This window comes from Geobacillus sp. LEMMY01 (assembly GCF_002042905.1).
GTDB classification, from domain to species: domain Bacteria; phylum Bacillota; class Bacilli; order Bacillales; family Anoxybacillaceae; genus Geobacillus; species Geobacillus proteiniphilus.
Window position 1 is genome coordinate 56,515 of record NZ_MVKA01000010.1, and the last position, 57,671, is coordinate 114,185.

Below are 57,671 nucleotides of genomic sequence, written 5' to 3' on the forward strand. Positions count from 1 at the left end.
CATCCATCGCTTTAGGGCCGGTGCCGGCATCGGCCGCCCAAAGCCCGACGGTCGCCGACTGCCTGCAGCATCCCGATTCATGCGGGCCGTCAGCTCCTTCCGGGCAACAGACAAAACAGACAGCGAATCAAGCCGCTGATGCGGTTTCCGCTTCCGATGTGCTTCGGCTCATCGGCGCGACCGCCTTTGTTCTCTTCCTTCTTTATGCGCTGTTTCAATGGCTTTCCCGCCGTCAGCTGTTCGTTTCCGGCCAAAAAGGCGCCATCGAGCACCTTGGGGGAACAAGCGTCGGGGCGAACCGCTCTGTGCAGCTGATTAAAGTCGGCCGCCGGCTGCTCGTCATCGGCGTCGGCGATTCGATTCAGTTGCTTAAGGAAATTGAAGATGAAGACGAAATCAATGAGTTGTTAGCGCAGCATCGCGAACGGTTGGAACGGATGGCGGAGTTCGACCGGCTTGGCTCCCTCCTTCGCGGTGGGTGGACGGTGAAATCAAAGCGGAAAAGAGGTTCGCTGTCATCGTTTTCGGCGCTGTTGGCTGAGGAGATGAAGCAAATGGCCGAAAAGCGAAACGAGTGGCTCAATCGGTTGAAGAAGAAAGGGACGGCGGGCGATGAGTGAATTTGTCCATATGTTTGATTCGATGGCTCCCGAGCACGTGTCGACAGCGGTGAAGCTTCTTCTGCTGCTCACCGTGTTGTCGATCGCTCCCGGCATTTTAATTATGATGACATGTTTTACGCGCATCGTCATCGTTTTGTCGTTTGTGCGCACGGCGCTCGGCACGCAGCAGATGCCGCCGAACCAAGTGCTCGTCGGGCTCGCGCTGTTTTTAACATTTTTCATTATGGCGCCAACCTGGAAAGAAATCAACGACCAGGCATTGCAGCCGCTGTTTGCTGACAAAATTGATTTGGAGGAGGCGTACGAACGGGCGGCTGTTCCGCTGAAGCAGTTTATGAGCCAATACACAAGGCAGGAAGATTTGGCGCTGTTTTTATCGTACAGCGGCGCCAAACAGCCGAAAACGGTCAACGACATCCCGATGACCGCGCTCGTGCCGGCGTTTGCCATCAGTGAGTTGAAAACGGCGTTTCAAATGGGCTTTATGATTTTTATTCCGTTTTTAGTCATCGACATGATCGTCGCCAGCGTCTTAATGTCGATGGGAATGATGATGCTGCCGCCAGTGATGATTTCGCTGCCGTTTAAAATTTTATTGTTTGTCCTTGTTGATGGCTGGCATTTGGTCGTCAAATCATTGTTGCAAAGTTTTCAATAAAGATAGGTGGCGTTTATGAGTGCCGATTTCATCATCCGCCTTGCTGAACAAGGCGTGTATATCGTGCTTGTCGTCTGCGGGCCGCTCTTGTTGTTGTCCCTTGCCGTCGGGCTTGTCGTCAGCATTTTTCAGGCTGCGACGCAAATTCAAGAGCAGACGCTCGCGTTTGTGCCGAAAATCGTCGCCGTCTTGCTTGGGCTTGTGTTCTTTGGGCCGTGGATGCTCTCGAAAATGGTGTCGTACGCGCACGATATTTTCAACAATCTTGCTTCGTTTATAGGCTGATCGGCGATGGAACAAGTATGGACTTATTTTCCGGCGTTTTTGCTCGTCTTTGTCCGCGCCGCTTCATTTCTCGCGGCGATGCCTCTGTTTTCCTATCGGACCGTGCCGGCTTCGTATAAAGTCGGACTGGCGTTTTTGTTCAGCTGGCTGTTGTTTTTGGCGATGCCCAAACCGGTGTTGGCGCTTGACGGCGTGTACGTATTGCTTGTCGTAAAAGAGGCGCTTGTCGGGCTGGCGCTTGGGTTGCTGGCGGCGATCCTCATGGCGGCGGTGCAAATCGCCGGCGGCTTGATCGATTTTCAAATCGGGTTTGCCATCGCCAACGTCATCGACCCGCAAACCGGAGCGCAAAGCCCGCTGCTTGGCGAATATCTTCATTTGCTGGCGCTTTTGCTTTTGCTTATGCTTGACGGGCACCATTTGCTGCTTGACGGCATGTTTTACAGCTATCATTGGCTGCCGCTTGACCGCTTGCCGCACATCGCCGACGGGCAGGCGGTGGAGTACGTCGTGCGGGTGTTCGCTGCCATGTTTGCCGCCGCTGTGCAAATGGCCGCCCCGCTTGTCGGATCGCTCTTTTTAGTCGACGTGGCGCTTGGCATCATTGCCCGCGCGGTGCCGCAAATGAACATTTTCGCGGTCGGTTTTTCCGCCAAAACGGCGGCGGCGTTTTTGCTCCTCTTGGCGGCGGTTGGGGGAATATTGCTCGCGGCGCGCAGCGTATTTCACTTCATGTTTGCCTCGTTGCGCGAGTTTATGCGGCTGTTGGGGGGCGGATAAGATGGGCGAGTGGCGGCTCGATTTGCAATTTTTCGCTGGGGAAAAAACGGAAAAAGCGACGCCTCGCAAACGGCAAGAAGTGCGGGAAAAAGGGCAGGTGGCCAAAAGCGGCGATGTCGTCTCCGCTTCCGTGTTGCTTGCTTCGTTTCTTGCTTTGTCCTTGGCCGGGGCGTACGAGCGGGACGGTCTGTTGCGGTTGTTCGCCCGCGCCTTGTCCGATTACGCGTCCGCTTCGTTGACGGTTGACTCACTTCACCGGCTGTTTCTTGACTGGCTTTCCCATGCGGCCTTGCTTTTGGCGCCGCTGTTCGCCGCCGCAGTGCTGGCGGCTGGGTTGGCCAACTTTTTGCAAATCGGCGCCTTGTTTACCGTTGAACCGTTAAAAATGGATTGGAACCGCCTTAATCCCGTGCAAGGAATGAAACGGCTGTTTTCGTTGCGCGCCTTGGTCGAGCTGTTGAAATCTATGTTAAAATCTGGAATCATCGGTGCGGTCGTGTTCGCCGCGCTGCTGGCCGAACGAAGCGAGCTTGCGGCGCTCGTTTCCAAGACGCCGGGTGCGGCTTTGACTGTCGTCGGCGGCTTGACGGTGAAAATGGGGCTGTACGCCGCGGCGGCGCTCTTGTTTTTAGCGCTGTTTGATTACTTGTATCAGCGGTTTGAATTTGAAAAAAGCATCCGCATGTCCAAGCAGGACATTAAAGATGAATACAAAAAGACGGAAGGCGATCCGCTCATCAAATCGCGCATCAAGCAAAAACAGCGCGAGATGGCGATGAGGCGGATGATGCAGGAAGTGCCGAACGCGGACGTCGTCATTACGAACCCGACGCATTACGCCGTTGCCCTCAAGTATGAAGACGGCAAGATGGAAGCGCCGGTCGTCGTCGCGAAAGGGGCGGATTATATGGCGTTGAAAATCAAGGAAGTGGCGAAAGCCCACGGCGTCGTTACCGTTGAGAACCGTCCGTTGGCGCAGGCGCTCTACCGCCAGACGGAAGTCGGCGACATGATTCCAGAGGCGTTTTTTAAGGCAGTGGCGGAAATTTTGGCGTACGTCTATCGGCTCAAGGGAAACGTGTAGCAACAAGGAGAGAAAACAATGCAAGCGCAAATCAAAGATTTATCCGTATTGTTTCTTGTCGTGCTCATCGTCGCCATGCTCGTCATCCCGCTGCCGACGTGGCTGTTGAGTGTATTGATCATCATCAATATTTCACTGGCCTTGCTCGTATTGCTGACGGCGATGAACACGAAAGAGCCGCTTGAGTTTTCCATTTTTCCGTCATTGCTTTTAGTGCTGACGTTGTTTCGGCTCGGGCTGAACGTGTCAACCACCCGCTCGATTTTAAGCAAAGGGGAGGCCGGCGGCGTCGTTGAGACGTTCGGGACGTTCGTCGTTGGCGGCGATGTCGTCGTTGGGTTTGTCGTGTTTTTGATTTTGGTCATTATTCAGTTCATTGTCATCACAAAAGGAGCGGAGCGCGTCTCTGAAGTGGCGGCCCGCTTTACGCTCGATGCAATGCCCGGCAAGCAGATGAGCATTGACGCTGATTTAAACGCCGGGATGATTTCGGAGCAAGAAGCCCGGCAGCGGCGGGAAAAAATCGCCCAAGAAGCGGACTTTTACGGCGCGATGGATGGAGCGAGCAAGTTCGTGAAAGGCGACGCCATCGCCAGCATCATTATCGTCGTCATCAACATGCTGTTTGGCATGGTGATCGGCGTCATCGAGCAAGGAATGGACATGGCTGAGGCGGCGAAGCGCTATACGCTTTTGACGGTCGGCGACGGAATCGTCAGCCAAATTCCGGCGCTGTTGATTTCCACGGCGACCGGCATCATCGTCACCCGGGCGGCGTCCGACAGCAACTTGAGCGGCGATATTATGCGCCAGCTGTTCGCCTTTCCGAAAATGTTGTACGTCACGGCAGGAACGATTTTCCTGCTCGGCTTGTTTACGCCGATCAACGACTTGTTGACGATGCCGATTGCGGGGCTGCTGGCGCTTGGCGGCTACCGATTTATCGAGCGGCAAAAGCAAGAAGAAGCGGCATTGGCCGGCCCGGAAGAGGAGATGGCAGCCGCCGACGAATTGAAAAGCCCGGAAAGCGTCATCCAACTGTTGCATATCGATCCGATTGAATTTGAGTTCGGCTATGCGCTCATTCCGCTCGCTGACGCCAATCAAGGCGGCGATTTGCTTGACCGGATCGTCATGATCCGTCGTCAGCTCGCGCTCGAGCTCGGCATCGTCATCCCGGTTGTGCGCATCCGCGACAACATTCAGCTGCAGCCGAATGAATACCGGATCAAAGTGAAAGGCGAGGAAGTGGCGCGCGGCGAGTTGCTGCTTGACCATTATTTGGCGATGAGCCCCGGAGTTGACGACGATTCGATTGATGGCATTGACACCATTGAGCCGGCGTTTGGTCTGCCGGCGAAATGGATTTCCGAGACCGTAAAAGACCGGGCGGAAATGCTTGGCTATACGGTCGTCGACCCGCCATCGGTCGTCTCGACACACTTGACGGAGGTGCTGAAAGCCCATGCCCACGAACTGCTGGGGCGCCAGGAAACGAAGCAGCTGATCGATCATTTAAAAGAATCGTATCCGGTGCTTGTCGACGATGTGACGCCGAATCCGCTGTCTGTCGGCGACGTGCAAAAAGTGCTCGCCAAGCTGCTGAAAGAGAAAGTGTCGATCCGCAACTTGCCGCTCATTTTTGAGGCGCTTGCCGATTTTGCCCGCCTGACCAGCGACACCGATTTGTTGACGGAATACGTCCGCCAAGCGTTGGCTCGGCAAATCACCTCGCAGTACGCCGTGCCGGGCGAGCCGCTGCGCGTCATTACGCTGTCGGGCAGGGCGGAAAAAACGATCGCCGACGCCGTGCAGCAAACAGAGCATGGCCGCTATTTGGCGCTCGAGCCGGCGCGGGCGCAGGCGTTTGTGGAAGCGGTCGCCGCGGCGCTTGAACGCTATCCGTTCGCCGGCCAGACGCCGATTTTGCTCTGCTCCCCGGCGGTGCGCATGTACGTCCGCCAGCTGACCGAGCGCCATTTTCCGACTGTTCCGGTGCTGTCGTACAACGAGCTTGAAGCGGATGTCGAAGTTCAAAGCGTGGGGATGGTGGAAATCGAATGAAAGTGAAAAAATTTGTCGCCCCGTCCATGAACGAAGCGATGAAAATGGTTCGCGCTGAACTTGGCCGCGACGCCGTCATTTTGCACTCGAAAGTCGTGCAGACCGGCGGATTTTTCGGTCTGTTTGCGAAAAAAAAGATCGAAGTGTTGGCTGGCGTCGATCCGGATCCACTGCCGCTGCGCCAGCCGGATGCCGCCGCGTCCTTTGCCCCTTTGCCGGCGGCCGAGCGGGAGGAAGACGGCTCGCTTGCCCGTGAGATCGAGGAAGTCAAGGCGCTCATCCGTCAGTTCAACGCCCGCTCGTCTTCGCTGCTATATCCTCCGCCGCTTGCGGAAGCGGAACGGCGCCTCGTTCGGCAAGGGATGGCGGATGTGTACGTCCGCCAAGTGATGGATCGCCTGCTTGAACGGTGGTATGCCGACAAAGACGGCCGGTCGCCCGCTGCGGTCTCCGCCTGGACGAAAGAAGCGGTGCGCGATCTATTGTCGACGCTTCCGTTTGTCAAAACAGCGGAGCAAAAAAAGTATATGATTTTGCTTGGCCCGACCGGGGTCGGAAAAACGACAACGCTCGCCAAAATGGCGGGGCGCGCCGTCCTCGAGCAAGGAAAAAAAGTCGGGTTCATCACGGCCGACACGTATCGGATCGCCGCCATCGACCAACTGAAGACGTATGCCGACATTTTGCACGCTCCGTTGGAAGTATGCTACAATGCCGACGATTTTCGGACGGCGAAGCGGAAATTGGCCGGCTGCGATCTCGTGTTCGTCGATACGGCTGGCCGCAACTTCCGCAACCCGCAATACGTGGATGAACTGCAGCAAACGCTCGAGTTTGACAGCGAAACGGAAACGTTTCTTGTATTCGCCGCCACCGGAAAGTATGACGATATGAAAACCATTTACAACCACTTTTCCCGCCTGCCGATCGATCGGCTGATCGTGACGAAGCTCGATGAGACGGACTCGTTTGGAACGATCGTCAATGTGTTGCTTGACAGCCGGCTTGCCGCCGCCTATTTCACGAACGGGCAAAATGTGCCGGACGACATGGTGGAAGCGTCCGCAGACCGGCTCGTTCATCTGCTGTTTGGGGCGGAGCGATGGTGAGCGATCAAGCAGAACGGCTGCGCTATGAGCTGGGCCGCCGGCTGACGCCGGCGGCGGGGCCGCGGACCATCGCGGTGACGAGCGGGAAAGGCGGAGTCGGCAAGTCAAACCTTTCGCTCAATTTTTCGCTGTCGCTCTCGAAGCTCGGGTTTCGCGTCTTGCTGCTTGATATGGACATCGGCATGGGCAACATCGACATTTTGCTCGGCCAGTCGTCGCCATTGACGTTGGCGGATTGGTTTTCCGCGCGGTTGCCGCTCGCAGAGCTGGTAAAAAGCGGACCGGAGCATCTATCGTATATTGCTGGGGGGACGGGCGCCGCGCAATGGTTGAGTGTCGATCGATCCGCTATCGACTATTTGTTGGCCGAGCTGCAGACGGTGGCGTCGCGATATGATTATCTCATTTTCGATATGGGGGCGGGTGCCTCAGAAGAACGATTGTATTTTTTAAAGTCCGTCGACGATGTGTTTATTGTCACGACGCCGGAGCCGACCGCGATGACGGATGCGTACGCCATGATGAAATATATGCACACCGCCGGCAGCGAGGCGCCGTTTTCCGTCATCGTCAACCGCGCCGGCAGCGAGCGGGAAGGATATGGCGTCTTTTCGCGCCTGCAGCATGCCGCCAGCCGGTTTTTCCATAAAGACATCGCCTTGCTTGGCGTCGTTCCTGAAGACCGGACTGTCGCGCGCTGTGTCGTCCGGCAAACGCCGTTTGTTCTCTTTGATCCGGCGGCGAAGGCGAGCCGGGCAGTGCGTCAAATGGCATGCCGCTATGCGGCGGGAGGAGAAAAAGAGCCGGAGCGGGCTCCCCGCTTTTTTGCGAAGCTGCGTCAACTTTTGCTAGAAAGGTAGAGACGGAAAATGAAGACGATCAAGGTGCTTGTCGTCGATGACTCGGCGTTTATGCGCAAATGGATCAGTGATTTTTTGTCCGAACATCCGCGCCTCGAAGTCATCGGAACAGCTCGCAACGGCCGGGAGGCGCTCGACAAAATCGCCGCCCTAAGGCCGGATGTTGTGACGCTTGATGTGGAAATGCCGGTCATGAACGGACTCGAAACGTTGCAGCGCATCATGCGGGACCATCCCGTGCCGGTCGTCATGGTGTCAAGCACGACGACCGAAGGGGCGGAAAACACGATCGCCGCCATGCAGTACGGGGCGGTCGACTTTGTCGCCAAGCCGTCCGGACCGATTTCGCTTGATTTGTACAAAGTGAAGGACGAGCTGATTGGCAAAGTGTTGCACGCGAGCGAAGCGAACGTGGCTGCCTTGACTGCCCCGCGCCGCCAACGTCCGTCTTGGCGCCCATCGTTCAAAGCGGCGGCGCGGCCGCAACAGGCCATCGTCGCTGTCGGCACTTCCACCGGCGGCCCGCGCGCGCTCGAGACGGTGCTGACGCAGCTTCCGCCCGATCTAGCCGCTCCGGTCGTCGCTGTCCAGCATATGCCAAAAGGATTTACGACATCGCTCGCCAACCGGCTTGATGCGCTCGCCGCGATCACGGTCAAGGAGGCGGAAGACGGGGAAGTGCTGCGGAATGGCACCGCCTATATCGCGCCAGGCGGCATCCATCTCATCGTTCGCGAAGAAGGCGGCGCGCTGAAAGCCCGCTTCGACGAATCGCCGCCGCGCGCCGGCCATCGTCCGGCTGTTGACGTGTTGTTCGAGTCGCTCGCTGCCATTCGCCGCTGTCGGAAAATCGCGGTGATCATGACCGGGATGGGAAGCGACGGAACGGCGGGGTTGAAAAAGCTGAAGGAAAGCGGGAACACAAAAGCGATCGCGGAAGCGCGCGAGACAGCCGTTGTCTTTGGGATGCCAAGGGCGGCGATCGAGGCTGGCGTCGTTGATGTCATCGCTCCGCTTGACAGCATCGCCGCCGCCATCGTCCAATCGATCGGGGAGTAAGGGGGAAACGGCATGGACATGAGCCAATATTTGGATTTGTTTATTGATGAAAGCAAAGAACATTTGCAGGCAATCAACGAGCGGCTGTTGGAACTTGAAAAAACTCCGGAGGACATGTCTGTGGTGAACGATATTTTCCGTTCGGCCCATACGTTGAAAGGCATGTCCGCCACGATGGGATTTGAAGATTTGGCCAATTTGACGCACCAAATGGAAAACGTGCTCGATGGCATCCGCAATCGGCGGCTTTCCGTTACCCCGGAATTGCTTGACGTCATTTTTGAGGCCGTCGACCATTTGGAGGCGATGATCAGCTCCATCGCTGCAGGCGGCGACGGAACGCGCGATGTAAGGGGAACAGTCGAACAGCTGAAACGAATCGAGCAAGGGGAAATGCCGAACAAGCAGGCAGCAAGGGAAGAACCGCCCCTTGAACATGCGTATGGAGAATTTGAATACCACGTGCTCGAGCAGGCGAAGGAGCAGGGATTTTCCGTCTACGAAATCCGTGTTCGGCTTCGCGATGATTGCTTGTTGAAAGCGGCGCGCGTCTATATGGTGTTTGAACAGCTGAATGAAGTCGGAGAAATTGTGAAAGCAACGCCGCCGGTCGAGATGCTGGAGGAAGAACAGTTTGACCGGGAGTTTCTCGTTACGGTCGTATCCAAAGCGCCAGCCGATGAGTTGCAAAAGCGGCTGATGGGCATTTCGGAAATTGATGAGGTCAAGGTGTCTATGCTATCGATCGGCGAACCGTCGGCAGAAAGCGAGAAAGCGGCTGCGCCCCAACAACCGGCCGCTATGGAGCAGGCGGCGGCCGTTCAGGCCGAAGCAGAGGCGCCGGAAAAACAAACAGCGAAACAGGCGACGAAAACGATCCGCGTCAACATTGAACGGCTCGATCGGTTGATGAACTTATTTGAAGAATTGGTTGTCGACCGCGGTCGGCTTGAGCAAATTTCCCGCGAGCTGAACCATGCCGAATTGACGGAAACGGTCGAGCGGATGTCTCGCATCTCGAGCGATTTGCAGACGATCATTTTAAATATGCGCATGGTGCCGGTCGAAACGGTGTTCAACCGCTTCCCGCGCATGGTGCGCCAGCTCGCCCGCGAGCTCGGCAAAAAGGTGCGCCTTGACATCATCGGCGCGGATACGGAGCTTGACCGGACGGTGATCGATGAAATCGGCGACCCGCTTGTCCATTTGATCCGCAATGCGCTCGACCACGGCATCGAAGCGCCGGACGTCCGGGCGGCGCGCGGAAAGCCGGAAGAAGGGACTGTTCAATTGCGAGCGTACCATAGCGGCAACCATGTCTTTATTGAAATCGAGGATGACGGCGCCGGCATTTCCCGGGAGAAGGTGCTGCAAAAGGCGAAAAGCCGCGGCATTGTCTCGCCGCAGGCGGCGGAGCATTTGAACGATCAGCAAATTTACGAGCTTATTTTCGCTCCCGGCTTTTCGACCGCTGAGCAAGTTTCTGACATTTCCGGCCGCGGCGTCGGTTTGGATGTCGTCAAAAGCACGATTGAGTCGCTCGGCGGCACCGTTTCGGTCGATTCGCAGCCTGGAAAAGGGTCGCTCTTTTCGATTCAGCTGCCGCTCACATTGTCGATCATTTCTGTGTTGCTCGTTCAAATCGCCGAGGAAACGTACGCGATTCCGCTGTCATCGATCATTGAGACGGCGCTGGTGAAAAAGGAAGAGATTTTTTCCGCCCACAACCAGCCGGTCATCGATTTTCGCGGCAAAATCGTGCCGCTCGTCCGCCTGAAAGACGTCTTCGCTGTTCCTGGAGCGGCCGATGACGAAGATGCGGTGGCGGTCGTGATCGTCCGGAAAGGGGAAAAACTGGCGGCGCTGGCGGTCGACTCGTTTATCGGGCAGCAAGAAGTTGTGTTGAAATCGCTAGGAAACTATTTATCTTCGGTTTTTGCCATCTCGGGGGCGACGATTTTAGGAGACGGCCGAGTGGCGCTGATTATCGACTGCAACGCGCTCGTGAAGTAGGAGATGGCCGCGTCGGTGCGGGGGGCGCCTATGGCGTTGATCTGCCGTTTTCAGTGGCATGTCGAAAAAAAGGGGGAGGATTGGATGACGGCCAGCGTGCAAGCAGACTGGAAAGTGATTGCGTTTCGCCTGAAAGAAGAAGAATATGCTCTGCCGGTGCAGCATGTCCGTTCAATCGAGAAAATGCAGCCGATCACGCGCGTGCCGGGGACGGCCCATTATGTAAAAGGGGTCATCAACTTGCGCGGTGTTGTGACGCCGATCATCGATTTGCGCGAGCGGTTCGGGTTTGCCCCCGAACCATATGGGGAGCAGACGCGGATCATTATCGTTGCTCTTGAGGATATGGAAGTCGGGCTCATCGTCGATGCCGCGAATGATGTCCTTGATCTGCCGGCGGAAAGCATCGAACCGCCGCCAGAGGCAATTGGCTCCGTTGAGGCAAGTTACATCGACGGCGTGGCGAAAGTGGAGAATCGGCTCCTCATTTTGCTCGATTTGGCGAAAGTGCTCGACCGATAACCCGTGGAGAGGAGCGTTGACATTGGACGATATTCGCAACTTGACGGGGATGCATATTGACATTTTGCGCGAAATCGGCAACATTGGCGCCGGCAACGCGGCGACGGCTTTGTCGACGTTGCTAAACAAAAAAATTGAAATGGCGGTGCCGCGCGTTCAAATTGCGACGTTTGCCGAAATGATGGAATCAATCGGTGGACCGGAACAAGTAGTGGCGTGCGTCTATTTGCGCATCGAAGGAGAAGCGCCGGGAAACATGTTTTTCGTGCTGCCGCCTGAACAGGCTGAACGGTTTGTCCGCCGGATGATTGGCGATGACTCATTTTCGTTTCAAGGAGAAGCCCATGAGCTTGGCTGCTCGGCGCTTCAGGAGCTCGGCAATATTTTAGCCGGCTCGTATTTGTCGGCATTGGCTGACTTTACGCGGCTCAACTTGCACCCGTCCGTGCCGGCATTGGCCATCGACATGATTGGAGCTGTGCTGTCGTTCGGATTGCTTGAGCTGTCGCGTGTTGGCGATTACGCCATTTTGATTGACACAGCCATTTACGATGAACGGCGCCCGGATGAAAGCATCAACGGCCATTTCTTTCTTCTACCTGACCCCGAGTCGTTTTCCACCATCTTTCGAGCGCTAGGTGTGGATGGTCTATGAGCACAGCGCAGGCTGTCAAAATCGGCATTGCGGAAATGGAGGTCGTCATAGCGCCGAATGTCATCCGCACATGCGGACTCGGGTCGTGCGTCGGTGTCGTCATTTACGATGCAGGCAAGGCGGTTGCCGGCATGGCGCATGTCATGCTTCCGCATTCCTCGATGGCGCGCGGCGGAGTCATCAATGCGGCCAAATACGCTGATACGGCGGTCGAGGCGCTCGCTCAGCTCGTCATTGCCGCCGGCGGGCGGAAAGGGATGCTGAAAGCGAAGCTGGCCGGCGGGGCGCAAATGTTTTCGTTTTCGACAGCTGGCGGCGATATGATGCGCATCGGCGCGCGCAATGTGGAGGAAGTGAAAAAGCAGCTCGAGCGGCTTCACATTCCGGTCGTCGCCGAAGATGTCGGGGGCCATAGCGGCCGCACGATCGAATTTAATCCGCAGACGGGCGTGCTCTCCATCCGCACCGCCGCTCAAGAAATAAAGGAAATATGACCGGGATGCGCCGTTTCCGCAAGGCAAGGGGGAGAATGATGGGAAGCGCGCTAAAAGGCGAAGAACGGAAATACTGGGATGAATGGATCAACGGCCGTGACCGCCACGCGGCCGAGGAGCTGGTGCAGCGCTATATGCCGCTTGTTTTCTACCACGTGCAGCGGCTTTCGGCGACGCTGCCGAGCTCCGTGCCGAAAGACGAGCTCGTCAGCCTTGGACTCGTCGGCTTATACGATGCGTTGGAAAAATTTGATCCATCGCGTGATTTGAAGTTCGACACGTACGCCTCGTTCCGCATCCGCGGCGCCATCTTAGACGGCTTGCGCAAAGAAGACTGGCTGCCGCGCAGCATGCGCGATAAGGCAAAAAAAATTGAGGAAGCTATCGAGCGGCTCGAACAGCGGCATATGCGATCGGTGACGGCGAAAGAGATCGCCGCTGAGCTCGGGATGACAGAAGAGGAAGTGCAGGCGGCGGCGAGTGAAACGTTTTTTTCCCATTGGCTGCCGCTCGGGCAGACGACCGTCGACGAAGACGAAGGACTGCTTTCGGTTCGCGACGACCGCGCTCCGCTTCCCGAGGAGCAAATCGTCAAGCAGGAAATGATCGAAAAGCTGGCTGAAGCCATCGGACAGCTGAATGAAAAAGAACAGCTCGTCATCAGTTTGTTTTACAAAGAGGAGCTGACGTTTACAGAAATCGGGAGCCTTTTGCATTTGTCGACATCAAGAATTTCGCAAATTCATGCGAAAGCGCTTTGGAAACTGCGCCGCTTTTTTGCAAAAGAGCAATGAGGGGAGAGAAAAAGCGATGGACATCCAGCTTCCAGCATTGCAAAGCGTCATGCCGAAAGCGCCCGACGCGGAAAGGATTCAGGCCTCGACGCAACAACACTCATATGCGGTGCAGGCGCAAATGGCAACTGCCGGTGAAAAGCGGGCGGAGCGTGCGCGCCGTCGGGTGACGGATAAACGAACGAGCGCCCGCCTCGAGGGGGAGGCGTCCCGTTTTGGAGGACACCCTTATAAAGGAAAAACGATCGACATTCAAGGATAGTGAACATCATGATGGCATTTTGGCTAACGATCAGTTTGCTGCTGCACGCCTTGTCGTTTTGGTTGATCATTGTGCTTTTCCTCCGTCTGTCGCGGCTTGGCGAGGCGGAGCGGCGGGCCGAGGAGATCGAGGAAGCAATGACCGCTTATCTCGCCGCCTGGAAGGAAGAAAACGAGCGCTTTTTGGCTGAGCTTGACTCATTGCTTGGCAGCGGAGCGGCTCCATTGGTTTCTGCACCGGAAACGAACAGTGCGCCCAGTGTGCAACGGGGCACGAGCGGGGAAGAGACGGCGTCTATGCCGGGGGCAGGAGGCGGTGAAATCGGAGCGGGGTTCGAAAAGCGAACGGCGGAAGCAAAAAAGGGAGAAAACGAGCCGGCGGAGCGGGGAGAAACCCGAAAACGCGCAGAAACAAGCCGCCCAAGCGCCGCTCCGGGCTATTTTCCAGACATCGGAGCGGTCAAGGATGTGCTCGAACTTTCATTCACCCGACCAGCCGACGCGAGTGAGCTCGCTCGCCGTCTATATGCGGAAGGGGCGACGGTTGAAGAAATTGCCAAACAGCTCGGCAAAGGGAAAACGGAAGTCGAGCTATGGCTCAAATTTGCGCAAAAAACGGATCAATAGGCGAATAACAGCTTGATTGCGGCTGATAGTTGTGATATATTTTTCATGGTGTGAATACACACGCCTGATGATTTCAGCAACGGTGCTGGCTCAGCCAGTCTTGCTGAAAGATGAGGCAGGCGGAGGACCAAAAACCACTAAGGAAACAGGAGGAGCATACATGTCGGTTATTTCGATGAAACAACTGCTTGAAGCTGGCGTCCACTTTGGACATCAGACGCGCCGTTGGAACCCGAAAATGAAAAAATACATTTTCACGGAGCGCAACGGCATCTATATCATCGACTTGCAAAAAACGGTGAAAAAAGTCGAGGAAGCATACAACTTCGTTCGCGAATTGGCGGCGAACGGCGGCAAAATTTTGTTCGTCGGCACGAAAAAGCAAGCGCAAGAGTCGGTGAAGGAAGAAGCGGAACGCTGCGGTATGTTTTACGTCAACCAACGCTGGCTCGGCGGCACGTTGACGAACTTCGCCACGATCCAAAAACGGATCAAACGGCTGCGCGAAATTGAAAAAATGGAAGAAGACGGCGTATTTGACGTTCTGCCGAAAAAAGAAGTCATCGGCTTGAAAAAAGAAAAAGAGCGTCTTGAGAAGTTTTTGGGCGGCATCAAAGACATGAAAGAGCTGCCGGATGCGTTGTTTGTCATCGACCCGCGCAAAGAGCGGATCGCGGTGGCGGAGGCGCGCAAGCTGAACATCCCGATCATCGGCATCGTCGACACGAACTGCGATCCGGATGAAATTGACTATGTCATTCCGGCCAACGACGACGCCATCCGCGCCGTCAAGCTGTTGACTTCAAAAATCGCCGATGCAGTGCTTGAAGCGAAACAAGGCGAAGAAGCGGCCGTCGCGGCAGAGTAACGATGCTCAAGAAAGGTGATAAGAGGGGAAAGCCTTTTATCACCTTTTTTTGAGACAGAAATGAGCAACTTTTGGCTATACTAACGAATAAGGGCAAAACGGGGAGCCGCTGCCGGCACCGATACATATACGGGACAATGAGAAGGAGGATTTTTTTATGGCGATTACAGCACAAATGGTGAAAGAACTGCGCGAAAAAACAGGCGCAGGCATGATGGACTGCAAAAAGGCGCTCACCGAAACGAACGGTGACATGGAGAAAGCGATCGACTGGCTGCGCGAAAAAGGGATTGCCAAAGCGGCGAAAAAAGCGGACCGCATCGCGGCCGAAGGAATGGCGTACATCGCGGTGGAAGGCAATACCGCCGTCATTTTGGAAGTGAACTCGGAAACGGACTTCGTTGCGAAAAACGAAGCATTCCAAACGCTTGTCAAAGAGCTGGCCGCCCACTTGCTGAAACAAAAGCCGGCTTCGCTTGACGAAGCGCTCGGTCAAACGATGGACAACGGTTCGACCGTTCAAGACTACATCAACGAAGCGATCGCCAAAATTGGTGAAAAAATTACGCTTCGCCGCTTTGCCGTCGTCAATAAAGCGGACGGCGAAACGTTCGGTGCGTACTTGCACATGGGTGGGCGCATCGGCGTATTAACGTTATTAGCCGGCAATGCGAGCGAAGACGTCGCCAAAGATGTCGCCATGCACATTGCTGCGCTTCATCCGAAATACGTCTCGCGCGACGACGTGCCGCAGGAAGAGATCGCGCATGAGCGCGAAGTGTTGAAGCAGCAAGCCTTAAACGAAGGCAAGCCGGAAAAAATCGTTGAAAAAATGGTCGAAGGCCGGTTGAACAAGTTTTACGAAGACGTCTGCCTGCTCGAGCAAGCGTTTGTGAAAAACCCGGATGTGACGGTGCGCCAATACGTCGAATCGAACGGAGCAACAGTCAAGCAGTTCATCCGTTACGAAGTCGGCGAAGGGCTCGAAAAACGCCAAGACAATTTTGCAGAAGAAGTGATGAGCCAAGTCAGAAAACAATGACGGACCGCAACAGGGAACACGCGCGTGTTCCCTGTTTTTCAAAGTGATTCGCATCATGGAGGTTGGACATGGAACAGCCAAAATACAAACGCGTCGTGTTAAAGTTGAGCGGAGAAGCGCTCGCCGGAAAGCAAGGGTTTGGCATTCATCCGGCGGTCATTCAGTCGATCGCCAAACAAGTGAAAGAAGTCGTTGAACTGGGCGTCGAGGTCGCCATCGTCGTCGGCGGCGGCAACATTTGGCGTGGAAAAACAGGAAGCGAAATGGGCATGGACCGGGCGACGGCCGATTACATGGGCATGTTGGCGACGGTGATGAACGCCCTCGCCTTGCAGGACAGCCTTGAGCAGCTCGGCGTGGAAACACGGGTGCAAACATCGATTGAAATGCGGCAAGTGGCTGAACCGTACATTCGCCGCCGGGCGATTCGCCATCTTGAGAAAAAACGAGTTGTCATTTTCGCCGCCGGCACAGGCAACCCGTACTTTTCGACCGATACGACCGCGGCGCTCAGGGCGGCGGAAATCGAGGCGGACGTCATTTTAATGGCGAAAAACAACGTCGATGGCGTCTACAGCGCCGACCCGAACGTCGACGCCAATGCGGTCAAATACGATGAGCTGTCGTACTTGGACGTCATCAAGCAAGGGCTCGGCGTCATGGATTCGACTGCTTCCTCGCTTTGCATGGACAACAACATTCCGCTCATCGTCTTCTCGATTATGGAAGAAGGCAATATTAAACGCGCTGTGTTAGGTGAAAACATCGGAACGATCGTAAGGGGGAAATAACGATGGCAAAGCAAGTGATCCAACAGGCGAAAGAAAAGATGGATAAAGCGGTGCAAGCGTTCACCCGCGAGCTGGCAAGCATTCGCGCCGGACGGGCGAACGCAGGGCTGCTTGAGAAAGTAACCGTTGACTATTACGGCGTGCCGACGCCAATCAACCAACTGGCCTCCATCAGTGTGCCGGAAGCGCGGCTGCTTGTCATTCAGCCGTACGACAAATCGGCCATTAAAGAAATGGAAAAAGCGATTTTAGCATCGGATTTAGGGCTGACGCCATCGAATGACGGATCGGTCATTCGTCTTGTCATTCCGCCGCTCACCGAGGAACGGCGCCGCGAGCTCGCGAAGCTTGTCAAAAAGTATTCAGAAGATGCGAAAGTCGCGGTGCGCAACATCCGCCGCGATGCGAACGATGAATTGAAAAAACTCGAGAAAAACGGCGAGATTACGGAAGATGAGCTCCGCAGCTACACGGACGAAGTGCAAAAGCTGACCGATGACCACATCGCCAAAATTGACGCCATCACAAAAGAAAAAGAAAAAGAAGTGATGGAAGTATAGGCAAAACCATGCAAACCCTCTATGTTGATGGAGGGTTTTTTTGCTATAATGGAAAGGCAAAACACGATCCCGGAGGACTCGTATGTTCAATAAAATGCGAAAAACAAAAGAGAAAGACGTCCCGGTGACGAAAGAAGAGGTGCTCAGGCATCCGGTGCCGAACCACGTCGCCATCATTATGGACGGAAACGGGAGATGGGCGAAAAAGCGGGCGCTGCCGAGGGCGGCCGGCCATTACGAAGGCATGCAGGTTGTGCGCAAAATCACTCGTTTTGCGAATGAGCTGGGGATTCAGATTTTGTCGCTTTACGCATTTTCGACAGAAAATTGGAAACGTCCGAAAAGTGAAGTCGATTATTTGATGAAGCTGCCGGAACAGTTTTTGACGACGTTTCTTCCCGAGCTCGTGGCCGAAAATGTCAAAGTGCAAGTGATTGGCCATACGGAGGCGCTGCCCGATCATACGCGCCGGGCGGTCGAGAAAGCCGTGGAGGAAACAAGCGGCAACACCGGCCTCGTGTTAAACTTTGCCCTTAATTATGGAAGCCGGGCGGAAATCACTGCCGCCGTAAAGCAGATCGCCAAAGACGTCGAACGCGGGATGCTCGCGCCGGAAGACATCACCGAGCCGCTCATTTCCTCGTACTTGATGACGAGCGGGCTCGCTGACCCTGACTTGCTCATCCGTACGAGCGGGGAGATTCGCTTGAGCAATTTCATGCTTTGGCAGTTGGCGTATACGGAACTTTGGTTTACGGATGTCTTATGGCCGGATTTTACGGAGCAACATTTCTTAGAGGCGATTGCCGCTTACCAGCGGCGCGACCGCCGATTTGGAGGAGTGTCAGCGCGATGAAGCAGCGAATCATCACCGGAGTCATAGCGGCGGCGCTCTTTTTGCCGATTGTTATTTTTGGCGGATTTCCGTTTATAATAGTAACATATATATTGGCCACGATTGGGCTGTTTGAATTGTTGCGGATGAAAGGGATGCACCCGTTGTCGTTTGTCGGGGCGGCTGGATTGATCGCCCTTTGGCTGTTGCTCGTTCCCGCCCGTTACGGCGGCGAGTGGTTGGCGTCTGGGACCGCCAAATTTGGCGTGCTCGCCGCTTTGGCTTTTTTGCTGCTTGTCGGTACGGTCGTGACGAAAAATGCGCTCTCGTTCGATGAGGCGGCGTTTGTCGTTTTGGCGGTCGTCTATGTCGGCGTAGGGTTTTTCTGTTTCGGCGCTGTTCGTTTGGTTGGGTTCGTGTACTTCGTTTATGCCTTGTTTGTCATTTGGGCGACTGACATTGGGGCGTATTTCTTTGGCCGCGCGTTTGGCCGGCGCAAGCTATGGCCGGAGATCAGCCCAAAAAAAACGGTGGAAGGCGCCATCGGCGGCATCGCTTCCGCGGCTGTTGTCGCTGCGATTTACGAGTGGGCGGCGGCGCCGTTTGGCAGTTTGGCGGCCGCGCTTGGCGTCGCGTTGCTGCTGTCGGCGTTCGGTCAGCTCGGCGATTTGATCGAATCGGCATTTAAGCGCCATTACGGCGTCAAAGATTCCGGGGCGATTTTGCCGGGACATGGCGGCATTTTAGACCGGTTTGACAGCTTGCTGTTCGTGCTGCCGCTGTTGTACATATTGCTTGAAATCGCACGATAAGTGGGTGAGGAGTGAAACGATTGAAATATATTAGTATATTAGGGGCGAGCGGATCGATCGGCACACAGACGCTCGATGTCATCCGCGCCCATCCGGACGAATTCCGCTTGGCCGCCGCATCGGTCGGGAAAAATATCGAGGCGGCGAGGCGGCTGATCGCTGAATTTTCCCCAAGTCTTGTCGCCGTCGCTGACCGCGATGCGTATGAAGTGCTCTCTCGCGAGTACCGCGGGCGGACGGCGATCGTGTACGGGGAGGAAGGATTGATTGAAGCGGCCGTTTGCCCACAAGCCGATGTTGTCGTCACCGCCGTCGTCGGCAGCGTCGGCCTCGTGCCGACGCTGAAGGCGATTGAAGCGGGAAAAGCGATCGCCCTCGCCAACAAAGAGACGCTCGTTGTCGCCGGACATCTCGTCATGGCTGCAGCCAAGCGGCGCGGCGTGCCGCTGTTGCCGGTTGACAGCGAACATTCCGCCATTTTTCAATGTCTGCAAGGAGAAAAGATTGAACAAGTTGACAAACTCATTCTGACCGCATCCGGCGGCAGCTTCCGCGACAAGACGCGCCGAGAGCTCGCTCATGTGACGGTCGAGGAGGCGCTCCGCCATCCGAACTGGTCGATGGGGGCAAAAATTACGATTGATTCGGCGACAATGATGAATAAAGGGTTTGAGGTCATTGAGGCTCATTGGCTGTTCGGGCTGCCGTATGAGCGGATCGAGGTCGTTTTGCATCGAGAAAGCATCATCCATTCGCTCGTTGCGTTTCGCGATACAAGCGTGTTGGCCCAGCTCGGCGAGCCGGATATGCGCGTTCCGATCCAATATGCGCTTGCGTATCCAAAGCGGTTGCCGCTCCCGTCCGCCAAGCCGCTTGATTTAATCTCGCTTGGGGCGCTCCATTTCGCCCCGGTTGATTTCGACCGCTATCGCTGTTTGCGTCTCGCCTATGAGGCTGGCAAGCGCGGCGGCTCGCTGCCGACGGTGTTGAATGCGGCCAATGAGGAGGCGGTGGCGGCGTTTTTAGCCGGGCGCATTCCATTTTTGGCCATCGAGGAGTGGATTGAACGCGCGCTCGAGCGCCATCGGCCAGTGAGCGATCCGCAGCTTGAGGACATTCGCGAAATCGATGCGGACGCGCGCGCCTACGTTCGCTCACTACTATCATAAAGGTGGTTGAAACGTTGGAATCGATCATTTCATTTATCATCGTCTTTGGTGCCCTCGTCTTTTTTCACGAGCTCGGCCACTTGTTGCTAGCAAAACGGGCCGGCATTTTGTGCCGCGAATTTGCCATCGGCTTCGGGCCGAAAGTGTTTTCGTTTAAGAAAAACGAAACGGTGTACACGATCCGCCTTCTCCCGCTTGGCGGCTTCGTCCGCATGGCCGGCGAAGACCCGGAGACGATTGAATTGAAGCGGGGGCAAGTCGTCGGCCTCTTGCTTGATGGCAGCGGCCAAGTGGAAAAAATCGTCCTCAACCATAAGGACGATTATCCGAATATCCGCGTTGTGGAAGTGGAAGAGGCTGATTTAGAGCATGGAATGTATGTGACCGGCTATACGGACGGCGAGCGGTTCGAGCGGTTTACGGTCAAGGAGCCGGCATTTTTCGTCGTCGACCGCCAAGAGATTCAAATCGCCCCGTACCATCGCCAATTTGCGGCAAAAACGCTCGGACAGCGAACGATGACGATTTTGGCCGGACCGCTCGCCAACTTTCTCTTGTCGCTCGTTGTCTTTATCATCATCGGCCTTTTGCAAGGCTATCCGGTCGACAAGCCGGTGATCGGCGAGCTGACGCCGGAAGGAGCGGCGCGCGCTGCCGGCTTGAAGCAAGGGGATGAAGTGATCGCCATTAACGGCGAACGGATGGAAACGTGGACGGAAATCGTCAACACGATTCGCGCCCATCCGGGAGAACCGCTTCAGTTTCAAATTGAGCGGAATGGGAAAGAACGGAGTGTGACGGTCACTCCGGAGGCGAAAACGGTGCAAGGGGAGACGATCGGCTTGATCGGCGTCTATCAGCCGATGGAAAAATCGGTGTTGGGCTCGATCAAGCAAGGGCTGGTTGAGACGTACTACTGGACGCGGGAAATTGTAACGGGGCTCGGCCAATTGATCACCGGCCAGTTTCAGCTTGACATGCTGTCCGGACCGGTCGGCATCGCCGTATCGACCGGCAAAGTTGCTGAGTCCGGGATCTACTACTTGATGAAATGGGGCGCGATTTTAAGCATCAACCTGGGGATTGTCAACTTGTTGCCATTGCCGGCGCTAGACGGCGGGCGGCTCCTCTTTTTCGCCATTGAAGCGGTGCGCGGCAAGCCGGTCGACCGGCAAAAAGAAGGAATGGTCCATTTTATCGGCTTCGCCCTGCTTATGCTGCTCATGCTCGTTGTGACATGGAATGACATTCAAAAATTTTTCCTATAGAGAGAAAACGAGGTGGCTAATGGATGAGACAAAGTCAAGCATTTATTCCGACGTTGCGTGAAGTGCCGGCGGATGCGGAAGTGAAAAGCCATCAGCTCCTGCTGCGGGCCGGCTTCATTCGTCAAAGTGCAAGCGGCGTCTATACGTTTTTGCCGCTTGGGCAGCGTGTTTTGCAAAAAGTGGAAGCCATCATTCGCGAGGAAATGAACCGGATTGGAGCGATGGAGCTCTTCATGCCGGCCTTGCAGCCGGCTGAGCTTTGGCAGCAGTCCGGCCGCTGGTACTCGTACGGGCCGGAGCTGATGCGCTTAAAAGACCGGCACGAGCGCGATTTCGCCCTCGGGCCGACGCATGAGGAAATGATCACGGCGATCGTCCGCGACGAAGTGAAAACGTACAAGCGGCTGCCGCTTGTCTTGTATCAAATCCAAACGAAATTCCGCGATGAAAAGCGTCCGCGTTTTGGGCTGTTGCGCGGCCGCGAGTTCATGATGAAAGACGCCTACTCGTTCCATACGTCGAAAGAAAGCTTGGATGAAACGTACAACAACATGTATGAGGCGTATGCGAACATTTTCCGCCGCTGCGGATTGAACTTCCGCGCCGTCATCGCCGACTCGGGGGCGATTGGCGGCAAAGATACGCATGAGTTTATGGTGCTCTCGGACATCGGCGAAGATACGATCGCCTACTCCGATGCGTCTGACTATGCCGCCAACATCGAGATGGCGCCGGTCGTGGCGACGTACGAAAAAAGCGATGAGCCGCCAGCCGAATTGAAAAAAGTGGCGACGCCGGGGCAAAAAACGATCGCTGAAGTCGCTTCGCACTTACAAATATCGCCGGAGCGCTGCATCAAATCGCTTTTGTTCAATGTGGACGGCCGCTATGTGCTCGTTCTCGTCCGCGGTGATCATGAAGCGAACGAGGTGAAGGTGAAAAACGTGCTCGACGCGACGGTCGTCGAATTGGCGACGCCGGAAGAAACGGAGCGGGTGATGAACGCTCCAATCGGCTCGCTCGGCCCGATCGGCGTCAGCGAAGACGTCACTGTGATCGCGGACCATGCTGTCGCCGCCATCGTCAACGGCGTTTGCGGTGCGAACGAGGAAGGATACCATTACATCGGAGTCAACCCGGGCCGCGATTTTGCCGTCAGTCAATACGCCGATTTGCGCTTCGTAAAAGAAGGCGACCCGTCTCCAGATGGCAAAGGGACGATCCGCTTCGCCCGCGGCATTGAAGTCGGGCATGTGTTTAAGCTGGGGACAAAATACAGCGAAGCGATGAACGCCGTCTATTTGGATGAAAACGGCCAAACGCAGACGATGATCATGGGTTGCTACGGCATCGGCGTATCAAGATTGGTGGCCGCGATCGCCGAACAGTTTGCTGACGAACACGGGCTCGTGTGGCCGGCTTCGGTCGCGCCGTTTCACATCCATTTGCTGACAGCGAACGCAAAAAGCGATGAACAGCGTGCGTTGGCGGAAGAGTGGTATGAAAAGCTCGGACAGGCTGGGTTTGAAGTGTTGTATGACGACCGCCCCGAACGGGCCGGGGTGAAGTTTGCCGACAGCGATTTGATCGGCATTCCGCTCCGCGTCACCGTCGGCAAGCGAGCGGGCGAAGGCGTTGTGGAAGTAAAAGTGCGGAAAACAGGCGAGACGTTCGATGTGCCGGTCAGCGAGCTTGTCGACACTGCGCGCCGTCTCCTTCAATCATGAGTGCCGGCGCTGGCGAAAAAGAATTCTGTCTTTTTCGCCGGCGCTTTTGTTATGGTATGATTGATTATAGAAAGAGAATGATGTTGAGAGGGGAACAAACGGACGTCATGGTGACAAAAGAGCAAAAAGAGCGGTTTCTCATCCTGCTTGAGCAGCTGAAGATGACGTCGGACGAATGGATGCCGCATTTTCGTGAGGCCGCCATTCGCAAAGTCGTAATCGATAAAGAGGAGAAAAGCTGGCATTTTTACTTTCAGTTCGCCAACGTGCTGCCGGTTCATGTATACAAAACGTTTGTCGATCGGCTGCAAACGGCGTTCCGCCATATCGCCGCCGTCCGCCATACGATGGAGGTTGAAGCGCCGCGCGTGACAGAGGAGGATGTGCAGGCGTATTGGCCGCTTTGCCTTGCCGAGCTGCAAGAAGGCATGTCGCCGCTTGTCGATTGGCTCAGCCGGCAGACGCCGGAGCTGAAAGGAAACAAGTTGCTTGTCGCCGCCCGCCATGAAGCGGAAGCGCTGGCGGTCAAACGGCGGTTCGCCAAAAAAATCGCTGATGTGTACGCTTCGTTTGGGTTTCCACCCCTTCAGCTTGACGTCAGCATCGAGCCGTCCAAACAAGAAATGGAACAGTTTTTGGCGCAAAAACAGCAAGAGGACGAAGAGCGGGCGCTTGCTGTACTGACCGATTTGGCGAGGGAAGAAGAAAAGGCCGCGTCTGCGCCGCCGTCCGGTCCGCTTGTCATCGGCTATCCGATCCGCGACGAGGAGCCGGTGCGGCGGCTGGAGACGATCGTCGAAGAAGAGCGGCGCGTCGTTGTGCAAGGCTATGTATTTGACGCCGAAGTGAGCGAATTAAAAAGCGGCCGCACGCTGTTGACCATGAAAATCACAGATTACACGAACTCGATTTTAGTCAAAATGTTCTCGCGCGACAAAGAGGACGCCGAGCTCATGAGCGGCGTCAAAAAAGGCATGTGGGTGAAAGTGCGCGGCAGCGTGCAAAACGATACGTTCGTCCGTGATTTGGTCATCATCGCCAACGATTTGAACGAAATCGCCGCAAACGAACGGCAAGATACGGCGCCGGAAGGGGAAAAGAGGGTCGAGCTCCATTTGCATACCCCGATGAGCCAAATGGACGCGGTCACCTCGGTGACAAAACTCATTGAGCAAGCGAAAAAATGGGGGCATCCGGCGATCGCCGTCACCGACCATGCCGTTGTTCAATCGTTTCCGGAGGCCTACAGCGCGGCGAAAAAACACGGCATGAAGGTCATTTACGGCCTTGAGGCGAACATCGTCGACGATGGCGTGCCGATCGCCTACAATGAAACGCACCGCCGTCTTTCGGAGGAAACGTACGTCGTCTTTGACGTCGAGACGACGGGCCTGTCGGCTGTGTACAATACGATCATTGAGCTGGCGGCGGTGAAAGTGAAAGACGGCGAGATCATCGACCGGTTCATGTCGTTTGCCAACCCTGGACATCCGTTGTCGGTGACAACGATGGAGCTGACCGGGATCACCGATGAGATGGTGAAAGACGCCCCGAAGCCGGAAGACGTGTTGGCCCGTTTTGTTGACTGGGCCGGCGATGCGACGCTTGTTGCCCACAACGCCAGCTTTGACATCGGGTTTTTAAACGCGGGTCTCGCTCGCCTGGGGCGCGGAAAAATCGCGAATCCAGTCATCGATACGCTCGAGCTGGCCCGTTTTTTATACCCGGATTTGAAAAACCATCGGCTCAATACATTGTGCAAAAAATTTGACATTGAATTGACGCAGCACCACCGCGCCATCTACGACGCGGAGGCGACCGGGCATTTGCTTATGCGGCTGTTGAAGGAAGCGGAAGAGCGCGGCATACTGTTTCATGACGAATTAAACAGCCGCACGCACAGCGAAGCGTCCTATCGGCTTGCGCGCCCGTTCCATGTGACGCTGTTGGCGCAAAACGAGACTGGATTGAAAAATTTGTTCAAGCTTGTGTCATTGTCGCACATTCAATATTTTCACCGTGTGCCGCGCATCCCGCGCTCCGTGCTCGTCAAGCACCGCGACGGCCTGCTTGTCGGCTCGGGCTGCGACAAAGGAGAGCTGTTTGACAACTTGATCCAAAAGGCGCCGGAAGAAGTCGAAGACATCGCCCGTTTTTACGATTTTCTTGAAGTGCATCCGCCGGACGTGTACAAACCGCTCATCGAGATGGATTATGTGAAAGACGAAGAGGTGATCAAAAACATCATCCGCAGCATCGTCGCCCTTGGTGAGAAGCTTGACATCCCGGTCGTCGCCACCGGCAACGTCCATTACTTGAACCCAGAAGATAAAATTTACCGGAAAATCTTAATCCATTCGCAAGGCGGGGCGAATCCGCTCAACCGCCATGAGCTGCCGGATGTGTATTTCCGTACGACGAATGAAATGCTTGACTGCTTCTCGTTTTTAGGGCCGGAAAAAGCGAAGGAAATCGTTATCGACAACACGCAAAAAATCGCTTCGTTAATCGGCGATGTCAAGCCGATCAAAGATGAGCTGTATACGCCGCGCATCGAAGGGGCGGACGAGGAAATCCGGGAAATGAGCTACCGGCGGGCGAAGGAAATTTACGGCGACCCGTTGCCGAAACTTGTTGAAGAGCGGCTTGAGAAGGAGCTAAAAAGCATCATCGGCCATGGCTTTGCCGTCATTTATTTGATCTCGCACAAGCTGGTGAAAAAATCGCTCGATGACGGTTATCTTGTCGGGTCGCGCGGATCGGTCGGCTCGTCGTTTGTCGCGACGATGACGGAAATCACCGAGGTCAATCCGCTGCCGCCGCATTACGTTTGCCCGAACTGCAAGCATTCGGAGTTCTTTAACGACGGTTCGGTCGGCTCAGGGTTTGATTTGCCGGATAAAAACTGTCCGCGATGTGGGACGAAATACAAAAAAGACGGGCACGACATCCCGTTTGAGACGTTTCTCGGCTTTAAAGGCGACAAAGTGCCGGATATCGACTTGAACTTTTCCGGCGAATACCAGCCGCGCGCCCACAACTATACGAAAGTGCTGTTTGGCGAAGACAACGTCTACCGCGCTGGGACGATTGGCACGGTCGCCGACAAAACGGCGTACGGATTTGTCAAAGCGTATGCGAGCGATCATAATTTGCAGCTGCGCGGCGCGGAAATCGACCGGCTCGCGGCTGGCTGCACCGGGGTGAAGCGGACGACCGGGCAGCATCCGGGCGGCATCATCGTCGTCCCGGATTATATGGAAATTTACGATTTTACGCCGATTCAATATCCGGCCGATGACACGTCCTCCGAATGGCGGACGACCCATTTCGACTTCCATTCGATCCACGACAATTTGTTGAAGCTCGATATTCTCGGGCACGACGATCCGACGGTCATCCGCATGCTGCAAGATTTAAGCGGCATCGATCCGAAAACGATCCCGACCGACGACCCGGATGTGATGGGCATTTTCAGCAGCACCGAGCCGCTTGGTGTTACGCCGGAGCAAATCATGTGCAATGTCGGCACGATCGGCATTCCGGAGTTTGGCACGCGCTTCGTTCGGCAAATGTTGGAAGAGACAAGGCCAAAAACGTTTTCCGAACTCGTGCAAATTTCCGGTTTGTCGCACGGCACCGATGTGTGGCTCGGCAACGCGCAAGAGCTCATTCAAAACGGCACGTGCACGCTGTCGGAAGTCATCGGCTGCCGCGACGACATTATGGTCTATTTGATTTACCGCGGCCTCGAGCCGTCGCTCGCTTTTAAAATCATGGAATCCGTGCGCAAAGGAAAAGGCTTAACGCCGGAGTTTGAAGCAGAAATGCGCAAACATGACGTGCCGGAGTGGTACATCGATTCATGCAAAAAAATCAAGTACATGTTCCCGAAAGCGCACGCCGCCGCCTACGTGTTAATGGCGGTGCGCATCGCCTACTTTAAGGTGCACCATCCGCTTTTGTATTACGCGTCGTACTTTACGGTGCGGGCGGAGGACTTTGACCTTGACGCCATGATCAAAGGGGCAGCCGCCATTCGCAAGCGGATTGAGGAAATCAACGCCAAAGGCATTCAGGCGACGGCGAAAGAAAAAAGCTTGCTCACGGTTCTTGAGGTGGCCTTAGAGATGTGCGAGCGTGGATTTTCTTTTAAAAATATCGATTTGTACCGCTCGCAGGCGACGGAATTCGTCATTGACGGCAATTCGCTCATTCCGCCGTTCAACGCCATTCCGGGGCTTGGGACGAACGTGGCGCAGGCGATCGTGCGCGCCCGCGAGGAAGGCGAGTTTTTGTCGAAGGAGGATTTGCAGCAGCGCGGCAAAGTATCAAAAACGCTGCTGGAGTACTTAGAAAGCCGCGGCTGCCTTGACTCGCTTCCGGACCATAACCAGCTGTCGCTGTTTTAGTGGAAACGCCGCCGCTGAAGGAAGCGGACAGCGCTCTTTCGTCTGGGCGGCAGTTTCCCGTTGCAATATATTTCCCAATGTGTTATAGTTTTAGTGGAATTGGCAAAGATAATGGCAAGCAAAGAGTGGGGAAACCCACTCTTTCGTCTTGAATGGACACCCGTCTCTCGTTCATTCCCCGCCCTGTGCAGGGGATTTTCTCATTATGCCATGCATGCACGTTTGCTCGGTAAGGAGGAACACAATGAGCAAAAAGGTGACAGAAACGGTCGAACAACTCGTCACACCGATCTTGGACGAAATGGGGCTTGAACTCGTCGATATTGAATATGTGAAGGAAGGGAAAAATTGGTTTTTGCGCGTTTTCATTGACTCTGACGATGGCGTCGATATTGAACAATGCGGTGCTGTCAGCGAAAAATTGAGCGAAAAGCTGGATGAAGTCGACCCGATTCCGCATAACTATTTTTTGGAAGTGTCATCGCCCGGAGCGGAGCGGCCGCTGAAAAAGGCAAAAGATTTTGCCAAAGCCATTGGGAAACATGTATATATCAAAACGTATGAACCCATTGAAGGAGAAAAGCAGTTTGAAGGCGAACTAACCGCTTTTGACGGAACGACCGTGACGCTGTTGGTCAAAGACCGCGGACGGCAAAAAACGGTCGCCATTCCGTATGAAAAAGTGGCAAGCGCCCGATTAGCCGTCATTTTCTTCTAATCGCAAAAGGGGGATTTTTGTTGCATGAACACGCAATTGCTTGAGGCGTTAGCCGATTTGATGCGGGAAAAAGGCATCAGCAAAGAAGTTGTCATGGAAGCGATCGAAGCGGCGATCGTTTCGGCGTATAAACGCAATTTCGGACAGGCGCAAAACGTGCGCGTCGATCTCAATATGGACACCGGCACGATCCGCGTGCTCGCCCGCAAAGATGTCGTCGAAGAGGTGACCGACCCGCGCCTTGAAATTTCGCTTGAGGACGCGCAGCGGATCAATCCGAACTATCAAATCGGCGATGTCGTCGAGCTCGAAGTGACGCCGCGCGATTTCGGGCGCATCGCCGCGCAGACGGCGAAGCAAGTCGTCACCCAGCGCGTGCGCGAGGCGGAGCGGAGCATCATCTACGCCGAATTTGTCGACCGTGAAGAGGACATTATGACCGGCATCGTCCAGCGCGTTGACCCGCGCTTTGTCTACGTCAGCCTCGGCAAGGCGGAGGCGCTCCTGCCGGCAAACGAACAAATGCCGAATGAAACATATAAGCCGCACGACCGGTTGAAAGTATACATTACGAAAGTGGAAAAAACGACAAAAGGGCCGCAAATTTTCGTCTCCCGCACCCACCCGGGACTGTTGAAACGGCTGTTTGAGCTCGAAGTGCCGGAAATTTACGACGGAACGGTCGAGATTAAATCGATCGCCCGCGAAGCCGGCGACCGTTCGAAAATTTCCGTCCACTCCGACAACCCGGAAGTCGATCCGGTCGGCGCGTGCGTCGGACCGAGAGGGCAACGCGTGCAGGCCATTGTTGATGAGCTGAACGGAGAAAAAATCGATATCGTCCGCTGGTCGGCCGATCCGGTGGAGTTTGTCGCCAACGCGTTAAGCCCGGCGAAAGTGCTGCGCGTCATTGTCAACGAAGAGCAAAAGGCGACGACGGTCATCGTTCCGGACTATCAGCTGTCGCTCGCCATCGGCAAACGCGGGCAAAACGCGCGGCTGGCGGCGAAATTGACCGGCTGGAAAATCGATATTAAAAGCGAATCGGAAGCGCGGGAGATGGGCATTGATCCGCATGCGCCAACCACTTCGCTTGATTTCAGCGATGCGGCGGCCGATAATGAAAATAGCGAAGAAAACGGCCCATCGTTTGATCAATCGGCGGAAATCGAGTGAGGGGGAATGAAAAATGGCAGCGCAAAAGAAAATTCCGTTGCGCAAATGCGTCGTCACTGGAGAGATGAAGCCGAAACGGGAGATGGTGCGCATCGTCCGCTCGAAAGAGGGGGAAGTGTCGATCGACCCGACCGGCAAAAAGGCGGGGCGCGGCGCGTATATTACCCTTGATCCGGAATGCATTTTGCAGGCGAAAAAGAAAAACATTTTGGCCCGCCATTTAAAAGCAGACATCGCCGATGCGATTTATGACGAATTGCTCGCCTTGGCGGAAAAGGAGAAACAGGCCGGACATGAAGCATAACCGTTGGGCATCGATGCTTGGATTGGCGCAGCGGGCGGGCAAAGTCGTCTCCGGCGAGGAGCTTGTCGTCAAAGAAGTGCAGCGGGGCCGGGCGCGGCTCGTCTTGCTTTCGCAAGACGCATCGGTCAACACCGAAAAAAAAGTAACGGATAAATGCACGTTTTATGGCGTCCCGCTTTGCAAAGTGCCGGACCGGTATACGCTTGGCGGCGCGATCGGCAAGGACGCCCGCGTCGTTGTCGCTGTCACCGACGAAGGGTTTGCGCGCCAATTGCAGACGATGCTCGACCGATCTTAATGGGGGTGAATGTATGTCGAAAATGCGTGTGTATGAATACGCGAAAAAACAGAACGTGCCAAGCAAGGACGTTATTCATAAATTGAAAGAAATGAACATTGAAGTGAACAACCATATGGCGATGCTGGAGGCTGATGTCGTCGAAAAACTCGACCATCAATATCGCCCGAACGCCGGGAAAAAAGAAGAGAAAAAAGCGGAAAAGAAAACGGAGAAGCCGAAACGGCCGACGCCGGCGAAAGCGGCCGATTTTGCTGATGAGGAAATTTTTGACGACAGCAAAGAAGCGGCGAAAATGAAACCGGCGAAGAAAAAGGGAGCGCCAAAAGGGAAGGAAACGAAAAAAACCGAGGCGCAACAGCAAGAAAAGAAACTGCTCCAAGCGGCGAAAAAGAAAGGAAAAGGGCCGGCGAAAGGGAAAAAGCAGGCAGCACCAGCCGCAAAACAAGCGCCGCAGCCGGCGAAAAAAGAAAAAGAGCTGCCGAAAAAAATTACGTTTGAAGGCTCGCTTACCGTGGCCGAACTGGCGAAAAAGCTTGGCCGCGAACCGTCGGAAATTATTAAGAAGCTGTTTATGCTCGGCGTGATGGCGACAATCAACCAAGATTTAGACAAAGACGCCATCGAGCTCATCTGCTCGGATTACGGGGTTGAAGTCGAAGAAAAAGTGACGATCGATGAGACGAACTTTGAAGCGATCGAAATTGTCGACGCGCCGGAAGATTTGGTTGAACGGCCGCCGGTCGTGACGATCATGGGGCACGTCGACCATGGGAAAACGACGTTGCTTGATGCGATCCGCCATTCCAAAGTGACGGAGCAAGAAGCCGGCGGTATTACGCAACACATCGGTGCGTATCAAGTGACGGTCAATGACAAAAAAATTACGTTCCTCGATACGCCGGGGCATGAAGCGTTTACAACGATGCGGGCGCGCGGCGCGCAAGTGACCGATATCGTCATTCTTGTCGTTGCCGCGGATGACGGGGTGATGCCGCAGACGGTGGAAGCGATCAACCACGCCAAGGCGGCAAACGTGCCGATTATTGTCGCCATCAACAAAATTGATAAGCCGGAAGCGAACCCGGACCGCGTCATGCAAGAATTGATGGAATACAACCTCGTTCCAGAAGAATGGGGCGGCGATACGATTTTCTGCAAGTTGTCGGCGAAAACGAAAGAGGGCCTTGATCATCTTTTGGAAATGATTTTGCTTGTCAGTGAGATGGAAGAATTAAAAGCCAACCCGAACCGGCGCGCGGTCGGTACGGTGATCGAAGCGAAGCTTGATAAAGGGCGTGGCCCGGTGGCAACGCTTTTGATTCAAGCGGGAACGTTGCGTGTCGGCGATCCGATCGTCGTCGGCACAACATACGGGCGCGTGCGCGCGATGGTGAACGACAGCGGCCGGCGCGTCAAAGAGGCGACTCCGTCGATGCCAGTCGAAATTACTGGGCTGCATGAAGTGCCGCAAGCCGGCGACCGCTTCATGGTGTTTGAGGATGAGAAAAAGGCGCGGCAAATCGCGGAGGCGCGGGCGCAGCGGCAGCTGCAGGAGCAGCGAAGTGTCAAAACGCGCGTCAGCTTGGATGATTTGTTCGAACAAATTAAGCAAGGCGAAATGAAAGAGCTGAACTTGATCGTCAAAGCCGATGTTCAAGGATCGGTTGAGGCGCTTGTCGCCGCCTTGCAAAAAATCGATGTGGAAGGCGTGCGGGTGAAAATCATCCACGCGGCGGTCGGCGCCATCACCGAATCGGACATTTCGCTGGCGACGGCATCGAACGCCATCGTCATCGGCTTTAACGTCCGTCCGGATGCAAACGCAAAGCGCGCCGCTGAATCGGAAAAAGTCGACATCCGTCTCCATCGCATCATTTACAATGTCATCGAGGAAATTGAAGCGGCGATGAAAGGGATGCTCGATCCGGAGTACGAGGAAAAAGTGATCGGCCAGGCGGAAGTGCGGCAAACGTTCAAAGTATCGAAAGTCGGCACGATCGCCGGTTGCTATGTCACTGACGGCAAAATCACCCGCGACAGCAAGGTGCGCCTCATTCGCCAAGGCATCGTCGTCTACGAAGGGGAAATCGATTCGCTCAAGCGGTATAAAGACGATGTGCGAGAGGTGGCGCAAGGGTATGAATGCGGGCTGACGATCAAAAACTTCAATGATATTAAAGAAGGAGATGTCATCGAAGCATACGTCATGCAGGAAGTGGCTCGGGCATGATCGGCTTCGCCGCGTGCGAATGCATCATCTACAACGCCCGATCGCTCAAGGATAAACGGGCCGTCCTGCAGCGAGTGATGACAAGAATCCGGCAAAAATATAACGTCTCTGTGGCCGAAATCGATCATCAAGACGCATGGCAGCGAGCGACCATCGGTCTTGTCGCCATTACGTCCAGCCGCCGGGCGACCGAACGGGAGCTCGAACGGGCGCTCGCTTTGATCGACTCGTTCCCTGAGCTGGAGCGGGCGGCCACGTCATTCGAGTGGTTGTAACCGAGGTGATGGATGATGAATATACGGGCAACTCGCGTTGGCGAGCAAATGAAAAAAGAGTTGAGCGACATCATCAGCCGCAGGCTGAAAGACCCGCGCATCGGCTTTGTCACGGTGACCGATGTGCGGGTCACCGGCGATTTGCAGCAGGCGAAAGTGTACATCAGCGTCCTCGGCGATGATGAACAGCGGGAAAATACATTGAAGGCGCTCGAGAAAGCGAAAGGGTTTATCCGTTCGGAAATCGGACAGCGCATCCGCCTGCGCAAGACGCCGGAAATTTTCTTTGAAATCGATGAAACGATCGAATACGGCAGCCGCATCGAACAGCTGATCCGGCAAATTTCAAGCGATGACCACCCGGCGAAAGAGGCGGATGAGGAGCCGAACAATGGATAGACGAACCGTCTATCCATTTCCATTCATGATTATGGAAACGGAAAGGGTGCGCCGATGGACGGGGTATTGCTGCTCAATAAACCGAAAGGGATGACGTCGCACGACTGCGTGGCCAAAGTGCGCCGCCTGCTTGGCGTAAAAAAAGCGGGGCACACCGGCACGCTTGACCCAAACGTGTCCGGTGTGCTGCCAATTTGCCTTGGCAAGGCGACGCGCATCGCCGAATTTTTGACCGGGACGACGAAAACGTACGAAGGAAAAGTGACGCTTGGCGCGGCGACGACAACCGAAGATGCGGACGGCGACATCATCGCCGCCCGTCCGGTTGACCGATCGATTGCGCGCGCGGAGATCGAAGCGGTGTTTGACAGCTTGACCGGGGAAATTGAGCAAACACCGCCGATGTACTCCGCGGTGAAAGTGGGCGGCAAAAAACTGTATGAATACGCGCGCGCCGGCATCGAAGTCGAACGCCCGACGCGGCGCGTGACCATTTATGAGCTCGAACTGCTTGATGAATGTGAACAATTCTTTGGGAAAACGGTGTCATTTCGCTTTCGCGTCACGTGCAGCAAAGGCACGTACGTACGCACACTGGCGGTGATGATCGGCGAGCGGCTCGGCTATCCGGCGCATATGTCCGACCTCATCCGCACGGCGTCCGGGCCGTTTCGGCTTGAAGATTGCGTGACGTTTGAAGACGTTGAGCGCCGGGCGGCCGACGGGACGGCCGATGCCTTGCTCATTCCGATCGAGCGAGCCCTTTTTCATTTGCCGAAATATGAAATCAATGATAAAGTAGCAGAGAAGGTAAAAAATGGGGCGCTGCTCCGGCTTCCCGCTTTTTTAGAGAAGCTTGACGGGCCGGTCGTTCTTGTTTCGCCCGAGCGGGAAGCGCTGGCCCTGTACGTGAAGCATCCGGCGCACCCCGGTTTGATGAAACCGCTCAAAGTGTTTCGTTAACGCCGCGGGTGCAGCGCGGAAATAAAGAAGGTAGGTCATGGACATGGAAACGCTGTTTCTTTCGCATCCGCACCGTCTCGAACGCCAGGCGCTCCCTCCGACGGTGATGGCGCTCGGCTATTTCGATGGCATCCACCTCGGCCATCAAAAAGTGATCCGCACCGCGGTCGAGATCGCCAACGAGCGCGGGTACGAAAGCGCGGTGATGACGTTTCATCCTCATCCGTCCGTTGTGCTCGGCAAACAGTCCGAGCTGCGCTTGATCACGCCGCTTGGCAAAAAGGAGCAACTAATTGCATCACTTGGCGTCAACCGGCTGTACATCGTTGAATTTACGCCGACGTTTGCCGCGCTGTCGCCAGAAGCGTTCGTTGACCAATATTTGGATGGGTTGCACGTGAAGCATGTCGTCGCCGGCTTCGATTTCACTTACGGGCGGTTCGGAAAAGGAACGATGGAGACGATGCCGATTCATGCGCGCGGCCGCTTTGGACAGACGGTCATTCCGAAGCTCGCGGTCGACGGGGAAAAAGTGAGCTCGTCCCGGGTGCGGAAACTGCTCGAAGACGGGGCGGTCGAACAGCTCCCCCGCCTGCTCGGCCGCTTTTACGAGCTTGAAGGAACGGTCGTTGCCGGGGAGCGGCGCGGACGGATGATCGGCTTTCCAACGGCGAACATCGCTTTAAACAGCGATTATGCCTTGCCGGCAGTCGGCGTCTATGCAGTCAAGGCGACGATCGGCGGGCAAGTATATGAAGGGGTGGCGAACGTCGGCTACAAACCGACGTTCCATGAAACGCGCGAAGGATTGCCGAATATTGAAGTGCACTTGTTCGAGTTTTCCGGCGATATTTATGGACAAACGATGACAATTGAGTGGCACCGCCGTCTGCGGAGCGAGCGGAAGTTCGCCAGTGTCGACGAACTGACGGCGCAAATCGCCCGCGATAAGAAAGAGGCGGAGCAGTATTTCCGCTGTTTCGGCGAAAAGACTTGCATTTTGCCGGAAAAAGAGGTATTCTAATCAATGTATGCGAACCATTGCTTGGCTAGGCGAGTCACCGACGCCCGCTCGGCAATCGGGGATGTAAAGCTAGGGAGGTGAACAACGATGGCATTGTCGCAAGAGCGCAAACGCGAAATCATCGAGCAATTTAAAATCCATGAGAACGACACCGGTTCTCCGGAAGTGCAAGTTGCTATCCTGACGGAGCAAATCAACAACTTGAACGAGCATTTGCGCATTCATAAAAAAGACCATCATTCACGGCGCGGCTTGCTGAAAATGGTCGGGAAGCGCCGCAACTTATTGGCCTATTTGCGCAAGAAAGATGTGGCGCGCTACCGTGAATTGATTGAGAAACTTGGATTACGTCGATAAAAAAGCGGGAGCATTCCCGCTTTTTTGCTAGTTTATAGGCGTGATTGACACGGCGATGATAACAATGGCGCCAATTCGTCTATACTAATCATCAGCGGATCCATATTTTTATTTGTACATAGAGAGGAGTACTCGTCTGTATGGAACAAGAGAAACGCGTGTTTTCCATCGATGTGGCTGGGCGGCCGCTCATTGTTGAAACCGGCGAACTGGCGAAACAGGCGAACGGGGCGGCGCTCGTCCGCTACGGCGATACGGTCGTGCTGAGCACGGCCACCGCGTCGCGGGAGGCGAAAAACGTCGACTTTTTCCCGCTCACCGTCAACTACGAGGAGCGGCTGTACGCCGTCGGGAAAATTCCGGGCGGGTTTATTAAGCGCGAAGGCCGCCCGAGCGAGAAAGCGATTTTGGTGAGCCGACTCATCGACCGGCCGATTCGCCCGCTGTTTGCTGAAGGATTCCGCAACGAAGTGCAAGTCGTCTCGATGGTCATGAGCGTCGATCAAGACTGCGCGCCGGAAGTAGCGGCCTTAATCGGTTCGTCGGTGGCGCTGACGATTTCCGACATTCCGTTTGAAGGGCCGATCGCCGGTGTCATCGTCGGCCGCGTCGACGGCCAGTTTGTCATCAATCCGACGGTCGAGCAAATGGAAAAAAGCGATCTGCATCTTGTCGTCGCCGGCACAAAAGATGCGATCAACATGGTGGAAGCCGGGGCGGATGAGGTGCCGGAAGAAGTGATTCTTGAAGCGATCATGTTCGGCCATGAGGAAGTGAAGCGGCTCATCGCCTTCCAAGAGGAAATCGCCGCCCAAGTCGGCAAAGAAAAAATGGAAGTCGTCCTTTACGAGCCGGATCCAGCGCTGGAGGCGGAAATCCGCCAGCTTGCGGAAGCGGACATTAAGCGAGCGGTGCAAGTGCCGGAGAAACTGGCGCGCGATGCTGCCATTGAAGATGTGAAAGCTGGCGTCATCGCCAAATATGAGGCGGAAGAAGCGGATGAGGAGAAGCTCAAGCAAGTACAGGAAATTTTGCATAAGCTCGTGAAAGAGGAAGTGCGCCGTTTGATCACGGTCGAGAAAATCCGTCCGGACGGGCGCAAAGTCGATGAAATCCGTCCGCTCTCATCGGCGGTCGGCGTCCTGCCGCGCACGCACGGCTCCGGTTTGTTTACGCGCGGGCAGACGCAAGTGTTGAGCGTTTGCACGCTTGGGGCGCTTGGCGATGTGCAAATTTTGGACGGGCTTGATCTTGAAGAATCGAAGCGGTTTATGCACCATTACAACTTCCCGCCGTTTTCCGTCGGGGAAACCGGGCCGATGCGCGGGCCGGGGCGGCGTGAAATCGGACACGGGGCGCTTGGCGAACGGGCGCTCGAGCCGGTCGTGCCGTCGGAGCGCGAATTCCCGTATACGATCCGCCTCGTTTCGGAAGTGCTTGAGTCGAACGGCTCGACATCGCAGGCCAGCATTTGCGCCAGCACGCTGGCGATGATGGACGCTGGGGTGCCGATTAAAGCACCGGTCGCCGGCATTGCTATGGGGCTTGTGAAAAACGACGACCATTACACGATTTTGACCGACATTCAAGGCATCGAAGACCATCTTGGCGATATGGACTTTAAAGTCGCCGGCACGAGAAAAGGCGTCACTGCGTTGCAAATGGACATTAAAATCAAAGGGTTGACGCGCGAGATTTTGGAAGAGGCGCTCATGCAAGCGCGCAAAGGGCGGCTTGAGATTTTGGACCATATGATGCAAACGCTCAGCGAGCCGCGCAAAGAGCTGTCCAAATATGCGCCGAAAATTTTGATCATGCACATCAATCCGGACAAAATCCGTGAGGTCATCGGACCAAGCGGCAAGCAGATCAACAAAATCATCGATGAAACCGGCGTCAAAATCGACATCGAACAAGACGGCACGATTTTCATCTCGTCTGTGGATGAAGCGGCCAACCAAAAAGCGAAGCAAATCATCGAAGACATCGTCCGCGAAGTCGAAGTCGGCCAAGTGTATTTGGGCAAAGTGAAGCGGATCGAAAAATTCGGCGCCTTCGTTGAGCTGTTCAACGGCAAAGACGGGCTTGTCCACATTTCCGAGCTCGCTGAAGGGCGGGTCGGCAAAGTCGAAGACGTCGTTTCGATTGGCGATGAAATTTTAGTGAAAGTAACGGAAATCGATAAGCAAGGGCGCGTCAACCTGTCGCGCAAAGCGGTGTTGCGCGATGCCCGCAACATTGGAGGGGAACTGCCGCGGGAATCTAGGGAAAAACGAGGAAGACGGCCGGAGCGCCATCGCATGAAGCCTTAGGAATTTGTTTCTTAAGGCTCTTTTGTTATGTTCTATCCTGTCCCCCTAAGACATATGTTGTAGTAGTAAAAAAGGAGGGGGACAAGGGTGAACAACGGCTATGCCCGCTATATGGCGCTAGCGGTCATGTTTCTTGCCGCCTGGGCGGCGGTTCATTGGCCGCCGGTTGGCGATTACATCGCGAGCTGGCGCCCGATGGAAACGACCGCGATGAAAGAGCGCGACAAGCTGTATGACACGATCGTCAAACAAGCGAAGCAATATGAAATTCCCGCCCAAGATGCGGTCATCGATAAAGTATGGAAGGCGACGCCCGGCTACAACGGGCTCGCCGTCGACATCGATGCTTCTTATGAAAATATGAAGAAAACCGGAACGTTTGACGAACGGAAACTTGTGTTCCGTCAAGTGCCACCCCGCGTCCATTTGGACGATTTGCCGCCGGCGCCGATTTACCGCGGCCATCCTGACAAGCCGATGGTGGCGTTTGCTGTCAATGTCGCTTGGGGGGAAGAATACCTCCCCGACATGCTTGAGACGCTGAAAAAATACAATGTCAAGGCGACGTTCTTTTTAGAGGGGCGATGGGTAAAAAATCACCCGGAGATGGCAAAAATGATAGCAGACGCCGGCCATGAAATCGGCAACCATTCCTACAGCCATCCCGATATGAAAACGCTCGCTGTCGACAACATCCGACGTGAGCTCGAGAAAACAAACGAAGTGATTGAGGCGGCGACGGCGGTCAAATGCAAATGGTTTGCCCCGCCAAGCGGCAGCTACCGCGACGAGGTCGTCGAGATCGCCGCGGAACTCGGCATGAAAACGATTCTATGGAGCGTCGATACAATTGATTGGCAAAAACCGTCGCCATCTGTTATAGTGAAACGGGTGACATCAAACGTCCATCCCGGCGCCATCATTTTAATGCATCCGACGATGCCGACGGCGGCTGCGCTTGACGAGCTGATCGCCTCGATCAGGCGCCAAGGCTACGCCTTAGGCAGCTTGACGGCCTTATTCGATGAGAAAAGACTGGCAAACAAACAGGAGGAACATGGAGTTGATTAACAAATATACGTGCAAAAACGGTGTGCGAATCGTGCTCGAGCAAATCCCGACCGTGCGCTCGGTGGCCATCGGCATATGGATCGGGACTGGCTCGCGCAATGAAACGGAGCAAACCAACGGCATTTCCCACTTTTTAGAGCATATGTTTTTCAAGGGGACAACGACGCGTACGGCCCGGGACATTGCGGAAGCGTTCGACAGCATCGGCGGGCAAGTGAACGCTTTTACATCGAAAGAGTATACGTGTTACTACGCCAAAGTGTTGGATGAACACGCGCCGCTGGCGCTTGAAATGCTCGCCGATATGTTTTTCCACTCGACATTTGTGGAGGATGAGCTGCAAAAGGAGCGCAACGTTGTGCTCGAGGAAATCAAAATGTATGAAGATACACCGGATGACATCGTCCACGATTTGCTCGGCAAAGCGTGCTATGCAAGCCACCCGCTCGGCTATCCGATTTTGGGCACGGAAGAGACGCTGCGCACGTTCACTGGCGACACGCTGCGCCAATATATGGCGGATTACTATACACCGGATCGCGTCGTCATTTCGGTCGCCGGCAACGTCGACGAACGGTTTATTGACGAGGTCGAGCGCTATTTCGGCTCGTTCACCGCAGAAAGCAAGCCGCTTTCTTCAGGGACGCCGTTGTTTGTGCCGCAAAAGATCGCGCGCAAAAAAGACACCGAGCAGGCGCACGTATGCATCGGATTCAACGGGCTGCCGATCGGCCATCCGGACGCGTATCCGCTCCTCATCTTGAACAATATTTTAGGCGGCAGCATGAGCAGCCGGCTGTTTCAGGAAGTGCGCGAACAGCGCGGATTGGCGTATTCGGTGTTCTCGTACCATTCCGCCTACCAAGACAGCGGCCTGCTCGCCATTTACGCCGGCACAGGAAGCAGCCAGCTTGATGTGCTGTTCGAAACGATCCAGCAGACCATTCGCCAGCTGAAGGAGGACGGAGTGACCGAAAAAGAGCTGCATAACAGCAAAGAGCAGATGAAAGGAAGCCTGATGCTTGGGCTCGAGAGCACGAACAGCCGGATGAGCCGCAACGGCAAAAATGAACTCCTTCTCGGCCGCCATCGCTCGCTTGATGAGATCATTGAAGAGATTGAAAGCGTCACAGCAGAAAAAGTAAACGAACTGGCGCGCACGGTTTTCACGGACGATTACGCACTCGCCTTAATCAGCCCGGACGGCGTGCTGCCGCGCCCGCTCCGTTCATAGACCGAGCATCAAAAAAGCTAACGACCTTTCGCTAGGTTGTTAGCTTTTTCGTTTCCGCCTCTTTCATCCTTCCTCGGGGACATCGATCATCACCATATCGGCGCCGATTTTGCGAATATATTTCCACGGCACGCGAATTTCCTGTCCGTCTTTGCGAAACCCGAACCATTTTCCCGTTGGGATGAGCAGCGCCTCGATCTGCCCCGTCTGCTCGTTAATTTCCAAATCGGTCTGCCCGAGCACCCCGAGCCGCTCAGCTCGGCTTACATCGACAATTTCTTTTCCGCTTAACTCGCTCAGCCTCATGCTGGTTTCCCCCCCTTTTGGCTTCTTTACTTCTATATGTAAGGAACAAAACCGGAAAAAATGACTGCCTCTTGTCTGCTGTCAGCGCATATCACCCATTTTTTCCTACAAGGATATTCACCTATATTTTCTTTCCGACATAAGATGGGAAAGGAAACGGAGCAGTTTGCCAAAAAAGAAGGTGAGCGTACAACATGATGCTGACAGGAATGCACATCGCCATCATCGGCGGCGATGCTAGGCAGCTTGAAGTCATTCGCAAACTCGTTGAACTCGATGCGAAGTTGTCGCTTGTCGGCTTCGACCAGCTCGCCCATCATTTCACCGGGGCGATGAAGCTGCCGATTGGCGAAGTCGATTTTGCCGATTTGGATGCGATCATTTTGCCGGTTCACGGCACGACGCTGGACGGAAACGTCAACAGCGTGTTCGCCCACGAACCGATTCCGTTTACAGAAGAGATGGTGCAAAAAACGGCGCAGCAATGCACGATTTATTCCGGCATCAGCAACGCGTATTTGGACGAATTGGTGAAAAAAACAGGGCGCAAGCACGTGCAGTTGTTTGAGCGCGACGATGTCGCCATTTACAACTCGATTCCGACCGCGGAAGGCACGGTGATGATGGTCATTCAGCATACGGATTTTACGATCCATGGCTCGCGCGTCGCTGTCTTGGGGCTTGGACGCGTCGGCATGACCGTCGCCCGAACGTTCGCCGCGTTGGGGGCGAAAGTGAAAGTCGGGGCGCGCCGGTCGGAGCATCTCGCCCGCATCACGGAAATGGGGCTCGTGCCGTTTCACTTAAACGATTTGGAAAAAGAAGTGCGTGACATTGACGTCTGTATCAACACCGTGCCTCATCTCATCGTGACGGCGAGCGTCATCGCGAAAATGCCGCCTCATACGCTGATTATCGATTTGGCGTCAAAACCGGGCGGCACTGACTTCCGCTATGCCGAAAAGCGCGGAGTGAAAGCCATTTTGGCGCCCGGGCTGCCTGGGGTCGTCGCGCCGAAGACAGCTGGGCAAATCATTGCCAACGTCTTGGCGCAACTGTTATATGAAGATTTACAAAAACGGGAGGAGAATCATGCATGAGCGGGAACAGCTTGAAAGGAAAACGGATCGGCTTTGGCCTCACCGGGTCGCATTGCACATATGATGCGGTGTTCCCGGAGATCGAGAAGCTCGTCAACGAAGGAGCGGAGGTGCTGCCGATCGTCACCTATACGGTGAAAACGACGAACACCCGCTTCGGGGAAGGGGAAGAATGGGTGAAAAAACTGGAGCAGCTGACCGGAAACGAGGTGATCGATACGATCGTCAAAGCAGAACCTCTCGGACCGAAAATTCCGCTCGACTGCATGGTGATCGCCCCGCTTACCGGCAACTCGATGAGCAAGCTAGCCAACGCCATGACCGATTCCCCGGTGCTCATGGCCGCCAAAGCGACGATGCGCAACCACCGCCCGGTCGTGCTTGGCATTTCCACAAACGATGCGCTCGGCTTAAACGGCGTCAACTTAATGCGGCTTATGGCGGCAAAAAACATTTATTTCATTCCGTTCGGCCAAGACGCCCCGCAGGCGAAGCCGAACTCAATGGTCGCCTACATGCCGCTTTTGCGCGATACGATTCTTGCCGCGCTTGAAGGGAAGCAGCTGCAGCCGGTCATTATCGAGCGGTTCCGCTACAACTGAATCAAAAATCAATGTTCCGCATAAAAATGTTCTCTCGTCCGCAACGGAATGTGATAAAATAAAGACTATGAATTCACTTCTTAGAGTGACGATGTGGAAGGAGAATGGTTGATGGCTCAAAAACAATATCATGTCGCTGTCGTCGGAGCAACGGGGGCAGTTGGGCAGCAAATGGTGCGGACGCTTGAAGACCGGAACTTCCCGGTTGGAAAATTGACCTTGTTGTCATCGGAGCGGTCAGCCGGCAAAAAAATGCGCTTCCGCAGCGAGGAGATCGAAGTGCGGGCGGCATCGCCCGAGCGCTTTGATGGGGTCGACATCGCCTTGTTCAGCGCCGGCGGCGCCGTATCGAAAGCGCTGGCGCCGGAAGCGGTGCGGCGCGGGGCGATCGTGATCGACAATACGAGCGCGTTTCGGATGGAGGAAAACGTGCCGCTTGTCGTTCCGGAAGTGAACGAAAGCGACTTGACGTGGCATAACGGCATTATCGCCAATCCGAACTGCTCGACGATTCAAATGGTCGTGGTGTTGGAGCCGATTCGGAAAGCGTTTGGCTTAGAGCGCGTCATCGTCTCGACGTACCAGGCTGTCTCCGGGGCGGGAGCGCAGGCAATTGAAGAGCTCAACGAGCAGACGAAAGCCGTGCTCGAAGGCAAGCCGGTTGAGGCGAACATTTTGCCAGTGAAATCGGACCGGAAGCATTACCAAATTGCGTTCAACGCCATTCCGCAAATCGATAAGTTTCAAGACAATGGATTTACGTTTGAAGAAATGAAAATGATCAATGAAACAAAAAAAATTATGCATATGCCTGAGCTGAAAGTGGCGGCGACGTGTGTGCGCATTCCGGTAGCGAGCGGCCATTCGGAATCGGTGTACATCGAAATTGAACAAGACGGCGTCACCGCTGCCGACTTGCAGGCGGTGCTCCGCGAAGCGCCGGGCGTCGTGCTTCAAGATGATCCGAGCGAACAGCTGTACCCGATGCCGGTGGACTGCGTCGGTAAGTATGACGTGTTTGTCGGCCGCATTCGCCGCGATTTGGACAACCGCCGCGGCTTCCATCTATGGATTGTCGCTGACAACTTGCTAAAAGGCGCAGCCTCGAATTCGGTGCAAATCGCAGAAAGTTTGTTGAAGCTCGGGCTCATTTGAAAAAGCATCGAGGTGTTAGCATGAAACTCATTGTTCAAAAGTTCGGCGGCACGTCCGTCCGCGATGAGCGCGGACGGAACTTGGCGCGCCGCCATATTGAACGGGCGCTTGAGGACGGCTATAAAGTTGTCGCTGTTGTATCGGCCATGGGCCGTTACGGCGACCCATATGCGACCGATACGCTTCTTAGTTTGATCGGCGGCGCTCGCCACCACGTAACGAAGCGCGAGCAAGATATGCTCATGGCGTGCGGAGAAATCATCTCAAGCGTTGTGTTCAGCAACTTGTTGAACGAACACGGCATCAAAGCGACGGCGTTCACCGGCGCCCAGGCCGGATTCCGCACGAACAGCGATCATACGAACGCGAAAATTCTCGAAATGCGCTGCGACCGCCTCCTTGAGGCGCTTCGGCAATACGACGTTGTCGTTGTCGCCGGCTTTCAAGGCATGGCGGAAAACGGCGACATGACAACGCTCGGCCGCGGAGGAAGCGACACGTCGGCGGCGGCGCTCGGCGCGGCGTTAAACGCGGAGTGGGTCGATATTTTCACCGATGTCGACGGCGTCATGACCGCTGACCCGCGCATCGTTGAGAGCGCCCGGCCGCTTGATGTCGTCACGTATACGGAAATTTGCAACATGGCGTACCAAGGGGCGAAAGTGATCCATCCGCGCGCGGTGGAGATCGCCATGCAGGCGAAAGTGCCGCTGCGCATCCGCTCGACGTACTCCGATGCACCCGGGACGCTCGTCACTTCATCGGTCCGCGGCCGAAAAGGAAGCGATGTGAAAGAGCGGCTTGTCACCGGCATTACGTACGTCGCCGACGTCACACAAATCAAAGTGCTGGCGAAAGAAGGCCGCTATGAGCTGCAGTCTGACGTGTTTCAAGCGATGGCCCATGAAGGGATCAGCGTGGACTTTATCAACATTTCCCCGTACGGTGTTGTGTACACCGTGAGCGGCGACATGACGGAAAAAGCGGTGGCCGCCCTGCGCCGCATCGGCTACGAACCGGCCGTGACGCCCCGATGCGCCAAAGTGTCGGTCGTCGGCGCCGGCATTGCCGGCGTGCCGGGGGTGACGGCGAAAATCGTCACCGCCTTGTCGGAGCAAGGCATTCAAATTTTGCAGTCGGCCGACAGCCATACGACGATTTGGGTGTTAGTGAAGCAAGACGATATGGAAAAAGCGGTCAACGCCCTGCATGACGCCTTCTGCTTATCCGAGGCGGATGCGGGCGGAGATGAAGCGATTTGGAGCGAGGAGTGAAAACCGTGGTTCAGTTCGGGAACATCATAACGGCGATGGTCACGCCATTTGACCGAAAAGGAAATCTCGACTTGGCAAAAACGACGGAGCTTGTCAACTATTTGCTTGACAATGGCACAGACGCGCTCGTTGTCGCCGGCACGACCGGCGAGTCGCCGACATTGACGACCGAGGAAAAAATCGCGCTTTTCCGCCATGTCGTCTCCGTCGTCAACGGCCGGGCGCCGGTCATTGCTGGAACGGGCACAAACGATACGCGCGCGTCGATCGAGCTGACGAAAAAGGCGGAAGAGGCGGGCGTCGATGCTGTCATGCTTGTGGCGCCGTATTACAACAAGCCGAACCAAGAAGGGCTGTATCAGCATTTCAAAGCGATTGCCGAAAGCACATCGCTGCCGGTGATGCTGTATAACGTTCCAGGGCGCACGTCGGTGAGTCTTGCTCCGGAGACGGTCATCCGGCTGTCCGAAGTTCCGAACATTGTCGCTGTCAAGGAAGCGGGCGGCAATTTGGACGCCATGGCGGAAATCATTGAGCGTACGCCGGACGACTTTTTGCTCTACAGCGGCGACGACAGCTTGACGCTTCCAGTGCTAGCGATCGGCGGCAATGGCGTCGTCTCGGTCGCTTCGCACATCATTGGCAATGAAATGCAAGAAATGATTCGTTCCTTTTTAGCGGGCGATCATCAGAAGGCGGCGGCGCTGCATCGAAAATGGCTGCCGCTCATGAAAGGCTTGTTTGCCGCCCCAAGCCCGGTGCCGGTGAAAACGGCGCTGCAGCTGCGCGGGCTGGACGTCGGTTCGGTGCGCCTTCCGCTTGTGCCGCTCACCGAACAAGAGCGGAAGGAGCTAAGCCGCCTGCTCGATGCGCTGTCGTAACAATGGGCTCTCGGCGAAACGATTCCCCAACGCTTTGCTTGCGCGTTGGGGCCTTTTTTTGCCTTGGCTGTGAAATCCATTGGTTGGTTGATGAACCATCTTGTGTTTTTCCGCACCGATTCGTTATAATAAAAGCAAGTGACTTTGAGCGGGTTAGCATCACAATTGGGAGGACGCAGCCTTGAAATCGAAAATAAAGCCGGTAGAGAAAATACGCATTTTTTCCCTCGGGGGAGTCGGAGAAATCGGCAAAAACATGTATGTCATCGAATTGGACGAGGATATTTTTGTCATCGACGCCGGGGTGATGTTTCCGGAAGACGAAATGCTCGGCATCGACAAAGTGATCCCGGACATCACATATTTGATTGAACGGCAGCATCGCATTCAGGCAATTTTTCTCACCCACGGGCACGAGGAGCATATGGGGGCGATCGCCTATGTGCTCAAGCAGCTGCCTGTGCCGGTATACGGAACGAAGTTGACGCTTGGGTTGGCGGAGGCGCTGTTAAAAGAACAAGGGGTGTCGGGCGCGAAGCTCAATGAAGTTCATCCGGACGCGGAACTCGTGTTTGACAAGGCGAAAGTGACGTTTTTCCGCACGATCCACAGCATCCCCGATTCCGTCGGCATCAGTCTGCATACATCGCAAGGTGCGATCGTGTACACGAGCGATTTTAAATTTGACCAAACGCCGTATGGCAACAACCGCACCGACTTGGGAAAAATGGCGCAAATCGGCGAAGAGGGGGTGCTGTGTCTTTTGTCGGACAGCACGAATGCCGAACGCCCCGGCTACAGCGGCTCCGATACGGTGGTCGCCTATGAGATCGCTGACGTGATCGGCCATGCGAAAGGACGCGTATTTGTTGCCTGCTACGCTTCCAACATCACCCGCATTCAGCAGGTGCTGTACGCTGCCCACCAATCCGGGCGCAAAGTGGCAGTGATCGGCAAAACGCTGCATAAAGTAATGGACATCGCCGTGCGCCTTGGCTATTTGCACGTTCCAGACAAGGTGACGATTTCTGCGCATGATATCGATCGTTATGGCGACCGCGAGCTCGTCATTTTGACAACCGGCGGGCACGGCGAGCCGATGAGCGCGCTTTGGCGCATGGCGCGCCAAGCGAACAAACAAGTGAACATCAAAGAAGGGGATACCGTCATCGTCGCCGCATCCGTCATGCCGGGCTATGAGCTCGGGTTCGCGAAAACGATTGACGCCTTGTACCGGGCCGGCGCCAACGTGATTTACCGCGACCGGCAAGTGCACGTATCCGGGCACGGTTGCCAAGAAGAATTAAAGTTGATGCTCAATTTAATGAAGCCAAAATACTTTATTCCGGTGCACGGAGAATATCGGATGCAAAAAGCGCACGCCCGGTTGGCGAAGGCGGTCGGCATCTCGGAGGAGCGGACGTTTTTAATCGACAAAGGCGAAGTGATCGAGTTCCGCGGCGGCGCCGCCCGCTCCGGCGGCAAAGTGCCGTACGGCAACATTTTAATTGACGGCCTTGGCATTGGCGATGTCGGCAACATCGTGTTGCGCGATCGCCGCTTATTGTCCCAGGATGGCATTTTGATCGCCGTCGTCACGCTGAACAAAGAAACGAAAACGATCGCCGCCGGCCCAGAAATCATTTCGCGCGGGTTCGTCTACATGCGCGAGTCTGAGACGCTGCTTGAGGAAGCAGAGAAAATGGTGGCGGCGATCATCGAGCGCTGTCTTGAATCATACATGCTCGAATGGTCGTCGTTGAAAGCGAACATCCGCGAAGCGTTAAGCCAGTTTTTATTTGAAAAAACGAAGCGCAGACCGATGATTTTGCCTATTATTATGGAAGTATAATGCAATCATGCTCAAAGTCCACAGTAAAATGCTGGGAACGGTCAGCCGTTGCCGGCATTTTTCTTTTTTCTTTCGGCCATACTAAGCGTATGATCGACAAGAAAGGAGATGAAATGGATGGAGAAGGAGCGTTATTTTCAAGCGGAAACCGAGGGAGAACAACCGGAAACAAAGGCCGGGGAAGCAACTGCGGCCATCACCCAGCTTGGGCAGACGAACGTCCCGCAAATGGAACCCGATACGAACATTCATTGTTTGACGATCGTCGGACAGATTGAAGGGCATATTCAGCTGCCGCCGCAAAATAAGGCGACGAAATACGAGCACGTCATTCCGCAAATTGTGGCCATCGAGCAAAACCCGAAAATTGAAGGGCTGCTCGTCATTTTAAATACGGTCGGCGGCGATGTGGAAGCAGGGCTCGCCATTGCCGAAATGCTCGCCTCGCTCTCGAAACCGACTGTTTCCGTTGTGCTTGGCGGCGGCCATTCGATCGGCGTGCCGATCGCTGTGTCGTGCAACTATTCGTTCATCACCGAGACGGCGACGATGACGATTCATCCGATCCGTTTGACGGGGCTTGTCATCGGCGTGCCGCAGACGTTTGAGTACTTGGATAAAATGCAGGAGCGCGTCGTCCGCTTCGTGACGAAACATTCGAAGATCAGCGAGGAAAAGTTTAAAGAGCTCATGTTTTCCAAAGGCAATTTGACGCGCGACATCGGCACGAACGTCGTTGGGCCTGACGCCGTCCGGTACGGGCTCATCGATGAAGTCGGCGGCGTGTCCCAAGCGATGGCGAAGCTGCGCGAGCTGATCGAGATGAGGAAAAACGGGGAAGGGAAGATGATCCAATGATTTTGTATACGATCATGCCCGAACATTTGATTTTTCCGGTCGATGCCGCCGTTTATGAGAAGCAGAAAATGGTGTATTACGATGGTATTCCGTTTCTCGTCCAAGCTGTAGAAACGGGAGAATATGAAATCGTGCAAAACTTAAGCACGAATCCGTACCATTTTTTAAACGCCAAATATGCGCCTGGGGCGCGATTTCCGGCTTCCGCGGCAACATCGTAATGAATTGTTCGGCCGTTCATGATATAATAGTAGACAAACGAAAAAAAGCAGCCATTGTTGGCTGCTTTTTTCCGGCTTGCCAATTCATTCATGCTGGAGTGAACGATCATGGCGAAACGAAAGCGAAGAAAAAAAGGGAAGCCGTCAAAAACGCAGCCATGGACGGAAACAATCCGCTTTGAATTGATCGGCCTTGGCTTGCTCGCGGTCGCCGTCGTCGCAATGGCCCGCCTCGGGCTTGTCGGGGAGACGCTCGTGCTTGTGGGCCGCTTTTTTTTCGGCGAATGGTACATGCTATTAGTAGGCGGACTTTTCATATTATCGCTCCTTCTCATGTGGCGGCGGGAGTGGCCATCATGGACGGGCCGTCCGTTTGTCGGCGCTTCGGCCATCGCCGCGGCGCTCCTGCTTTTAAGCCATGACAAGCTGTTTGAACTCATGTCGCGGCGAGGCGAGCTAGACCCAAGCGTCATCCGGACGACGTGGGGGCTGTTTTGGAACGAAGCGAGCGGCAAGGCGGCCGATGTGGATTTAGGGGGCGGAATGGTCGGCGCGCTGTTGTTTGCCGCCAGCTACCAACTGTTCGATTCGCCCGGGACGAAATGGATTTGTTTCCTTCTGTTCATCGTCGGCTTTGTCGTGCTGACCGGGAAATCGCTGCGCGAGACGGCCGGCAAATGGGTTGCTTTTGCCGCAGCGTTTGTGCGAAAAGAATGGTTGGCGTTTGTCGAAGATATAAAGCAATGGCGGGCGGGGAGGAAGCGCAAGGCCAACCGCGGCCGAAGCCGACGCTCGCGGCGGGCGGCCGCAAAGCGGGAAGACGAGCCGGCTGAAGCAAGCAGCGTCGAGCCGGATGAGGAACTGCTTTCCCCGCCGCCGATCATTTCCGATTTTGCCGCGGTCCGGTCGGCCGCTGAGCCGGAAGAAGAGAAGAATCCACTGGTGGAAGGCGACAGTGGGGGGGAGGAGGACAAACCGGCGCCGCCGTTGGCGTTTTCCGAGCATGAAAACACCAATTACGACCTGCCGCCGCTTGATTTGCTTCGCCTGCCGAAGCCGGCCGGGCAATCGGCCGATCATGCGAACATTTACGCCAACGCGCGCAAACTGGAGAAAACGTTCCAAAGCTTCGGCGTCAAGGCGAAAGTGACGCAAGTGCACCTCGGTCCGGCGGTGACGAAATATGAAGTGTATCCGGACGTCGGGGTGAAAGTGAGCAAAATTGTCAGTTTAAGCGACGATTTGGCGCTCGCTTTGGCGGCGAAAGACATCCGCATTGAAGCGCCGATCCCCGGCAAGTCAGCGATCGGCATCGAAGTGCCAAATGAAGAGATCGCCACTGTTTCGCTGCGCGAAGTGCTGGAAGCCATTGAGCATACACGGGATAAGGCGAAGCTTTTGATTCCGCTTGGGCGCGACATCTCCGGTGAAGTCGTCGCTGCGGAACTAAACAAAATGCCGCATTTGTTGATCGCCGGCGCGACCGGCAGCGGCAAAAGCGTCTGCATCAACGGCATTATCGTCAGCCTGCTCATGCGCACGAAGCCGCATGAGGTGAAGCTGATGATGATCGATCCGAAAATGGTGGAGTTAAGTGTGTACAACGGTGTTCCTCATTTGTTGACGCCGGTCGTCACCGACGCGAAAAAAGCGGCCCAGGCGCTGAAAAAAGTCGTCCAAGAAATGGAGCGGCGCTACGAGCTGTTCTCGCATACCGGCACGCGCAACATTGAAGGGTATAACGAGCATATCCGCCACCATAACGAAACGGCGTCGGAACAGCAGCCGCTTTTGCCGTACATCGTCGTGATCATCGACGAATTGGCCGACTTGATGATGGTGGCTTCCTCGGATGTGGAAGAGGCGATCACCCGTTTGGCGCAAATGGCGCGCGCCGCTGGCATCCACTTGATCATCGCCACCCAGCGCCCGTCGGTGGACGTCATCACCGGCGTCATCAAAGCGAACATTCCGTCGCGCATCGCCTTCAGTGTATCATCGCAAATTGACTCGCGCACCATTTTGGATATGGGCGGGGCGGAAAAACTGCTCGGCCGCGGCGATATGCTGTTTTTGCCGATGGGGGCCTCAAAACCAGTGCGCGTCCAAGGGGCGTTTGTCTCCGACCAAGAGGTGGAAGAAGTCGTTCGGTTTGTCACCGGGCAGCAACAGGCGCAATACTATGAGGAGATGCTCGTCGAAGACAGCGAATCCTCTTCCTCAGCCCTTGAAGACGATTTGTACGATGAGGCGGTCCGTCTTGTCGTCGAAATGCAAAGCGCCTCCGTCTCGATGCTGCAGCGCCGCTTCCGCATCGGTTACAATCGCGCCGCTCGGCTCATTGATGCCATGGAGGAGCGCGGCGTCGTCGGCCCGTATGAAGGAAGCAAGCCGCGCGCCGTTCTTTGGTCGAAAGAAGATTTAAAAAAGACATCATAAATGGGAAAAAGGGCGGGCGAAAAAAGCCTGCCCGCTCAATCATACATCTTATTGGAAGCGCTGCCAATCCTATTTCTTTTTCTTCGACAAAATTTGATATCGCCTATTTATTTGCCCAGTAAAAAATGATATAGTAATCTCAAAAAGGTTATATGTCTAATGTCAGAGGTCTGATCTCAACGGAATGCGTAACACGGAGGACGTTGTCATGTCAATCAAATCAGACAGCCGCCACCTTTACTTGCAAGTCATCGATCGCATCAAGCGCGATATTGAAACGGGAGTGTACAAAGAAAAGCAAAAACTGCCGTCCGAGTTTGAGCTCGCCAAACAGCTTGGCGTCAGCCGGGCGACATTGAGGGAAGCGCTGCGGGTGCTTGAAGAAGAAAACATTATCATCCGCCGCCACGGCGTCGGAACGTTTGTCAACGCCCGCCCGCTGTTTACGTCCGGCATTGAGCAGCTCTCAAGCGTCACGGATATGATTCGCCAAGCAGGGCGCAAGCCGGGAACGATTTTTTTGTCTTCCTCCATCCAACAGCCGACGGAAGACGATATGCGCCGCTTCCAATGCCGGCCGGACGAGGATTTGCTGCTCATCGAGCGGGTGCGCACCGCCGATGGAGAGCCGGTCGTTTATTGCTTGGATAAAATTTTATGTAAATATTTGCCAAAGGGCATCTCCTATGAACAGGAGTCGCTGTTTGAAAACTTGCACAACCAAACGCATCGCGACATCGCCTATGCGGTGGCGCGCATCGAGCCGCTCGGCTATCACGAAAAAGTGTCGCCGATTTTGCAATGCGACCCGGAAACGGCGCTGCTTGTGCTCAAGCAAATGCATTTCGATAAAAACGATGAGCCGATTTTTTATTCCGTCAACTACTTCCGCTCCGACAAGTTCAGCTTCCATGTCATGCGGAAGCGGTTCAGCTTTTAAGGGGGTGAAAATGGGTACATAGAAAGAGAGCGGAAGCTTTATACTAATTAAGGAACAAATTTTCAAGTTAGGGGGTAATGAATGTGAAAAAGCGAATCGGGTTGGTGTTGTCCGTCCTGTTTGCCGCCGGCACGCTGCTTAGCGCCTGCGGACAAGCCGGCAACAATGCGGGAGGCGGCAATCAGAAAGATACGTTCAGCGTCGCCATGGTCACCGACGTCGGCGGCATTGACGACAAATCGTTCAACCAGTCGGCTTGGGAAGGGCTGCAAAAGTTCGGCAAAGACAACGGGCTTGAAAAAGGCCGCGGCGGCTACGACTACTTGCAGTCATCGAGCGACGCCGACTATGCCACGAACTTAAACAAGCTTGTGCGCAGCGACTTTGACTTGATTTTCGGCATCGGGTATTTGATGGGCGACGCGGTGAAAGAAGTCGCCAAGCAAAACCCGAAAAAACATTTCGCCATCGTCGACACCGTTGTTGACGAGCCGAACGTCGCCAGCATCACGTTCAAGGAGCATGAAGGCTCGTTCCTTGTCGGTGTTGTCGCCGGGCTAATGACGAAAACGAATAAAATCGGCTTTGTCGGCGGGATGGAGATTCCGTTGATCGAAAAATTCGAAAGCGGATTCCGCGCCGGCGTCAAAGCGGTCAATCCGAAGGCGACTGTGGAAGTGCAATACGCCGGGGCGTTCGACCAAGCGGATAAAGGGAAAGCGATCGCCTCGAGCATGTACGCGTCTGGCATCGACATCATCTACCATGCAGCTGGAGCGACTGGGAACGGCGTCTTCTCGGAAGCGAAAGATTTGAAGAAGAAAGATCCGAACCGCGAAATTTGGGTCATCGGTGTTGACAAAGACCAAGCGCCGGAGGGAGAAGTGAAAGTCGGCGGCAAAACGTACAACGTAACGCTCACTTCGATGGTGAAACGCGTCGACGTCGCTGTCTATGACACGGCGAAACGGGCGAAAGAGGGCGACTTCCCGGGCGGCAAAACGATTGAGTACGGGTTGCCGGAAAATGGGGTCGGCATTGCCCCGACGCAAGACAACATTCCGGAGAACGTGTTAAAAACAGTTGACGAATGGAAGCAAAAAATCATCAAAGGCGAAGTGAAAGTTCCGACAAACCGGAAAGAGTACGAACAATTCGCTGCGACGATCAAGTGACGAACAACGGCGAAGAAGGCTAGTGCGCGCCGCTAGCCTTCTTCAAAATCATGAAATGAAGGGCGGCTGTTTCGCTGTCGCCTTTCATTTTGTGATTTTGACCTTGCTTGAGTAAGGAGTGAATCGCTTGGAATACGTGATTGAAATGCTCAATATCCGCAAGGTGTTTGGCACGTTTGTCGCCAATGACAACATTACGCTGCAAGTGAAAAAGGGGGAGATACACGCTCTGCTTGGCGAAAACGGGGCCGGCAAATCGACGCTCATGAACGTGCTGTTCGGTTTATACCAGCCGGACGGCGGCGAAATCCGCGTGAAAGGAAAGCCGGTGCGCATCACCGACCCGAACGTCGCCAATGATCTTGGCATCGGCATGGTGCATCAGCACTTTATGCTCGTCGATACGTTCACCGTGACGGAAAACATCATCTTAGGCAGCGAGCCGACGCGGGCCGGAACGATCGATATGAAGCGGGCGGAGCGGGAAGTGCGCGAATTGTCGGAACGATATGGACTCGCGGTCGATCCGACAGCGAAGATCGCCGACATTTCCGTCGGCATGCAGCAGCGCGTGGAAATTTTAAAGACGCTTTACCGCGGCGCCGATATTTTGATTTTTGACGAACCGACAGCGGTGTTGACGCCGCAGGAAATTCGCGAGCTCATGCAAATTATGCGCACGCTCGTCCGCGAAGGAAAATCCATCATTTTAATTACGCACAAACTCAAAGAAATTATGGAAGTGTGCGACCGCGTCACCGTCATCCGCCGCGGCAAAGGAATTGCGACGCTCAATGTGGCGGAGACGAATCCGAACGAACTGGCGGCGCTCATGGTCGGCCGCGAGGTGCAGTTTACGACCGCTAAGAAACCGGCTGAGCCGGGAAAACCGGTGTTGGAAATTAAAGACTTAGTCGTCAAGGACGCGCGCGGGATCAAAGCGGTCAACGGTTTGAACTTGACGGTGCACGCCGGCGAGATCGTCGGCATTGCTGGAGTCGACGGCAACGGCCAGACCGAGCTCATTGAAGCCATAACCGGCTTGATCAAAGCTGAATCAGGGACAATCCGCCTCAACGGCCGAGACATTACGAATTTGCCGCCGCGTAAAATCATCGAAGCCGGCGTCGGCCATATTCCGCAAGATCGGCATAAGCACGGGCTTGTCCTTGACTTTCCGATCGGCGAAAACATGGTGCTGCAAACGTACTATCAGCCGCCGTACTCGAAACGGGGTCTGTTGAATTTTCAAGCCATTTACGAAAAAGCGCGCCAGCTCATCCGCGAATTTGACGTGCGCACGCCGGATGAATATACGAAGGCGCGGGCGCTATCGGGCGGAAACCAGCAAAAAGCGATCATCGGCCGTGAAGTCGACCGCGACCCGGACTTGTTGATCGCCGCCCAGCCGACGAGGGGGCTTGATGTTGGAGCGATCGAATTTATTCATAAGCGGCTCATTGAACAGCGAGACCGCGGGAAAGCGGTGCTGCTCGTCTCGTTTGAGCTTGACGAAGTGATGAACGTCAGCGACCGGATCGCTGTCATTTATGAAGGAAACATCGTCGCCATCGTTGATCCGAAAGAAACAACCGAACAGGAGCTCGGGCTGTTGATGGCTGGAAGCAAACGGAAGGAAGCAGGTGTGTCGTGATGAAGTCGAATCGTCTCCAGCAATTTTTGATACCATTGTTGGCCGTTCTTCTTGGCATGATCGCCGGTTCGATCGTGATGCTTGCAAGCGGCTACAACCCGATCGCCGGCTTTGGCGCTCTCGTGTACGGGGCGTTTGGCGATACGTACTATATCGGCGAAACGATCCGCCAGACGACGCCATACATTTTAACGGGCTTGGCGGTGGCGTTTGCCTTTCGCACCGGCTTGTTTAACATCGGGGTCGAAGGGCAGCTCATCGTCGGCTGGCTCGCTGCCGTCTGGGTCGGGGTGTCCTTTGATTTGCCCAAAATCATCCATTTGCCGCTTGCCTTGTTGGCCGCCGCGTTGGCCGGGGCGCTATGGGGCTTGATTCCGGGTGTGCTGAAGGCGTATTTAAAAGTGCACGAAGTCATTATTACGATCATGATGAACTATATTGCTTTGCATGTAACGAACGCCATCATCCGTTCCGTTTTGTCTGATGAGGGATTTAAATCAAAGCCGGTGAAAGAAAGCGCATCGCTTCACTCCGACTTTTTTGATGCCATTACGCATCATTCCACCATGCATTACGGCATTTTCATCGCTGTCGCCGCCGCATTTGTCATGTGGTTTTTGCTTGAGCGGACGACGAAAGGGTTTGAGCTGCGGGCGGTCGGTTTCAATCAGCATGCGTCACAGTACGCGGGCATGAATGTGCGCGCCAACATCATTTTAGCGATGGTCATCTCCGGCGCTTTTGCCGGCGTCGCCGGGGCGATGGAGGGGCTTGGCACATTTGGAAACATCTCGACGAAAGCCGGCTTTACCGGCCTTGGATTTGATGGCATCGCGGTTGCCTTGATCGGAGGAAACAACGCGTTTGGCATTTTGCTCTCCGCCTTGTTGTTTGGCGCCTTAAAAGTCGGGGCGTTGGAAATGCCGTCAAGCGCCGGCGTGCCGACCGAACTCGTCGATATTATTATCGCGCTCATCATTTTCTTTGTTGCATCCAGCTACATGATCCGCTGGCTGTTATCTCGTTGGCAAAAGGGGGCGGAGTAAGTGAGCGTGTATGACGTCTTGCAAACGATTGTCCCGACAACGATTTTCTTTGCGGCTCCTCTCATTTTCACCGCCCTTGGCGGCGTGTTTAGTGAACGGTCCGGTGTCGTCAACATCGGGCTTGAAGGATTGATGACCATCGGCGCGTTTGTCGGCATCGTCTTTAATTTGACGTTTGCCGATCGGTTTGGCGAATGGACGCCGTGGCTTGCCTTATTGGCTGCCATGGTGGTCGGCGCTGTATTTTCCCTGCTGCATGCTGTCGCGTCGGTCACATTTCGCGCCGACCAAGTCGTAAGCGGGGTGGCGATCAACTTTTTGGCGCTTGGTCTGTCGCTGTTTTTAGTGAAGAAAATGTACGGCAAGGGGCAGACGGACCAAATTCAAGTTGGGTTTGACAAAATTGACGTGCCAGTGTTAAGCGACATTCCCGTCATCGGGCCGCTGTTGTTTTCCAACGCGTACGCGCCGTCATATATCGCCATTGCGCTGGCGTTTGTATCATGGTATGTCATTTACAAAACGCCGTTTGGCCTGCGGCTGCGTGCGGTCGGCGAACATCCGATGGCGGCGGATACGATGGGGATTCATGTCGCCAAAATGCGCTACATCGCTGTCATGATCAGCGGCGCGCTCGGCGGCTTGGGCGGTGCGGTATACGCGACGATCATTTCCCGCGATTTCAGCCATGCGACCATTTCCGGGCACGGATTTATGGCGCTTGCGGCGATGATTTTCGGCAAGTGGCATCCGATCGGCGCGATGGGGGCGGCGCTCTTTTTCGGGTTGGCGCAAAGCTTAAGCATCGTCGGGCAAACGATTCCGTTCTTGAAAAACGTCCCGACCGTTTACTTGCTCATCGCCCCGTATGCACTCACGATTTTGGCGCTTGCCGGCTTCATCGGCCGCGCTGAGGCGCCGAAAGCGGCCGGCACGCCATACATCAAAGGGAAACGGTGATGAAAGCGGCTGTCCGAAAAACGGACGGCCGTTTTTTGCTGAATGGAATGATTTGCATTTTTCCATTGGCAAAAGGTATATTGTTGATAAGACGCTTTACAGATCCGCGAGCGAGAAAGCCCACTCCTTTAGGGGTGGGATGAAAGCGAGCCTTTTTCTTTGAATGATTCTAAAAAATGGTAGCCTGTCATCGCCACAAGGAGGTGAATCCATGCCCACGATCACACTAAGGCTGGAACTGCACAAACCAACGAAAGCCAAACAAGAAATGTACGAACGGATGACCAACATCAACACCCAATTTGCGAATTGGCTGTTGAATCATCCCAAACTCAATCAAGCGACGAGTAAACGATTTAAAGAGTTTTCCTCGCAACGGTTTCCTTCTGCCATCGTGAATCAGACGATTCGAGAAGTGAAGTCTCAAAGGAAACATCAGAAGGCAAAAAGGTTTAAAACATTATGGTGTTGCTTCAACAATCAAAATTGGAACGTCGAGCGAAAGGGAGAGTTCTATACGGTTTCATTCCCAACATTAGAGAAGCGAGTCGGCGTGCCGGTGGTCACGCGTCCCTATCAAGAAGCATGGCTGAATCGGCTGCTTAATGGAACCGCCAAACAAGGGGCAGCCAAGCTCTACAAAAAGAGAAAGAAATGGTACTTGGCTGTTGCGATCACATTTGAAGTCCAACAACAGGAAGAAACCAAGGTAATGGGCGTTGATTTGGGACTTCGTTATATCGCCGTTGCCAGCGTAGGAACGAAATCGTTGTTTTTCAAAGGGAACCGATGCGCCTTCATTCGCCGACGATATGCGGCTCTGCGGCGAAAGTTAGGCAAAGCCAAGAAGCTCCATATGATTCGCAAAATCGGCCGTAAAGAGTCCCGCTGGATGAAGGATATGAACCATAAAATCAGCCGTCAAATCGTCCACTTTGCCCTCGCCAACGGTGTTGGCGTGATTCGGATGGAAGATTTGACGGGGATTCGGAAACGAGCCGCTTCTGCAAAAGAAGCAGGACGAAGTCTCCATTCCTGGGAGTTTCATCAATTGCAAACGATGATTGCCTATAAAGCTGAAATGGCAGGCATTCGGGTGGAGTGGGTGAATCCGACCTACACAAGCCAGACCTGTCGATGCGGCTATCGAGATAAAGGAAACCGAAACGGCATCCGCTTCCAATGCCAAGCGTGCGGATACGCCATCCACGCCGACTTAAATGGGGCGATCAACATCGCCAAAGCGATTTCGGGTTTGAGGCGCCTAACCTAGCGCACTGGTCACAGGTGCGCCGCCCATCGGGGTACACACTAACCCGATGGGACGGGGTGATGACACACCCCCGAACTTGGGCGTTGTCCAAACCAGAAATGGATGAGGACGCGAACGACCCAAGAATCCTACGCCTTTAGGCGTGTGGAGTGTCAAGCTGTTGATTGCGAATACAATATAGAAAAGGCAACAGGAGGGA

At 54.9% G+C, this 57,671-nt stretch carries 55 protein-coding genes (1 of these 55 running past the window's edge); 54 read left to right on the top strand and 1 reads right to left on the bottom strand.

Translation table 11 applies throughout. The features are described 5' to 3' along the window. From fliZ to B1A75_RS06910, 39 genes are all read left to right on the top strand, one after another. Window positions 1–620, top strand: the 3' portion of a protein-coding gene (gene fliZ, locus B1A75_RS06720; RefSeq protein WP_033025092.1) for a flagella biosynthesis regulatory protein FliZ. 37 nt of this gene lie to the left of the window's left edge; the window shows 620 of its 657 coding nt (coding positions 38–657); its start codon lies beyond the left edge, outside the window; its stop codon occupies window positions 618–620. After that, entirely contained in the window at window positions 613–1,281 is a 669-nt protein-coding gene (gene fliP / locus B1A75_RS06725) for a flagellar type III secretion system pore protein FliP (protein ID WP_015374414.1), read from the top strand. The genes fliZ and fliP overlap by 8 nt, the downstream gene beginning before the upstream one ends. A gap of 15 nt (window positions 1,282–1,296) precedes the next feature. Further along, window positions 1,297–1,566: a flagellar biosynthesis protein FliQ gene (gene fliQ / locus B1A75_RS06730; protein WP_011230735.1), complete on the top strand. Its 270-nt coding sequence runs from the start codon at window positions 1,297–1,299 to the stop codon at window positions 1,564–1,566. Window positions 1,567–1,572: 6 nt separating this feature from the next. Further along, window positions 1,573–2,346: a flagellar biosynthetic protein FliR gene (gene fliR, locus B1A75_RS06735; protein ID WP_074043424.1), complete on the top strand. Its 774-nt coding sequence runs from the start codon at window positions 1,573–1,575 to the stop codon at window positions 2,344–2,346. A 1-nt stretch (window position 2,347) separates the two neighbouring features. Continuing rightward, on the top strand, window positions 2,348–3,430 hold the full coding sequence (gene flhB / locus B1A75_RS06740) for a flagellar biosynthesis protein FlhB (RefSeq protein ID WP_074043423.1): 1,083 nt from the start codon (window positions 2,348–2,350) through the stop codon (window positions 3,428–3,430). Between the two features lie 18 nt (window positions 3,431–3,448). After that, complete coding sequence (gene flhA, locus B1A75_RS06745) at window positions 3,449–5,494, top strand: flagellar biosynthesis protein FlhA (RefSeq protein WP_079935959.1); 2,046 nt, start codon at window positions 3,449–3,451, stop codon at window positions 5,492–5,494. Continuing rightward, a complete protein-coding gene (gene flhF, locus B1A75_RS06750; RefSeq protein WP_074043421.1) occupies window positions 5,491–6,603 on the top strand; it encodes a flagellar biosynthesis GTPase FlhF in 1,113 nt (370 codons plus the stop codon). Before flhA ends, flhF begins: the two co-directional genes overlap by 4 nt. Next, window positions 6,597–7,463 (top strand): MinD/ParA family protein, encoded by an 867-nt coding sequence (locus tag B1A75_RS06755; RefSeq protein WP_079935960.1) that lies wholly within the window; start codon window positions 6,597–6,599, stop codon window positions 7,461–7,463. Before flhF ends, B1A75_RS06755 begins: the two co-directional genes overlap by 7 nt. A 9-nt stretch (window positions 7,464–7,472) precedes the next feature. Then, window positions 7,473–8,522 carry a protein-glutamate methylesterase/protein-glutamine glutaminase gene (locus B1A75_RS06760; RefSeq protein WP_079935961.1) on the top strand — a complete coding sequence of 350 codons (1,050 nt, stop codon included), beginning with the start codon at window positions 7,473–7,475 and terminating at the stop codon, window positions 8,520–8,522. A gap of 12 nt (window positions 8,523–8,534) precedes the next feature. Further along, window positions 8,535–10,535 (top strand): chemotaxis protein CheA, encoded by a 2,001-nt coding sequence (locus B1A75_RS06765; protein WP_074043418.1) that lies wholly within the window; start codon window positions 8,535–8,537, stop codon window positions 10,533–10,535. Between the two features lie 84 nt (window positions 10,536–10,619). Continuing rightward, on the top strand, window positions 10,620–11,057 hold the full coding sequence (locus tag B1A75_RS06770; RefSeq protein ID WP_011230743.1) for a chemotaxis protein CheW: 438 nt from the start codon (window positions 10,620–10,622) through the stop codon (window positions 11,055–11,057). Between the two features lie 22 nt (window positions 11,058–11,079). Further along, window positions 11,080–11,712 carry a chemotaxis protein CheC gene (locus tag B1A75_RS06775; protein WP_011230744.1) on the top strand — a complete coding sequence of 211 codons (633 nt, stop codon included), beginning with the start codon at window positions 11,080–11,082 and terminating at the stop codon, window positions 11,710–11,712. Continuing rightward, window positions 11,709–12,206 carry a chemotaxis protein CheD gene (locus B1A75_RS06780; RefSeq protein ID WP_074043417.1) on the top strand — a complete coding sequence of 166 codons (498 nt, stop codon included), beginning with the start codon at window positions 11,709–11,711 and terminating at the stop codon, window positions 12,204–12,206. The genes B1A75_RS06775 and B1A75_RS06780 overlap by 4 nt, the downstream gene beginning before the upstream one ends. Window positions 12,207–12,244: 38 nt before the next feature. Further along, window positions 12,245–13,000 (top strand): FliA/WhiG family RNA polymerase sigma factor, encoded by a 756-nt coding sequence (locus B1A75_RS06785; RefSeq protein WP_079935962.1) that lies wholly within the window; start codon window positions 12,245–12,247, stop codon window positions 12,998–13,000. A 16-nt stretch (window positions 13,001–13,016) separates the two neighbouring features. Further along, window positions 13,017–13,262, top strand: coding sequence for a hypothetical protein (locus B1A75_RS06790; protein WP_074043415.1), 246 nt, complete (start codon window positions 13,017–13,019; stop codon window positions 13,260–13,262). Window positions 13,263–13,270: 8 nt separating this feature from the next. Beyond that, window positions 13,271–13,888 carry a hypothetical protein gene (locus B1A75_RS06795; RefSeq protein WP_074043427.1) on the top strand — a complete coding sequence of 206 codons (618 nt, stop codon included), beginning with the start codon at window positions 13,271–13,273 and terminating at the stop codon, window positions 13,886–13,888. A 160-nt stretch (window positions 13,889–14,048) separates the two neighbouring features. Beyond that, window positions 14,049–14,756 (top strand): 30S ribosomal protein S2, encoded by a 708-nt coding sequence (gene rpsB / locus B1A75_RS06800; protein ID WP_021322279.1) that lies wholly within the window; start codon window positions 14,049–14,051, stop codon window positions 14,754–14,756. Window positions 14,757–14,913: 157 nt separating this feature from the next. After that, a complete protein-coding gene (tsf, locus tag B1A75_RS06805; protein ID WP_011230750.1) occupies window positions 14,914–15,798 on the top strand; it encodes a translation elongation factor Ts in 885 nt (294 codons plus the stop codon). 68 nt (window positions 15,799–15,866) lie between these two features. Continuing rightward, window positions 15,867–16,589, top strand: a complete 723-nt coding sequence (gene pyrH / locus B1A75_RS06810; protein ID WP_074043414.1) for a UMP kinase — start codon at window positions 15,867–15,869, stop codon at window positions 16,587–16,589. 2 nt (window positions 16,590–16,591) lie between these two features. Then, window positions 16,592–17,149, top strand: a complete 558-nt coding sequence (gene frr, locus B1A75_RS06815; protein WP_011230752.1) for a ribosome recycling factor — start codon at window positions 16,592–16,594, stop codon at window positions 17,147–17,149. 82 nt (window positions 17,150–17,231) lie between these two features. Continuing rightward, entirely contained in the window at window positions 17,232–18,005 is a 774-nt protein-coding gene (locus B1A75_RS06820; RefSeq protein ID WP_044736897.1) for an undecaprenyl pyrophosphate synthase, read from the top strand. After that, a complete protein-coding gene (locus B1A75_RS06825; RefSeq protein ID WP_033025096.1) occupies window positions 18,002–18,796 on the top strand; it encodes a phosphatidate cytidylyltransferase in 795 nt (264 codons plus the stop codon). The genes B1A75_RS06820 and B1A75_RS06825 overlap by 4 nt, the downstream gene beginning before the upstream one ends. A gap of 20 nt (window positions 18,797–18,816) precedes the next feature. Then, a complete protein-coding gene (gene dxr, locus B1A75_RS06830; protein WP_033025097.1) occupies window positions 18,817–19,965 on the top strand; it encodes a 1-deoxy-D-xylulose-5-phosphate reductoisomerase in 1,149 nt (382 codons plus the stop codon). Window positions 19,966–19,967: 2 nt separating this feature from the next. After that, complete coding sequence (gene rseP, locus B1A75_RS06835) at window positions 19,968–21,233, top strand: RIP metalloprotease RseP (RefSeq protein ID WP_176202387.1); 1,266 nt, start codon at window positions 19,968–19,970, stop codon at window positions 21,231–21,233. Window positions 21,234–21,256: 23 nt separating this feature from the next. Beyond that, on the top strand, window positions 21,257–22,960 hold the full coding sequence (locus B1A75_RS06840) for a proline--tRNA ligase (RefSeq protein WP_013523414.1): 1,704 nt from the start codon (window positions 21,257–21,259) through the stop codon (window positions 22,958–22,960). A gap of 107 nt (window positions 22,961–23,067) precedes the next feature. Further along, window positions 23,068–27,372: a PolC-type DNA polymerase III gene (locus tag B1A75_RS06845; RefSeq protein WP_079935969.1), complete on the top strand. Its 4,305-nt coding sequence runs from the start codon at window positions 23,068–23,070 to the stop codon at window positions 27,370–27,372. 244 nt (window positions 27,373–27,616) lie between these two features. Beyond that, the gene (gene rimP / locus B1A75_RS06850; RefSeq protein WP_015374427.1) at window positions 27,617–28,090 is read left to right on the top strand and encodes a ribosome maturation factor RimP; all 474 of its coding nucleotides are present in this window, start codon (window positions 27,617–27,619) and stop codon (window positions 28,088–28,090) included. Between the two features lie 24 nt (window positions 28,091–28,114). Next, window positions 28,115–29,266 carry a transcription termination factor NusA gene (gene nusA / locus B1A75_RS06855; protein ID WP_033025099.1) on the top strand — a complete coding sequence of 384 codons (1,152 nt, stop codon included), beginning with the start codon at window positions 28,115–28,117 and terminating at the stop codon, window positions 29,264–29,266. Between the two features lie 13 nt (window positions 29,267–29,279). Further along, window positions 29,280–29,570, top strand: coding sequence for an RNase P modulator RnpM (gene rnpM / locus B1A75_RS06860; protein ID WP_033025100.1), 291 nt, complete (start codon window positions 29,280–29,282; stop codon window positions 29,568–29,570). Then, window positions 29,560–29,868, top strand: coding sequence for a YlxQ family RNA-binding protein (locus B1A75_RS06865; protein WP_033025101.1), 309 nt, complete (start codon window positions 29,560–29,562; stop codon window positions 29,866–29,868). The genes rnpM and B1A75_RS06865 overlap by 11 nt, the downstream gene beginning before the upstream one ends. A 13-nt stretch (window positions 29,869–29,881) precedes the next feature. After that, complete coding sequence (gene infB, locus B1A75_RS06870; protein ID WP_033025102.1) at window positions 29,882–32,101, top strand: translation initiation factor IF-2; 2,220 nt, start codon at window positions 29,882–29,884, stop codon at window positions 32,099–32,101. Then, window positions 32,098–32,376 carry a DUF503 domain-containing protein gene (locus B1A75_RS06875; protein WP_011230764.1) on the top strand — a complete coding sequence of 93 codons (279 nt, stop codon included), beginning with the start codon at window positions 32,098–32,100 and terminating at the stop codon, window positions 32,374–32,376. The genes infB and B1A75_RS06875 overlap by 4 nt, the downstream gene beginning before the upstream one ends. 15 nt (window positions 32,377–32,391) lie before the next feature. After that, window positions 32,392–32,775, top strand: coding sequence for a 30S ribosome-binding factor RbfA (gene rbfA / locus B1A75_RS06880; protein WP_033025103.1), 384 nt, complete (start codon window positions 32,392–32,394; stop codon window positions 32,773–32,775). Between the two features lie 54 nt (window positions 32,776–32,829). Then, a complete protein-coding gene (gene truB / locus B1A75_RS06885) occupies window positions 32,830–33,738 on the top strand; it encodes a tRNA pseudouridine(55) synthase TruB (protein ID WP_033025104.1) in 909 nt (302 codons plus the stop codon). Window positions 33,739–33,781: 43 nt separating this feature from the next. After that, complete coding sequence (gene ribF / locus B1A75_RS06890) at window positions 33,782–34,762, top strand: bifunctional riboflavin kinase/FAD synthetase (protein ID WP_176202389.1); 981 nt, start codon at window positions 33,782–33,784, stop codon at window positions 34,760–34,762. An 87-nt stretch (window positions 34,763–34,849) separates the two neighbouring features. Then, window positions 34,850–35,119, top strand: coding sequence for a 30S ribosomal protein S15 (gene rpsO / locus B1A75_RS06895; RefSeq protein WP_079935964.1), 270 nt, complete (start codon window positions 34,850–34,852; stop codon window positions 35,117–35,119). A 140-nt stretch (window positions 35,120–35,259) separates the two neighbouring features. Next, window positions 35,260–37,431 (top strand): polyribonucleotide nucleotidyltransferase, encoded by a 2,172-nt coding sequence (pnp, locus tag B1A75_RS06900; protein ID WP_013523420.1) that lies wholly within the window; start codon window positions 35,260–35,262, stop codon window positions 37,429–37,431. 87 nt (window positions 37,432–37,518) lie between these two features. Beyond that, window positions 37,519–38,502 carry a polysaccharide deacetylase family protein gene (locus B1A75_RS06905; RefSeq protein ID WP_074043413.1) on the top strand — a complete coding sequence of 328 codons (984 nt, stop codon included), beginning with the start codon at window positions 37,519–37,521 and terminating at the stop codon, window positions 38,500–38,502. Beyond that, window positions 38,489–39,736 (top strand): M16 family metallopeptidase, encoded by a 1,248-nt coding sequence (locus B1A75_RS06910; protein WP_074043412.1) that lies wholly within the window; start codon window positions 38,489–38,491, stop codon window positions 39,734–39,736. Before B1A75_RS06905 ends, B1A75_RS06910 begins: the two co-directional genes overlap by 14 nt. 63 nt (window positions 39,737–39,799) lie before the next feature. On the opposite strand, the gene B1A75_RS06915 is transcribed toward B1A75_RS06910, so the two are convergent. Next, the gene (locus tag B1A75_RS06915; protein ID WP_011230772.1) at window positions 39,800–40,042 is read right to left on the bottom strand and encodes a YlmC/YmxH family sporulation protein; all 243 of its coding nucleotides are present in this window, start codon (window positions 40,040–40,042) and stop codon (window positions 39,800–39,802) included. Window positions 40,043–40,236: 194 nt separating this feature from the next. On the opposite strand from B1A75_RS06915, the gene dpaA reads away from it, so the two are divergent. The 15 genes from dpaA (at window position 40,237) to B1A75_RS06995 (ending at window position 57,472) form a co-directional block, all read left to right on the top strand. After that, the gene (dpaA, locus tag B1A75_RS06920; RefSeq protein WP_033025107.1) at window positions 40,237–41,142 is read left to right on the top strand and encodes a dipicolinic acid synthetase subunit A; all 906 of its coding nucleotides are present in this window, start codon (window positions 40,237–40,239) and stop codon (window positions 41,140–41,142) included. Next, the gene (locus tag B1A75_RS06925) at window positions 41,139–41,744 is read left to right on the top strand and encodes a dipicolinate synthase subunit B (RefSeq protein ID WP_013145721.1); all 606 of its coding nucleotides are present in this window, start codon (window positions 41,139–41,141) and stop codon (window positions 41,742–41,744) included. Before dpaA ends, B1A75_RS06925 begins: the two co-directional genes overlap by 4 nt. A gap of 111 nt (window positions 41,745–41,855) precedes the next feature. Then, on the top strand, window positions 41,856–42,899 hold the full coding sequence (gene asd / locus B1A75_RS06930) for an aspartate-semialdehyde dehydrogenase (protein ID WP_074043411.1): 1,044 nt from the start codon (window positions 41,856–41,858) through the stop codon (window positions 42,897–42,899). Between the two features lie 20 nt (window positions 42,900–42,919). Beyond that, window positions 42,920–44,173, top strand: a complete 1,254-nt coding sequence (gene dapG / locus B1A75_RS06935; RefSeq protein ID WP_079935965.1) for an aspartate kinase — start codon at window positions 42,920–42,922, stop codon at window positions 44,171–44,173. 5 nt (window positions 44,174–44,178) lie between these two features. Further along, entirely contained in the window at window positions 44,179–45,054 is an 876-nt protein-coding gene (gene dapA / locus B1A75_RS06940; protein ID WP_011230777.1) for a 4-hydroxy-tetrahydrodipicolinate synthase, read from the top strand. Between the two features lie 181 nt (window positions 45,055–45,235). Beyond that, window positions 45,236–46,906: a ribonuclease J gene (locus B1A75_RS06945; protein ID WP_074043409.1), complete on the top strand. Its 1,671-nt coding sequence runs from the start codon at window positions 45,236–45,238 to the stop codon at window positions 46,904–46,906. Window positions 46,907–47,023: 117 nt separating this feature from the next. Further along, window positions 47,024–47,764: a ClpP family protease gene (locus tag B1A75_RS06950; protein WP_079935966.1), complete on the top strand. Its 741-nt coding sequence runs from the start codon at window positions 47,024–47,026 to the stop codon at window positions 47,762–47,764. After that, window positions 47,761–47,985 carry a YlzJ-like family protein gene (locus tag B1A75_RS06955; RefSeq protein WP_074043407.1) on the top strand — a complete coding sequence of 75 codons (225 nt, stop codon included), beginning with the start codon at window positions 47,761–47,763 and terminating at the stop codon, window positions 47,983–47,985. Before B1A75_RS06950 ends, B1A75_RS06955 begins: the two co-directional genes overlap by 4 nt. A 108-nt stretch (window positions 47,986–48,093) precedes the next feature. Further along, on the top strand, window positions 48,094–50,424 hold the full coding sequence (locus B1A75_RS06965) for a DNA translocase FtsK (protein ID WP_079935967.1): 2,331 nt from the start codon (window positions 48,094–48,096) through the stop codon (window positions 50,422–50,424). A 208-nt stretch (window positions 50,425–50,632) separates the two neighbouring features. Next, window positions 50,633–51,364, top strand: coding sequence for a GntR family transcriptional regulator (locus tag B1A75_RS06970; protein WP_033025115.1), 732 nt, complete (start codon window positions 50,633–50,635; stop codon window positions 51,362–51,364). Window positions 51,365–51,447: 83 nt separating this feature from the next. Continuing rightward, window positions 51,448–52,539, top strand: a complete 1,092-nt coding sequence (locus tag B1A75_RS06975) for a BMP family lipoprotein (protein ID WP_014195487.1) — start codon at window positions 51,448–51,450, stop codon at window positions 52,537–52,539. A 127-nt stretch (window positions 52,540–52,666) separates the two neighbouring features. Beyond that, window positions 52,667–54,193 carry an ABC transporter ATP-binding protein gene (locus B1A75_RS06980; protein WP_011230784.1) on the top strand — a complete coding sequence of 509 codons (1,527 nt, stop codon included), beginning with the start codon at window positions 52,667–52,669 and terminating at the stop codon, window positions 54,191–54,193. Next, the gene (locus B1A75_RS06985) at window positions 54,193–55,239 is read left to right on the top strand and encodes an ABC transporter permease (protein WP_013145711.1); all 1,047 of its coding nucleotides are present in this window, start codon (window positions 54,193–54,195) and stop codon (window positions 55,237–55,239) included. Before B1A75_RS06980 ends, B1A75_RS06985 begins: the two co-directional genes overlap by 1 nt. Continuing rightward, window positions 55,240–56,199, top strand: a complete 960-nt coding sequence (locus B1A75_RS06990; protein ID WP_011230786.1) for an ABC transporter permease — start codon at window positions 55,240–55,242, stop codon at window positions 56,197–56,199. Window positions 56,200–56,410: 211 nt separating this feature from the next. After that, the gene (locus B1A75_RS06995; RefSeq protein WP_079935968.1) at window positions 56,411–57,472 is read left to right on the top strand and encodes an RNA-guided endonuclease TnpB family protein; all 1,062 of its coding nucleotides are present in this window, start codon (window positions 56,411–56,413) and stop codon (window positions 57,470–57,472) included. Window positions 57,473–57,671: the final 199 nt, after the last annotated feature.

What these genes read in the sequence shown, in the direction of transcription:
- fliR (WP_074043424.1), top strand. Translation starts at nt 1,573, where the DNA reads ATGGAACAAGTATGGACTTATTTTCCGGCGTTTTTGCTCGTCTTTGTC.
- B1A75_RS06875 (WP_011230764.1), top strand. Translation starts at nt 32,098, where the DNA reads ATGATCGGCTTCGCCGCGTGCGAATGCATCATCTACAACGCCCGATCG.
- flhF (WP_074043421.1), top strand. Translation starts at nt 5,491, where the DNA reads ATGAAAGTGAAAAAATTTGTCGCCCCGTCCATGAACGAAGCGATGAAA.
- B1A75_RS06825 (WP_033025096.1), top strand. Translation starts at nt 18,002, where the DNA reads ATGAAGCAGCGAATCATCACCGGAGTCATAGCGGCGGCGCTCTTTTTG.
- B1A75_RS06755 (WP_079935960.1), top strand. Translation starts at nt 6,597, where the DNA reads ATGGTGAGCGATCAAGCAGAACGGCTGCGCTATGAGCTGGGCCGCCGG.
- ribF (WP_176202389.1), top strand. Translation starts at nt 33,782, where the DNA reads ATGGAAACGCTGTTTCTTTCGCATCCGCACCGTCTCGAACGCCAGGCG.
- flhB (WP_074043423.1), top strand. Translation starts at nt 2,348, where the DNA reads ATGGGCGAGTGGCGGCTCGATTTGCAATTTTTCGCTGGGGAAAAAACG.
- truB (WP_033025104.1), top strand. Translation starts at nt 32,830, where the DNA reads ATGGACGGGGTATTGCTGCTCAATAAACCGAAAGGGATGACGTCGCAC.
- B1A75_RS06970 (WP_033025115.1), top strand. Translation starts at nt 50,633, where the DNA reads ATGTCAATCAAATCAGACAGCCGCCACCTTTACTTGCAAGTCATCGAT.
- B1A75_RS06965 (WP_079935967.1), top strand. Translation starts at nt 48,094, where the DNA reads ATGGCGAAACGAAAGCGAAGAAAAAAAGGGAAGCCGTCAAAAACGCAG.
- B1A75_RS06780 (WP_074043417.1), top strand. Translation starts at nt 11,709, where the DNA reads ATGAGCACAGCGCAGGCTGTCAAAATCGGCATTGCGGAAATGGAGGTC.
- rpsO (WP_079935964.1), top strand. Translation starts at nt 34,850, where the DNA reads ATGGCATTGTCGCAAGAGCGCAAACGCGAAATCATCGAGCAATTTAAA.
- infB (WP_033025102.1), top strand. Translation starts at nt 29,882, where the DNA reads ATGTCGAAAATGCGTGTGTATGAATACGCGAAAAAACAGAACGTGCCA.
- rimP (WP_015374427.1), top strand. Translation starts at nt 27,617, where the DNA reads ATGAGCAAAAAGGTGACAGAAACGGTCGAACAACTCGTCACACCGATC.
- asd (WP_074043411.1), top strand. Translation starts at nt 41,856, where the DNA reads ATGGCTCAAAAACAATATCATGTCGCTGTCGTCGGAGCAACGGGGGCA.
- rpsB (WP_021322279.1), top strand. Translation starts at nt 14,049, where the DNA reads ATGTCGGTTATTTCGATGAAACAACTGCTTGAAGCTGGCGTCCACTTT.
- B1A75_RS06985 (WP_013145711.1), top strand. Translation starts at nt 54,193, where the DNA reads ATGAAGTCGAATCGTCTCCAGCAATTTTTGATACCATTGTTGGCCGTT.
- rbfA (WP_033025103.1), top strand. Translation starts at nt 32,392, where the DNA reads ATGAATATACGGGCAACTCGCGTTGGCGAGCAAATGAAAAAAGAGTTG.
- dapG (WP_079935965.1), top strand. Translation starts at nt 42,920, where the DNA reads ATGAAACTCATTGTTCAAAAGTTCGGCGGCACGTCCGTCCGCGATGAG.
- dpaA (WP_033025107.1), top strand. Translation starts at nt 40,237, where the DNA reads ATGATGCTGACAGGAATGCACATCGCCATCATCGGCGGCGATGCTAGG.
- pnp (WP_013523420.1), top strand. Translation starts at nt 35,260, where the DNA reads ATGGAACAAGAGAAACGCGTGTTTTCCATCGATGTGGCTGGGCGGCCG.
- rnpM (WP_033025100.1), top strand. Translation starts at nt 29,280, where the DNA reads ATGGCAGCGCAAAAGAAAATTCCGTTGCGCAAATGCGTCGTCACTGGA.
- B1A75_RS06955 (WP_074043407.1), top strand. Translation starts at nt 47,761, where the DNA reads ATGATTTTGTATACGATCATGCCCGAACATTTGATTTTTCCGGTCGAT.
- B1A75_RS06760 (WP_079935961.1), top strand. Translation starts at nt 7,473, where the DNA reads ATGAAGACGATCAAGGTGCTTGTCGTCGATGACTCGGCGTTTATGCGC.
- B1A75_RS06910 (WP_074043412.1), top strand. Translation starts at nt 38,489, where the DNA reads ATGGAGTTGATTAACAAATATACGTGCAAAAACGGTGTGCGAATCGTG.
- B1A75_RS06865 (WP_033025101.1), top strand. Translation starts at nt 29,560, where the DNA reads ATGAAGCATAACCGTTGGGCATCGATGCTTGGATTGGCGCAGCGGGCG.
- B1A75_RS06820 (WP_044736897.1), top strand. Translation starts at nt 17,232, where the DNA reads ATGTTCAATAAAATGCGAAAAACAAAAGAGAAAGACGTCCCGGTGACG.
- B1A75_RS06785 (WP_079935962.1), top strand. Translation starts at nt 12,245, where the DNA reads ATGGGAAGCGCGCTAAAAGGCGAAGAACGGAAATACTGGGATGAATGG.
- fliP (WP_015374414.1), top strand. Translation starts at nt 613, where the DNA reads ATGAGTGAATTTGTCCATATGTTTGATTCGATGGCTCCCGAGCACGTG.
- B1A75_RS06915 (WP_011230772.1), bottom strand. Translation starts at nt 40,042, where the DNA reads ATGAGGCTGAGCGAGTTAAGCGGAAAAGAAATTGTCGATGTAAGCCGA.
- B1A75_RS06795 (WP_074043427.1), top strand. Translation starts at nt 13,271, where the DNA reads ATGATGGCATTTTGGCTAACGATCAGTTTGCTGCTGCACGCCTTGTCG.
- frr (WP_011230752.1), top strand. Translation starts at nt 16,592, where the DNA reads ATGGCAAAGCAAGTGATCCAACAGGCGAAAGAAAAGATGGATAAAGCG.
- B1A75_RS06840 (WP_013523414.1), top strand. Translation starts at nt 21,257, where the DNA reads ATGAGACAAAGTCAAGCATTTATTCCGACGTTGCGTGAAGTGCCGGCG.
- B1A75_RS06925 (WP_013145721.1), top strand. Translation starts at nt 41,139, where the DNA reads ATGAGCGGGAACAGCTTGAAAGGAAAACGGATCGGCTTTGGCCTCACC.
- B1A75_RS06790 (WP_074043415.1), top strand. Translation starts at nt 13,017, where the DNA reads ATGGACATCCAGCTTCCAGCATTGCAAAGCGTCATGCCGAAAGCGCCC.
- B1A75_RS06765 (WP_074043418.1), top strand. Translation starts at nt 8,535, where the DNA reads ATGGACATGAGCCAATATTTGGATTTGTTTATTGATGAAAGCAAAGAA.
- nusA (WP_033025099.1), top strand. Translation starts at nt 28,115, where the DNA reads ATGAACACGCAATTGCTTGAGGCGTTAGCCGATTTGATGCGGGAAAAA.
- B1A75_RS06845 (WP_079935969.1), top strand. Translation starts at nt 23,068, where the DNA reads ATGGTGACAAAAGAGCAAAAAGAGCGGTTTCTCATCCTGCTTGAGCAG.
- fliQ (WP_011230735.1), top strand. Translation starts at nt 1,297, where the DNA reads ATGAGTGCCGATTTCATCATCCGCCTTGCTGAACAAGGCGTGTATATC.
- tsf (WP_011230750.1), top strand. Translation starts at nt 14,914, where the DNA reads ATGGCGATTACAGCACAAATGGTGAAAGAACTGCGCGAAAAAACAGGC.
- flhA (WP_079935959.1), top strand. Translation starts at nt 3,449, where the DNA reads ATGCAAGCGCAAATCAAAGATTTATCCGTATTGTTTCTTGTCGTGCTC.
- pyrH (WP_074043414.1), top strand. Translation starts at nt 15,867, where the DNA reads ATGGAACAGCCAAAATACAAACGCGTCGTGTTAAAGTTGAGCGGAGAA.
- B1A75_RS06950 (WP_079935966.1), top strand. Translation starts at nt 47,024, where the DNA reads ATGGAGAAGGAGCGTTATTTTCAAGCGGAAACCGAGGGAGAACAACCG.
- B1A75_RS06770 (WP_011230743.1), top strand. Translation starts at nt 10,620, where the DNA reads ATGACGGCCAGCGTGCAAGCAGACTGGAAAGTGATTGCGTTTCGCCTG.
- B1A75_RS06995 (WP_079935968.1), top strand. Translation starts at nt 56,411, where the DNA reads ATGCCCACGATCACACTAAGGCTGGAACTGCACAAACCAACGAAAGCC.